Below are 42,547 nucleotides of genomic sequence, written 5' to 3' on the forward strand. Positions count from 1 at the left end.
GCCTCAACCACTGATGGGAGGGCGCATGATGATTGCGCGCATGCCACAGCTGATAGAAGCGCATCAACGGGAAATCGATGGGCGATTCCACAATGGCCAGCGGCAGCAGGCCCGCGTAGTAGCGGGCGAAATGCCGGGTCGTGGTGAACACCAGGTCGGTGCCCGGCAGCAGGTACGGCGCCAGCATGAAGGACTGCGCCTCGACGCATTCCTCGCGCTGGACACGCAGCGACGTCAGCACCGTATCGATCATGCCGCGCTGCGTCATGGAATACGGCGTGGGCACGATGTGCGGGACGCGGCGGAAATCATCCAGCGTCATGCGCCGCGAGGCCAGCGGATGGTCCGCCGCCATCAGGCATACGATCGGGTCTTCCAGCAGCACGGACAGATGCATGCGATCAGGCGGTTCCGGCCAGTTGCCGATCACTACGTCCAGATTGCCCTCGGCCAGGGACCGCTCGAAATCGAAATCCGGCCCCAGGGCGTGCAGCACCAGCCGCGCATGGGGCGCCTCGCGCCTGAACCGGGCCACCGCCGACGCCGCAAACGCCGGTGCCAGGTAATCCGGCGAGCCGATGCGAAACACCTGCCGGCTGCTGGCCGGATCGAACGCCTCGCCGGTTTCCAGCATGGAATCAATGGAGTCCAGGGCCGATTTCGCATGATCCAGGATCGCCAGCGCCCGGTCCGTGGGCACCATGCCGCCTTTTTCGCGCACCAGCAGCGGGTCCTGGAAAATGAGCCTCAGGTTCTTCAGGGCCACGCTGATGGCGGGCTGGGACTGATTCAGTTTCAGGGCGGTGCGCGACACGCTGCGTTCGGCCATCAGGATGCAAAAGACCTTCAGCAGATAGGTGTCCAGCATGGCGTTGCTGCGTCGTGTGGCCATCGGTATGGGTTCCTCGTCCAGGGAATGCGCTACAGCTTATATCACTTATACGTTCCGACACCCTTCATTTGATGCGGGATACCCCGTAGACTTTCATCATGACGCACTCGACCCTATCCACCATGACCCTGAACGAACTCTGCGCGCTGCCGCAGTCCGAATTTTCCCGGGAACTCGGGGCGATCTTCGAGCATTCCCCCTGGATTCCAGAACGCGCCTGGGCGGCCCGGCCATTCGCCGACGTGGGCGCCCTGCACCAGGCCATGGTGCGCGTCGTGCAGCAGGCTGCCCCGGCCGAACAGCTGGCCCTGATCACCGCCCACCCGGAACTGGCCGGCAAGGAAGCCGACGCCGGCACGCTGACGCGCGCATCCACCGGGGAACAGCGCGGCGCGGGCCTGGATCAATGCAGCGCCGAGGAACTGCAACGCCTGCGCACCCTGAACGCCCGCTACCGCGAACGTTTCGGCTTTCCCTTCGTCATTGCGGTCAAGGGGCGCAACCGCTACCAGATCATGGACGCCATCGAAGAACGGCTGCACAATGACCAGGATACCGAGTTCGCCACCTGCCTGGACCAGATCGGACAGATCGCCCGCTTTCGCCTGGATGCGCAGTTCGTCTGATCCCACGGAGCCACTCATGAGCACCATCACCCCGATCCGCCTGACCATCGAACCCCTGACCCGCCAGGCCTTCGCGCCGTTTGGCGACGTGATCCAGGCGGACGACACCGTCCGGCACTTCACCATCAACGAAGGCAACACCGAACGCTATCACGACCTGGCCCATATCGACCCGGGCGCCGACGGCCGCGCCATCGTGTCGATTTTCCGAGGCCAGCCGCGTACGCTGCCATTCACCGTCACGATGATGGAACGCCACCCAAAGGCCAGCCAGGCGTTCATTCCGCTGTCGGGTCGTCCTTACCTGGTCGTGGTGGCAAAGGCCGAAACCACCCCTACGGTGGACGATCTGCGCGTCTTCCTGTGCGATGGCAGCCAGGGCGTGAACTACGCCCGGGGCGTCTGGCACCACCCCCTGCTGGGCCTGGGTGCCGTGGCGGATTTCCTGATCATCGATCGCGCCGGCCCGGGCGACAACTGCGATGTCGTGCAGATGGAAGCCCCCAGCGTCATCCCTGAACTGTTATAAGCCCCCACGCTGCGCAGCCTGCGGCTGCTTGCTGCCCCCCAAGGGGGCCCTTTTGCCTTGGGGCGGCCCGGCGGCAAAAGCTTTGCCCCCACGCTGCGCAGCCTGCGGCCGTTTGTTACGCGCCCAGGTATTTCTGCCGGATGTCGGCGCTGGCCTTGAGAGCGTCCGAATCCCCATCCCAGACGATGCGGCCCTTTTCCACGATGTAATGGCGGTCCGCCAATTGCAGCAGGGGCGCCAGATTCTTGTCGATGACCAGGATGGCCATGCCCTCGCGGCGCAGCAGCGCCAGCGCCGTCCAGATTTCCTGACGCACCAGGGGCGACAGGCCTTCGGTGGCCTCGTCCAGGATCAGCAGTTCGGGGTTGGTCATCAGCGCCCGGCTGATCGCCAGCATCTGCTGCTCGCCGCCCGATAGCTGATTGCCGAAATTGCCGGCGCGTTCCTGCAGGCGCGGAAACAGCTCGTAGATGCGCGGCAAGGTCCAAGGGTTGCTTTTTTTATGGCGGTCGGCCGCCGTCGCCACCAGATTTTCCTCGACCGACAGATTGGGGAAGATCTGCCGGCCTTCCGGCACCAGGCCGATGCCGCGTTGCGCCACCCGGTAGCTGGGCAGGTTCTGGATCTGCGTGCCGTTGAACTGCACCTGGCCCTGCCAGGCCGGATGCATGCCCATGATGCTCTTGATGGTGGTGGTCTTGCCCATGCCGTTGCGGCCCAGCAGCGTCACGCACTGCCCCGCATCGATCTGCAGGCGCATGCCGTACAGCACCTGGCTGCGGCCATAGCCCGACACCAGGTCGTCGACCTTCAACAAACCGGCGCTCATGCAGGCACCTCCTCGTCGCCCAGATAGGCTTCACGGACTTCCGGGCTTTGGCGGATGGTGTCCACGTCGCCGCAGCAGATGACCTTGCCGTAGAACAGCACGCTGATGCGGTCCGCCAGAGAAAACACCGCATCCATATCGTGCTCGATCAGCAGAATGCCGTAGCGGCTTTTCAGGCGCCGCAGCAGGTCCACCATCATGTCCGACCCGGTGTCGCCGTGCCCCATGCCGGCCATGGGCTCGTCCAGCAGCAGGACCTTGGGATCGGCGGCCAGCGCCATGGCGATTTCCAGCTGGCGCTGCTGCCCGTAGGACAGCGACATGGCCGGCGTATTGCGCCACGACGACAGGCCCATCAGTTCGATAAGTTCGTCCGCGCGGCCTGTCAGCGCAGGGGTTTCCACCGCCGGCGTCCAGAAATGGAAACCATGTCCCTGCGTACCCTGGACGGCCAGGATCACGTTTTCCAGCACGGTGAACTGCTGGATGACGGACGTGATCTGGTAGGAACGCCCGATGCCGGCCCGCACGCGCTGCGCCATCGACAGCGCGTCGATGGGCTGCCCGCCCAGGAGAATGCTGCCGGCATCGCTGGGAATCTCGCCCATGATCTGGCTGACCAGCGTGGTCTTGCCCGCGCCATTGGGACCGATGATGGCGTGAATTTCGCCCGGCAGGATGTCGAGGTCGACGTGATCCGTGACCAGCAGGCCGCCATAGCGTTTGACCAGGCCCCGGATTGAAAGCAAGGGCTGCATGTCAGCGATCCTCCTTGGGCGAGGCGATCATGCCCCAGAGCCCGTTGCGCAAGAACAGCACGATGAGGATGATCACCGGGCCCATGATGATCATCCAGTGATCGGTCAGGCCTTTCAGGACGTCTTCCAGCAGCAGGAAACCTGCGGCGCCCACCACCGGGCCGACCAGTGTGCCAGCGCCGCCCAGCAGCACCATGATGATCAATTCCCCCGATGCCGTCCACGCCATGTAGGCCGGCGACGCGAAGGCGGTCAGATTCGCCAGGAAGAACCCCGCCAGGGCGCACAACTCGGCCGACAGCACGTAGGCCAGCAGGCGATACCCCAACGGTGACGTCCCCACGGCCTGTACCCGCCGCGCATCCATGCTGGAGGCCCGCAGGATCAGGCCGAAGCGCGACCGGATCACGCGGCGCAACAGCAGCAGACTGGCGCCCAGGCAGGCCAGCAAGGCCAGGTACAGACCCTCGTGACTGCCGGTCAGGGCGCCAAAGCGGCTGAGCTGGCGGATCGGCAGACCTTCGTCGCCGCCATACTGCTTCAGGCCCACGGCCAGGAAATAGAACATCTGCGCCAGGGCCAGCGTGATCATGATGAAGGCGATACCGTGCGTGCGCAGGGCGATCAGGCCCACGGGCGCGGCCACCACCGCCGTCACGACCAGCACCAGCAGCAGATGCAGGACGCCGCTGTCCGCGCCGTAGTGCGAGGCGATCGCAACACAATACGCACCGACACCGATGTACATGGCGTGGCCGAAACTGACCAGCCCGCCATAGCCCAGGGCCAGGTTCAGGCCCACGGCGGCCAGCGCGAACACCAGAATGCGGCTGAACTGCAGCAGGACATACGAACTGTCTGTCATGCTGGCGTACACCGGCACCAGCAGCAACAGCACGAAAACCAGAACCGTCAGCGCCACCGGCCAGGACCAGCCGGCGGGGCGAGGCGTCACACGGGTATTCATCATCAGGGATTCCATCCTCATCCGGCTGCCCCTAGCGCTTTTTCACGGGGAACAGGCCTTCGGGCTTGATGGCCAGCACGATCACCATCAGGATATACACGGCCAGCGAAGAAATCGCGGCGCCCAGCGTGCTGGCGAGTTCCTGCGCCAGCGCCTGGCTGAGCAGCGCAGGCATGACCGTGCGGCCCAGTGTATCGACCAGGCCGACGACCAGCGCCCCCAGAAAGGCCCCACGGATCGAACCGATGCCGCCGATCACGATGACCACCAGTGTCATGATCAAAATCGAATCGCCCATGCCGGGCTGCACGGACAGGATCGGCCCCACCATGGCCCCTCCCAGGCCGGCCAGGCCCGCGCCCAGCGCAAAAATGAAGGTATTGAGCCAACCGATGTTGACACCCAGCGCCGACACCATGCTGCGGTTGCTGGCGCCCGCGCGAATCAGCATGCCGATGCGGGTGCGTTCGATCAGCAGATACAGGCCCAGGGCCACCAACAGACCCACCAGGATGATCAGCAGGCGATACAGGGGATAGGGCGTGCCCAGCACGACGACGGTCTGGCTCAGGGCATCAGGCAGGCTCATGAACACGGGCGCCGAGCCCCAGATCATGCGCGCGGCCTCGTTGCAGAACAGCATCAGCCCGAAGGTCGCCAGCACCTGATCCAGGTGCGCCCTGGGATACAGGCGGGCAAATCCGCAACGGTCCAGCGCCACGCCCAGCACCATGGAGCCGCCCAGCCCGGCCAGGATCGCCAGCAGGAAGGAACCCGTATGGCTGAACGTCGCGGCGGCGAAATACGCCCCCATCATGTACAGGGCGCCGTGCGCCAGATTGATGAAGCTCATGATGCCGAAGACCAGGGTCAGGCCGGCGGCCAGCAGGAACAACAGGATTCCGTATTGCAGGCCGTTGAGGGCCTGCATGAACAACAGCTGCGGACTCATGTCCGTCCTCCGCGACGGGCGGCCGCTGCCGCCCATCTGTCAAGGCTTGCGAAAGCGAATCAGTACTTGCAGTTCTTGAAGTAGGCGTCCGCGTGATCCGTCAGGGGCTGGGCGATGGTCTTGAGCGACACCCGGCCCTGCGCGTCCTTGGCGACCTCGAAGGCGTAGAAGTTCTCGATCGGGAAGCCGTTGACGTTGAATTTATAGGTTCCGCGCACGGAGGCATAATCGGCCGCCCGCAGCGCATCGCGCAGGGCCTTTTTATCGCTGACCTTGCCGCCGGTTTTCTTCAGGGCACTGTCGATCAGCAGGGCCGAGTCATAGGATTGCGCGGCGTACTGCGACGGGATGCGCTTGTATTTCTTTTCAAAGGCAGCAACAAAGGCCTCGCTGACGGGGTTCTTGAAATCCGGCCCCCAGAACGTGCCTGCATAGGCGCCCAGCGCAGCATCACCCAGAGCGGGCAAGGTGCTGCCATCTACCGTCGACACCGTCAGCAGCGGGATCTTGCCCATCAGGCCGAACTGCTTGTACTGCTTGACGAAGTTCACGCCCATGCCGCCGGGCAGGAAGACCCAGACGGCGGCGGGATTGGCGGCCTGCAGCGCCAGCAGCTCCGCCGAATAATCCTGCTGGCCCAGCTGGGTGTAGACCTCGCCCGAGACGCGGCCCTTGTAGAAGCGCGTGAAGCCCTTCACCTGATCGCGGCCCGACTGGTAGTTGGGGGTGATCATGTAGACGTCTTTGTATTTCTGGTCGGTGGCGAACTGCCCCATGACTTCGGCCTGGCCGTCGTTCTGCCAGGCGGCAAAGAAGAAGCCCGGATTGCACTGGTTGCCCGCCAGGGGCGCCGGCCCGGCATTGGAACCGACGAAGGTCATGTCGGCATCGGCCAATGGTTTGGCGATCGCCATCATGACGTTGGAAAACGTCACCCCGGCCACCAGATCGACCTTGTCCTTTTCCAGGAATTTCTGCACTGCCTGCACGCCGACGTCCGGCTTGAGCTGATCGTCTTCCTTCAGAAGAACGATGTCCTGCCCGCCGAGTTTTCCGCCGTGTTCTTCCAGCGCCAGATTGAAGCCATCGACCATGTCCTGGCCCAGAGCCGCGCCGGAACCGGACAAAGTCGCCAGAAAACCGATCTTGACTTCAGCCAGCGCCGACCCCGCAGTCAGCCCCAGCGACAGAGTCAGGGCAGCCGTCAGCAATGTTTTGCGAAATGCCATATTTGTCTCCTGATGGGATTTAATAATTTAGTTTTAAAGTATTACCGATATTACACGAAAGTCAGCGAGGTGCAACCCATGCCCTGCATGTGCAAAGCCACATGATCGCCCGGCTCGACGGCGACCGCTTCGGTCAGCCCGCCCGTCAGGATCAGCGTGCCCGCAGGGATCTCCGTGCCGCGCCGCCCCAGGTGGTTGGCCAGCATCGCCACGGCATTGGCCGGATGTCCCAGCACCGCCGCCCCCCCCCCCAGCGACACCACCCGGCCGTTCTTCTCCATCACCGCGCCCGTGGTGCGCAGGTCCAGATCGCGCGGATCGCGCATGATGCCACCCACCACAAAGCGCGACGAGGAACAGTTGTCCGCCACCACGCTCTTCAGATCGAACTTGAAATCGCGGTAGCGACTGTCGATGACCTCGATGCCGGCCAGTACGAAGTCCGTGGCCGCCAGCACTTCGGCTATGGTGCAGCCCGGCCCCTTCAGAGGCGCCTTGGTCACGAAGACGATCTCGGGTTCGACCTTGGGGTGGATCAGATCGGCGTGGCGGCACTGACCACCATCGGGCACCAGGAACGCATCTGCCAGAAAGCCGAAGATCGGGGTCTCGACCCCCATCTGGCGCATCTTGGCAAACGAGGTCAGGCCGGCCTTCAGCCCCACCACGCGGGCGCCTCGGGCCAGTTTGCGCCGCAGGATCTCGTCTTGCACGGCGTAGGCATCGTCCCAGTCCATCTCGGGATGATCCAGGGTGATCTTGGGCGTGTCGCGGGCCTGCAGTTCGCAGGTCTCCAGGCGTTCGGCCAGTTCGCGGATGACCGCCATGTCCAGACTCATGTGATGCTCTCCTTACGCCGTAAACCGCACGCCGCAGTGGCCGATGCCACCGATCGACACCTGCAGGCTGTCGCCCGCAGCCACCGGCGCCATCGCCGCCAGCGAACCCGACAGAATGACTTCCCCGGCCTCCAGGCCCACGCCCAATGCCCCCAGCGCGTTGGCCAGCCAGGCCACGGCATTGGCCGGGTGGCCCAGCGCCGCCGCGCCCGCGCCCGTACCCAGCAGCTCGCCGTTCTTCTCGAACACCATGCCGCAGGTGCGCAGGTCCAGGCCCCGCGGGCTGACCAGCCGATCGCCCAGCACGAACACCCCGCACGAGGCGTTGTCGGCCACCGTGTCCTGGATCTTGATCTTCCAGTCGCGGATGCGCGAATCGACAATCTCGAAGCACGCGGTCACGGCCTCGGTCGCGGCCAGCACGTCGCTCACGCCCACGCCCGGTCCCATCAGGTCTTTCTTCAGGATGAAGGCGATCTCGCCCTCGGCCTTGGGCTGGATCAGCCCCGCCATGGAAATCGCCTCGCCCGGGGCATAGACCATGTCGCTGAGCAAATACCCGAAGTCAGGCTGGTAGACCCCCAGCATGTCCATCACCGCCTGGCTGGTCACGCCGATCTTCTTGCCCACCACCCGGGCACCATCCTGCCGGCGCCGGCCAACCATGCGCTGCTGGATGTGATAGGCGTCCTCGATGGTGAGTTCCGGGTGGCGTTCGGTCAACGGCGCCACCGTATGGCAGCCCGACCAGGCAGCGTAGAGTTCGTCGCCCAGATCTTCGATCAATGTCGTGTGTATCTTGTCCATGAGTGCTCGCGTCAGGCTATGTTGAAGAAGGCTTTGGCGTTGTCCGTCAGGATGCGCTGCTTTTCCGCAGCCGACAGCAGGTCGCTGCCCGACACCAGGTGGCCGATTTTTTCCTCGCCCAGGGGATAGGGGTAGTCAGACCCCAGCATGACGCGTTCGCTGCCCATCACGTCCACCAGCAGGCGCAAGGCCTTGGGGTCGAACACGGCCGAATCCACCGAGAACCGGTCGCAGTAGGACGACGGCAGGTTCGGACAATCCTGGCGCACGATGTCGCGGTATTTCCAGGCGTTGTCCACCCGCCCCAGGGTGAAGGCGAACGCGCCGCCGCCATGGGCGAAGCACAGTTTCAGGCTGCGCGGCAGGCGCTCGAACGCCCCCGACAGGATCAGCGACAGGATGCCCAGCGAGGTTTCCGCCGGCATGGCGACCAGCCAGGGCAGCATCCACCGGCGCATGCGATTGGGGCCGCCCATCATGTCCCAGGGGTGCGCCAGCACGGGGATATCGTTCACCGCGCAATGGTGCAGGAATTCGACCAGTTGAACGTCGTCCAGGTCGCGGTCGCCGACGTGATTGCCGATCTGCACGCCCACGTGCCCGTCGGCCTTGGCGCGGGACGCCTCGCGGCAGGCCAGTTCGGTATCCTGCAGCGGCACCTGGGCCAGGGCCTTCAGGCGGTCCGGGTGGCTGGCGCAGTATTCCAGGGTCAGGTCGTTCATGCGGGCCGCCCAATCGGCGACTTTGCGAGCGTCCAGTTCGTAGCCAAACATGATCGGAGTGGCGCTGACGATCTGCACATCCAGGCCCAGGCGGTCCATGTCGGCCACGCGCAGCTCCGGATCCCACAGCACGGGGATCACCGGACGAAATTCGCTGTCGCCCTTCATGATCATGCCCGCGTCGGGACTGATGATCTGCAGCCACGGTGCCTGGACAGGGTCCAGCGCCTGGGCATCCGCCCGGCTGATGGGGGGGAAAATATGGGCGTGAATGTCGATCATATGCATTCGGATTCCTGATGAGTGTCGCAGCCCCGGGCTAGACCCGCAGCGGCGATTCACTCAGTTGCTTGTGCCAGATGGTGTAGTCCTTGCCCGGATGCTGCGTGCCGCAATCAGGGCACACGCGGTCGGCCTCGCTGACGGCGTAGAACTGCTGGTAGATCTTCGGCAGGTCGTCGACCAGGCTTTCCAGCTGCTTTTCCGCGCGCCAGATCTGTGCGCCGCAGTGGGCGCAGTGCCATTGCAAGGCATCCAGGGCGCCCTGGGGACGCGGGTGTTCGATCAGCAGGCACAGGCCGGTCGGATCGGGACGCTGCGGTGAATGGATCAGGTGCGGCGGCTGCAGGAAGATGTCGCCTTCCTTCAGCACGATGCGCTCGTAGCGGCCGCGATCCCAGATCAGCAGCGAGGCCTCGCCACGCAGCTGGTAGAAGATTTCCTCGGTGGAATTGTCATGAAAATCGGTGCGCTGGTTGCCGCCACCCACCATGTTGATGATGTAGTTGCCATCCTCGAAGATGGCTGCATTGCACACCGGGGGCGACAGCTGCGCGCGATTGGCATCGACCCAGTTCATCAGGTTCTTGGGCAGTCCGTACTTGAGTTCCATGCGTGTCTCCTTGCGATGATGGGCCGGGTGGTCCCGGCGCGTGCTTGCGGCGCGGCCTCTTCGTTGGGCCGGCCTGCCATGCCGGATGTCGTTACTGCGGTTTATAGGCGATGGCCTTGATCTCGATGCGCAGGTGCGGGTGCGGCAACTGATGCACTGCCACGGTCGTGCGCGTCGGGCCGTCATAGCCGAAGAATTCGCCATAGACCTCGTTGTAGCCGGCGAAATCGGCCATATCGACCAGGAAGGCGCTGATTTCGACGACGTCTTCCAGGCCGGCGTCCACGCTGCCCAGGATGTCGCGGATGTTTTCGATCACGGCACGGGTCTGTTCGCGGATGTCCAGGCGCATGGCACCCATGGCATCCATGACTTCGACCCCAGCCAGGGTGTTGTCGGCACGACGCGAACTGGTGCCCGACACGAACAGGAAGTCGCCCGCGCGCTTCACATGGGGAAATTCGCCACGCGGGGTGGCCTTGCCGACGACGACCTTGGCGCCTGATTGACTCATGATCGGGTTCCTCTCAAGACGGGTGGCTGCGGATCAGACCTTGATGCAGATGTTGGTGACTTCGGAATAGAAATCCAGGGAATTGCGCCCGCCCTCGCGGCCGATGCCCGAACGCCGCACGCCGCCAAAGGGGGTGCGCAGATCGCGCAGATACCAGGTATTGACCCAGACCAGGCCGCTGCGCATCTGCGGCGACACGCGGTGGGCACGCGACAGGTTCTCGGTCCAGACGACGGTCGCCAGCCCGTATTCGGAATCATTGGCGCGGGCGACGGCTTCTTCTTCCGTGTCGAAGGGCGCGACGTGGCACACGGGCCCGAAGACCTCTTCGCGCAAGCAGCGCGCGTCGTCGGGCAGACCGGTCCAGATGGTCGGGCGCACCCAGAACCCCTGGTCCCGGTCGTCGCCGAAGACGGGCACTTCACCGCCCGTGACGACGGTGGCGCCTTCCTGACGGGCCAGCTCGAAATAAGAGACGACCTTGGCCTGGTGCTTTGCGGAGATCATCGGCCCGATGTCGGTATCGGGGTCGTCGGAGCGGCCCAGCACCAGGGCTTCCGTGCGCGCCTTCAGCGCGGCCACGAAGCGCTCGAAGATGGGCCGCTGCACCAGCACGCGTTCGCTGCACAGGCAAACCTGGCCGGAATTGGTGAAGGTGGACTTCACCACGCCATCGACGGCGGCCTCGAAATCGGCGTCCTCGAACACGATGGCGGCGTTCTTGCCGCCCAACTCGAAGGATACGTCCTTGACCCCGTCGGCCACGGTCTTCATGATGCGCGCCCCCGTAGCCGACGCGCCGGTGAACGTCACGGCATCGATGTCCGGGTGGCTGATCATGGCCTGGCCGGCGGAATCACCGCCAAAGCCCTGCAGCACATTGAAGGCCCCTGCGGGGAAGCCGACGTCATGCGCCACCTGCGCCAACAGAAAGGCCGACGAAGGCGTTTCCTCGGATGGCTTGGACACCACGGCATTGCCCAACGCCAAGGCAGGGGCGACCTTCCAGCTGAACAGCAGGATCGGCAGGTTCCAGGGTGAAATCGCCACGACCACGCCCAGGGGCTTGCGCACGGTGTAGTTCAGCGCCTTGCTGCCGTCGGCCGCAACGGTCTCGAAGCATTCGGTGTGCGCCTGGCGCACCAGATTGGCGAAGAAGCGGAAATTGGCGATGGCGCGCGGCACGTCCAGGGTGCGCGCCTGGCGCACGGTGCGGCCGGTATCCTGCACTTCGGCCTGCACGAATTCCTCGAAACGCTGCTCGATGCCCGCTGCCAGCTTTTCCAGCCAGTCGGCCCGCAGGGCTGGGGAACACCGTCCCCAGTCGCCCTGCAAGGCGGCCTTGGCCGCCCGCACGGCCTGGTCGACTTCGTCGGCCGATGCCTCGCAGACCTGGTTGACGACGGTGCCGTTCACCGGATTGATATTGGCGAATTGTTTCGCGCTGTCCACGAAACGGCCGCCGATGTAATGCTGGATAGGCTGGGCCACTGTGCTCGGTCCTCGCATGGTTGGTTTCGAGCACTGTAGAACGGCCAGAGATTATTTTCTAATCAAAATAAAGGACGATGGGATTCCAATCTGGAATCCCATCGTCCCTCGGGAGGCGCCGCGTCCGGGACGCGCGCGCCCTCAGGCGGCCTGCGTGCCCGCGGAGGCCTGCCGCGCGTCCGCGGCGGGCAGGGCCAGCGCGCCGGCCACGCCGATGACGACCGACACCATCACGTAATAGATCGGCGCCATGTCGCTGCCCGTCGCCTGCACCAGCCAGGTGTTGTAGAGGGGCGCGAGTCCGCCAAAGAGCAGCACGGCGACGTTGTAGGTGATGGATGCGCCCGTCGACCGCACGCCCACGGGAAATACCTCCGTCATGGTGACCGGCGTGGGTCCCCAGAAGAAACTCATGAAGAACGCGATCACCACCTGGGCCAGCAGGAAGGACTCGTACGAGGGCGACTGCACGAAATGGGCGAACAGGGCATAGGCCGCGATGCCGTAGGCGATGATGCCCGGCACGAACACCGCGCGGCGCCCGAAGCGGTCCGACAGGTAGCCGCTGAGAGGGCAGCAGACCACCAGCACCGCGGTCGCGAAGAACGTCGCCAGATTGACGTCGGCGATTGGCAGGCCCATCTGCTTCTTGGCGAAGATCGGCATGAAGAACACGAACACATAGGCCGATACCGTGCCGACGATGCAGACGCCCATGGTCGACATGATCGCGCGGGGATGATTGCCGAACAGGTCGGCCAGCGATGCCCGCACGCCCGGCCGCGCCGCCCGGGGGCGGGTGCTGGCATAGGCCTGGAATTCCGGCGATTCGTCCAGGTGCGTCCGGATGATCCAGCCCACCGGCCCGATGATGATCCCGAACAGGAAGGGGATGCGCCAGCCCCAGGCATCCAGGGATTCGGGCGTGAGGTGCGAGGTCAGCAGATAGGCGGCCAGCGCGCCGCAGGAGAACGCCAGCGCCTGGGAGCACATCTGGAAACTGCCGTAGAAGCCGCGCAGGCGCCTGGGCGCGAATTCGATCAGCATGGTCGTCGCGCCGCTGAACTCGCCGCCCGTGGAAAAGCCCTGGATCAGGCGCGCCAGCACCATCAGGATCGGCGCGGCGATGCCGATGGCCGCATAGGTGGGCAGCACGCCCATCAGGCCCGTGCCCACCGCCATGAGCAGGATCGTCAGGGACAGCGCCTTCTTGCGGCCCACCCGGTCGCCGTAGATGCCCAGCACCACGCCGCCCAGCGGCCGCACGGCAAAGCCCACGCCGAACGTCGCCAGCGTCAGCAGCAGGGACGCGAACTCGCTTTCCGCGGAAAAGAACAGCCGCGAAATAATGACCGCGAACAGTCCGAAGATCGCGAAATCGAACCATTCCAGCGCATTGCCCAGTACGGATGCGATCACCACGCGCCGCATCATGGCGGGGGGCACTTTTCGTTCCATGTCCATCACTCCTCCTTGGTGGCTCAGCCCAATTGCCGGCGCACGATCTCCGCAAATACCGCGACCCCGGTGGCCAGCGTCCGGTCGTCGAAATCGAATCCCGGATGGTGGCAGGTCCGCCCGTCGTGCCCCAGAAAGAAATACGCCCCCGGCCGCTGCTCCAGCATGTAGGCGAAATCCTCCGAGGCCATGAGCGGCGCGCACTCGATCACCTGATCCGCCCCCAGCACCGCCCCCGCCGCCTGGCGCACCACCTCGGTCGGCCCGGCGGCGTTCAGCGTCGCCGGCGAGGACTGCAGGTGCTCGAAACGGATCTCGCAGCCGTGGCTGGCCGCCACCCCCGCGCACATGCGGCGCAGCCCCGCCAGCGCCGTCTCGCGCGCCGTTTCCGACAGGGTGCGCAAGGTCCCCTCCAGCTGCGCGGTGCCGGGAATCACGTTGATCGCCGTGCCCGCATGGAACTGGCACACGCTCAGCACCGCCACGTCCAGCGGATCGACGTTGCGGCTGACCACGCTTTGCAACGACTGCACCAGCGCCGCCCCCGCCACGATGGGATCCACCCCCTGGTGCGGCATGGCCGAATGCGTGCCCACCCCCGTGACGTGGATGCGAAACCAGTCGCAGGCCGACAGGATCGCGCCCGCGCGCACGCCCACCTGCCCCAGCGTCACGCAGTTGTTGTTGTGCAGCGCGTAGATCTCGTCGCAGGGGAAGCGCTCGAACAGCCCCGCCCGGATCAGCGCGAGGCCACCGCTCAGGGTCTCCTCGGCGGGCTGGAAGATGAGGTGCACGGTGCCGGCGAAATCGCGATGTTCGGCCAGGTAGCGGGCCGTGCCCAGCAGGATGGCGGTATGGCCGTCGTGCCCGCAGCCGTGAAAGACGTGCTCGTGCACCGAGCGGTAGTCCGCCCCGGTCTGCTCCTGCATGGGCAGCGCATCCATGTCGGCCCGCAGCCCCAGGGCGCGCCCGGCGCCGCGGGCGCCCTGCAGCACGCCGATCACCGCGGTCGTGCCGCCGAAACCCTCGTGGACCTCGATCCCCCAGGACCGCAGCAGCTGCGCCACCTTGCCGGCCGTGCGGCGTTCCTCGAAGGCGAGTTCCGGATGCCGGTGGATGTCCCGACGCCATGAGGTCATGTCTTCCGCCAGGGCGGAAAATTCAACATCCAGCATGCATGCGCTCCTTGTCTCTGCTGCCGGCCGAACCCGGGACCGGGGCCGACCGCCTGTCTCTGATATCCTGATGCCGACCGGCCGCGGGGTCCCCGCGAATTCCCAAGATAAATTCAATAGTTGAAAATTTCAATTAAATTGAAGTAGAGAATTACCCTAGGCGGCCCGGAGCGGAGACACACAGGAATGGCAACGATTCCCCACGAGCAGAAAGCGGAAGGCCGCGCGACGCGCCGGTCCCAGGACGATGAACAGGCGCCGTTCAGGCGCTACCTGACCTTCAAGCTGGATCTGGTGAAATCCGCCATGCTGCAGCCCGCCAACGAGACCTATCGACGGGAGTTCGGCCTGGACGTACGGCCCTTGCGGCTGCTGCGGGCCATCTGCGACATCCCCGGCGTGACGGCGACGCGGTTGCACGAGTTGACACTGGTGGAAAAAACGCTGCTGTCCAAGGACCTGAAGACCCTGATCGAACGCCGGCTGGTGCGGCGGTCCATCAGCCCGTCGGACGCCCGCCAGTACCGGCTGCATGCGACGGCGCAGGGCCGGAAGCTCCGCGCCGCCAGCGACACGCTGGGGCACGCCATGGAAGACGCGCTGCTGGCCGCCCTGACCACGGACGAACAGGCGCAACTCGACCGGCTGCTGGGCAAGCTGCTGAAGACGTTCCAGGATCCGGACGACCGGCACGCGGCATCGAAGGGCTGAGGCGGCCCGCGCGGGATGGCGTCAGGGCCTCAGGCGCGCGCCCCGACCTCTTTCAGCACCTGCACGAAGGTCGCCGCCGCCGGCACCAGCGGGCGGTCGGCCCGCACGCTGTAGCCGATGGTGCCGAACGGCACCCGCACGTGGATGGGCACCTCGAACAGGACGCCGACCTGGATCAGCGGGCGGGCCGCGACGCTGGGCAGCATGGCCAGCGCGTCGGACCGCGCCAGGATGCCCAGGTTGGTCAGCATGGACAGGGAAACGACCTGGTTTTCCGGAATGGGCAGCCCCCGGCCCAGGAAGAACTGATCCACCTGCTTGCGCACCGGCGAGGCATTGGACGGCACGATCCAGGGATAGTCCAGCAGGTCGCCGGGCGCGCAGTCGGGCTGCCGCGCCAGGGGGTGGGCGGCCCGCGCCACGATCATCAGTTCGTCCTGGTAGATCGCATGCACTTCCACCCCCTCGCCCGGGTTTTCGGGCAGGCGGCCGACGATCACGTCCAGCTCGCCCACGCGCAGCATGGGAAAGAGGATGTCGTTGGTCGCCTCCTGGATGGACAGGCCGACCTTGGGATGGCGCGCCTTCATCACGGCCACGCTTTCGGGCAGCAGCCAGGCCGAGGCCGAGATCAGGGTGCCCACGGCCACCAGACCGCCCTCGCCGCCGCGCAGGGCGGTGAGCTCCTCGCTCATGGCCCGCGCATCGCCCAGCATGGGGCGGATGCGCTGCAGCAGGTGCTCGGCGAACACCGTCAGCCGGACGCCCTTGCTGTGGCGCTCGAACAGGGTGACATCCAGCACGTCTTCCAGCTGGCGCACGATCTTGACCACGTTGGGCTGCGTCATGTGCGTCGCCTCGGCGGCCTTGTGCATGGAGCCCAGGGTCGCCACGCGCTCGAACACCAGCAACTGCTTGAACTTCAGTTCGCGGATGCGCGACAGGTGATCATCGGAAATCATGGGATCGCCCCGCTATTTCCCCGACGAGCGCAGACTGATCACCACCAGCGCGACCCCGATCAGCACCATGCCAGCCAGTTCCAGCGTGCCGGGCTGTTCGCCCAGCTGCAGCCAGCCGGCCAGCACACTGACCACGGGCACGCCCAAAGCCGACATGCCGGCCACGCTCGCAGGCAGATGCTGCAGGGCGAACAGCCACAGGTACCATGCCAGGGCCGTTGCGATGACGGCGTTGTAGATCAGTGCCCCATAGAAATACGGTGCCGGGTCAATGGGTTTCTCAGGCACGACCCAGGCCGCCAAGCACAGGGCCAAGGCGCCGAACAGCATCTGCCAGGCCGTCAGCGGCAGGGCCTCCATGGGATAGTCGCGCTTGATCCATTTGGCCACGATGGTGGCCAGCGCCCAGCACAGGCCGGCGGACACCGCCAGCAGCTCGCTCATGAAGTCCGAATGCAGGGTCCAGGGTTCCAGGATCAAGGTCAGCCCCAGCGCGGCCAGCACCAGGGCCAGCCACTGCAGGCCGCGCACACGTTCCCCGAACACTACCCAGGCCATGGGAATCACCCAGAACGGCATGGTGTAGACCAGAATGGAGGTCTTGCCGGCACCGCCCTGCAGCAGCGCCACCTGGATCAAGGCGGAAAACGCCCCGGTCTGCAGCACCCCCAGCAGGGCGACGCGGCCCCAGGCCTGAATGCGCATGGGCCGGCGCAAGACCACCAGCACAGCCAGCAACAGCAGGGCGCCAAACAAGTTGCGCAGGGCGGAAAAATCGAAAGGCCCGACGTAGGTCAGCACCGATTTCATCACCACCCAGTTGTAGCCCCAGCCCACTGCCATACCGGCCAAGGCCAGGAGCGCCAGCCGCTCGTTGCGGCGGGCCGACTGCGACGCGGCATCAGGGGCGCCCGCGCCCGATGCACTCGCCGGCTTGCCGGCGGCCGGCGTCTGATCATTCATCTTCAAGATTTTCCCTGTCCTTCCCAGTAACCCGGCTCATGATAATGGTTTCTAAGCGCATCAATGAAATACCGCACCTTGGCCGGCAGATACCGCTGCTGCGGGTAGACCGCCTGGATGTCATAGGCGGGCAGGGCGAATTCATCCAGCACGGTCACCAGTTCGCCTCGTTTCAGTTCGCGCTGGATTTCCCAGGTGGAACGCCAGCCGATGCCCAGGCCCTGCCGCACCCATTGGTACAGCAGTTCGCCGTCGTTGCAGGCCAGGTCGCCGCGCACCCTCACGGCAAAGGGCTTGCCGTCGCGCACGAAGGTCCAGCCGCGATGCTGCCCGCCTTGCAGGTTGAAGGCCAGGCAGCTGTGCCGCACCAGGTCTTCGGGCACGCGCGGCACGCCGTGCGATTCGAAATAGGCCGGCGTGCCGCAGACCACGCGCTGGTTGGGAAACAGGCGCACCGCCACGTAATTGGGGTCCGTGACCTCGCCGATCCGGATGGCCATGTCGTAGCCTTCGCGCACCAGGTCCACCACGCTGTCGGTGAAGTTGAAGGACAGGGCCAGATCCGGGTAGCGCCGGCGAAACGACAACGCATGCGGCGCCACATGCTGGCGCCCGAAGGACGCTGGCGCCGACACCACCAGATGGCCGCTCAGCGTGCGCCGGTGCGCCGTGATGCTGGCGTCGGCGGCATCGAAATCCTGGATCAGCTGCTGGCACTGTTCCAGGTAGCGTTCGCCCAGGTCGGTCAGCACCAGGCCGCGCGTCGAGCGGTGCATCAGCTGCACGCCCAGGCGCTTTTCCAGGGCCGTCAGGCGGCGCCCCATGACCACTGGCGTGACCCCCTCCACCAGGGCGGCTGCCGCAAAGCTGCCTTTATCGGCAATCAATACAAAACTGCTGATGTCGGTATAGCGGCCCATGGAGGTCTCCGATGACTCAAACAATGACCATGTCCTTGTGCGGCAGAGGATATCGATACATTCCACATGCCATCTGCACACGGAAATTCTACTCTACGCTTTCACCATCAGATACTTATAGTACCGACAGAAACGAGATCCACTGGGATTCCTGATCGGTGGACCATTCTTTATTCTGGTTCCAGTCCCGTAGACACCGTGAATCAGATCAAGGAGCAACCATGGCTCGGATGAGAGCAGTAGACGCCGCCGCAGCGGTCCTGCAGAAAGAAGGCATCACCACCCTGTTCGGCGTGCCCGGCGCCGCCATCAACCCGCTGTATTCGGCATTGCGCAAGAACGGCGGCTTCAAACACGTGCTGGCGCGCCACGTCGAGGGCGCCTCGCACATGGCCGAAGGCTACACCCGCGCCCATCCTGGTAATATCGGTGTGTGCCTGGGGACCTCCGGCCCGGCCGGCACCGACATGATCACCGGTCTGTATTCCGCGTCCGGCGATTCCATCCCCATCCTGTGCATCACCGGCCAGGCACCGCGCGCCCAGCTGCACAAGGAAAGCTTCCAGGCCGTCGATATCGAGACCATCGCCAAGCCGGTCACCAAATGGGCCGTGATGGCGCGCGAACCAGAGCTGGTGCCGCGCATCCTGCAACAGGCTTTTCACGTGATGCGCTCGGGCCGCCCCGGCCCGGTATTGGTGGACCTGCCCTTCGATGTGCAGATGGCCGAGATCGAGTTCGACATCGACACCTACGAACCGCTGCCGGTCTACAAGCCCGCCGCCACGCCGGCCCAGGCCGCCAAGGCCGTGGCAATGCTCAATACATCCGAGCGCCCCCTGCTCGTGGCCGGCGGCGGGATCTTCAGCGCCGATGCCGCCGCTCTGCTGCAGGAATTCGCCGAACTGACCGGCGTCCCCGTCGTCCCGACCCTGATGGGCTGGGGCGTCATCCCCGACGACCATCCGCTGATGGCCGGCATGGTCGGCCTGCAGACCGCTCACCGCTACGCCAACGCCAGCCTGCTGGCCTCGGACTTCGTCATGGGTATCGGCAACCGCTGGGCCAACCGCCACACCGGTTCCACCGCCGTCTACACCGAAGGCCGCACCTTTGTGCACATCGACGTGGACCCCACGCAGATCGGCAAGGTCTTCGGCCCGGACTACGGCATCGCGTCCGACGCAGGCGCCGCCCTGCGCCTGATGATCGAGGAAGCCAAGCGCCTGAAGGCCGCTGGCCAGTTGCGTGACCGCAGCGCCTGGGCTCAGGCATGCCGCACCCGCAAGGGCGAGAAATCCATGCAGCGCAAGACGCACTTCGATCAATCGCCGCTCAAGCCCCAGCGCGTGTACGAGGAAATGAACAAGGTCTTCGGTCGCAACACCCGCTACGTGACCACCATCGGCCTGTCGCAGATTGCCGCCGCCCAGCTGCTTCACGTCTACGGGCCGCGCCACTGGATCAATGCCGGCCAGGCCGGCCCCCTGGGCTGGACCGTGCCCGCCACCCTGGGCGTGGTCGCCGCCCAGACCGGCGACGAAATCGTGGCGCTGTCAGGCGACTATGATTTCCAGTTCATGATCGAGGAGCTGGCCGTCGGGGCGCAATTCAACCTGCCCTATATCCACATCGTGGTGAATAATGCCTATCTGGGGCTGATCCGTCAGTCGCAACGAGGCTTCGACATGGACTATTGCGTGCAGCTGGCTTTTGACAACATCAACGCGCCGGAAACCGACGGCTACGGCGTGGATCACGTCAAGGTCGCCGAAGGCCTGGGCTGCAAGGCCATCCGCGTGAAGAAGGTAGAAGACATCCAGCCCGCCCTCGCGCAAGCCCGCGCCTGGGTCCAGGAATTCCGCGTGCCGGTCGTGGTGGAATTCATCCTGGAACGCATCACCAATATTTCGATGGGCAACGACATCAACGCAATCAACGAGTTCGAGGACCTGGCCGAGCACGGCGAAGACGCCCCCACCGCCATCACCCTGCTGGACTAAAACCAGGACATCGCAGCCCTTCCTGGCGCAAGGGCTGCCAGCAAGCACAACAAGGAGCCACACATGCCGAAATTCGCTGCCAATCTGTCGATGCTATTCACGGAAATCGACTTCCTGGACCGCTTCGAAGCGGCCGCCAAGGCCGGCTTCAAGGGTGTCGAATACCTGTTCCCCTACGCCTACGCGAAAGAAGACCTGGCCAGACGCCTGAAAGACAACGGCCTGGTGCAGGTGCTGCACAACCTGCCCGCAGGCGACTGGGACGCCGGCGAACGCGGCATCGCCTGCCACCCGGACCGCACCGAGGAATTCAAGCAGGGTGTCGCCCGGGCCATCGACTACGCCCAGGCCCTGGGCTGCACCCAGGTGAACTGTCTGGCGGGCAAAATCCCGGCTGGCGTCGAACCCGCCGTCGCACACGCCACCTTCGTAGCCAATCTGCGCTCCGCCGCCGCCGAACTGAAAAAAGCCGGCATCCGCCTGGTGATCGAGCCCATCAACACCTTCGACATCCCCGGCTTTTTCCTGAGCCGCACCGACCAGGCCCTGGCCATCATCGCCGAAGTCGGGTCCGACAACCTGCATGTGCAATACGACATCTACCATGCCCAACGCATGGAAGGCGAGCTGGGCAACACCATCCGCCAGCACCTGGGGGCCATCGGCCATATCCAGCTGGCCGACAACCCTGGGCGCAACGAACCCGGCACCGGCGAAATCAACTACCGCTGGCTGCTGCGCCACATCGACCAGGTCGGCTACAAAGGCTGGATCGGCTGCGAATACAAGCCGGCCGCCCGTACCGAAGACGGCCTGGGCTGGATCCAGTCGCTGGCCTGATCCCAAGGAACACACACCTGCCGGGCAACGCGTCACTCGCCAAAAGCCCGGCCCGCACGGAATCAACAAGGAGCATTCTCATGGCTAACATCGGTTTCATCGGTCTGGGCATCATGGGCACCCCCATGGCGGCCAATCTCATCCAGGGCGGCCATTCCCTGGTCACGTTCACCCACGGCAAGACGCCGCAAAGCCTGCTGGATGCCGGTGCCAAGACCGCCGCCAGCAGCACCGAAGTCGCCAAGGCGTCCGACATCATCATCGTCATGGTGCCCGACACACCCGACGTCGACGCCGTGCTGTTCGGTGAAAACGGCGTGGCCGCCGGCCTGTCCAAGGGCAAGACCGTGATCGACATGAGCTCGATCTCGCCCGTGGCAACAAAGGAATTCGCGAAAAAAATCAATGCGCTGGGCTGCGAATACCTGGACGCCCCCGTATCCGGCGGCGAAGTCGGCGCCAAGGCCGCCAGCCTGACCATCATGATCGGCGGCAGCCAGGCCGCCTTCGACCAGTGCAAGCCGATCTTCGAGCTGATGGGCAAGAACATCACCCTGGTCGGCGGCAACGGCGACGGCCAGACCACCAAGGTCGCCAACCAGATCATCGTCGCCCTGACCATCGAGGCCGTGGGCGAAGCCCTGGTGCTGGCCTCCAAGGCCGGCGCCGATCCGGCCAAGGTCCGCCAGGCGCTGATGGGCGGCTTCGCCAGTTCGCGCATCCTGGAAGTGCACGGCGAACGCATGGTCAAGCGCACCTTCGACCCGGGCTTCCGCATCAATCTGCACCAGAAGGACCTGAACCTGGCCCTGACGACCGCGCGCCAGCTGGGGCTGTCCCTGCCCAGCACGGCCGTAGCCCAGGAACTCTTCAACGCCTGCGTGGCCCACGGCGGCGCGGCGTGGGATCATTCCGGCATGGTGCGAGCCCTGGAAATCATGGCCAACCACGAAATCGGCCAGTAAAGTGTTTCTAGCGCCCCAGCCGGGGCGCCCCCCCCTCTCCGGATGGGGGCCCGAACCCCCGGGGCCCCGTCCGAAGACCGGAAATCTCGCCGTTTCGCACCACTCTTTGCACGGACGTCCCATGACAGAGCCCCGCGATCTTCTGACCCGCATGTTTCACGCCGCCGTGCGCGCCGCCCAGCCGGAACACTGCATCCCGGCCTTCCTGCCGACGCCGCCCAAGGGCCGCACCATCGTGATCGGCGCGGGCAAGGCCTCGGCCGCCATGGCGCAGGCGTTTGAACGGCACTGGCCTGGCCCCCTGGAAGGCGTCGTCGTCACCCGCTACGGCTATGCCGTCCCGTGCCAGCGCATCGAGATCCTGGAAGCGGCCCACCCGGTGCCCGACGAGGCGGGCGAACACGCCGCCCTGCGGCTGTTCGACCAGGTACGCGGGCTGACCGCCGACGATCTGGTGATCTGCCTGATTTCGGGCGGCGGATCTTCGCTGCTGCCCGTGCCCGGCCCAGGCGTCACCCTGACCGACAAACAAGCCATCAACCGCGCCCTGCTGAAATCGGGCGCGACGATTTCCGAAATGAACTGCGTGCGCCGCCACCTGTCCGGCATCAAGGGCGGGCGCCTCGCTGCTGCCTGCGCCCCCGCGCGCGTCGTCAATCTGCTGATTTCCGACGTGCCCGGCGACCAGCCCGGCGACATTGCCTCTGGCCCCACGGTGGCCGATCCCAGCACCTGCGCCGACGCGCTGGAAATAGCGCACCGCTACGGGCTCGACCTGCCGGCCGGCGCCCGCCGCCTGCTGGAATCGGGCGACGGCGAAACCCTGAAACCCGGCGACCCGCGACTGGCTCGCGTGGAAACCCACCTGATCGCCACCCCGCAAATGGCACTGGAAGCCGCAGCAGCCGTAGCCCGCGACGCCGGCATCGCCCCGGTGCTGCTGGGTGATCGCATCGAAGGCGAGGCCCGCGAGGTCGGCAAGGTACTGGCTGGCATCGCCCTGCAGGTCCGCGCCCACGGACAGCCCATACCCGCCCCCTGCGTGCTGTTGTCGGGCGGCGAAACCACGGTCACCGTGCGGGGCCAGGGGCGCGGCGGCCGCAACGTGGAATGCCTGCTGTCCACAGCCATCGCACTGGACGGCGCCGACGGGATCCACGCGCTGGCCGGCGACACGGACGGAGTGGACGGCCAGGAGGAAATCGCCGGCGCCCTGATCGCGCCCGACACGCTGGCCCGCGCCTGGGCGACCGGCATGACACCTCGCGCCCATCTGGACGACAATGATGGACACGGTTTCTTTGAACGGCTGGGCGATTCCCTGATCACCGGCCCGACACTGACCAACGTCAACGACTTTCGCGCCATCCTGGTCCTGTAAAGGCACGGCGCCCCAAGGAGACACACCGATGAAAATGACACGCGTCCTGACCCAGGAAGACTCCCGCCGCATGGCCGCCGCCGCCGAGGCCGAGGCCCGGAAAAACGGCTGGAACGTCAGCATCGCGATCTGCGACGCCGGCGGCCATCCGCTCTGGCTGCAGCGCATGGACGGCGCAGCCGCCATCAGCGCCCTGGTGGCGCCGGGCAAGGCTCGCACCAGCGCGATCGGCGGCAAGCCCAGCAAGGTCTATGAAGACATGGTCAACCAGGGCCGCACGGCCGCCATGAGCATGCCGATCACCCCCATGGAAGGCGGCGAACCCATCCTGCACGACCAGCAGGTCATCGGCGCCATCGGCGTATCCGGCGTCAAGGCCAGCCAGGACGCGCAGATCGCCCGGGCCGGGATCGCCGCCCTGGACGAACCGCACACAGGATCACCTGCATGAACCGCGAACGCCGCGCCCGCATCCTGGCGACCCTGGGCCCCGCCAGTTCCACCCCGGAACAGATCCGAGCCCTGGTCGACGCCGGCGCCAATGTATTCCGCCTGAATTTCAGCCACGGCAGCCACGAGGATCACGCGGAGCGTTACCGCATCATCCGCCAGATCGAACAGGACGTCGGCCGTCCGGTCGGCATCCTGATGGACCTGCAAGGCCCCAAGCTGCGGGTCGGCAAGATCGCTGGCGGCAAGATCACGCTGCAGGCCGGACAGGCCTTTCGCCTGGACCTGGACCCGGCCGAAGGCAGTGCGCAACGCGCCAACCTGCCGCATCCGGAAATCTTCGCCGCCCTGGAAGACGGCACCGACCTGCTGCTGGACGACGGCAAGCTGCGCCTGCGGGTGGACCGCCACGGCCCCGACTTCGCCGAAACGACCGTGATGGTGGGCGGCCCGCTGTCGGACCGCAAGGGCGTCAACGTGCCGGGCGTCATCCTGCCGATTTCCCCGCTGACCCAGAAAGACCGCGACGACCTGGCCTTCGGCCTGTCGCTGGGCGTGGACTGGGTGGCGCTATCCTTCGTGCAGCGCCCCGAAGACATCATCGAGGCCCGCAGCCTGATCGGCGACCAGGCCTGGATCATGGCAAAACTGGAAAAACCGGCCGCCATCGAACACCTGGATGCCATCATCGACCAGGCCGACGGCATCATGGTGGCGCGCGGCGACCTGGGGGTGGAACTGCCGCCGCAGCGGGTGCCGGTGCTGCAGCAGCGCATCGTGCGCCATGCCCGGGCAGCTGGCAAACCCGTGGTAGTCGCCACGCAGATGCTGGAATCCATGATCAGTTCCCCGGTCCCCACCCGGGCCGAGGCCTCCGACGTCGCCACGGCGGTCTACAGCGGCGCGGACGCCGTCATGCTGTCGGCGGAATCGGCCTCCGGCCAGTACCCGGTCGAAGCCGTCACCATCATGGCCCACATCATCCGCGAAGTGGAATCCGACCCATCCTGGCGGACGAACCTGGAAGCCACCCACGGCCCGGCCGAGGCCAACATCCCGGACGCCATCTGCTGTGCCCTGCGGCGCGTGGCCGGCCTGCTGGAACCCGCCGCCACCGTGGCCTATACCGCGTCGGGCTTCAGCGCCCTGCGGGCCAGCCGTGAACGCCCCACCACCCCGATCCTGGCCCTGACGCCGGAACTGCGCACCGCTCGCCGCCTGGCCCTGGCCTGGGGCGTGCGCCCGGTGCACTTCCCCGAACAGCTGCAGGAATCCAGCGAAATGATCCGCTGCGCCACCGATACCGCCCAGCAGGCCGGGCTGGCAGGCCCCGGCGATATGCTGATCGTCATTGCCGGCCTGCCGTTTGGCCGCAGCGGCAGCACCAACCTGCTGCACATCGCCCAGGTGCCAGAGAAATAAGCACTATCCAAAAATGGCATATTGCAGGCCCGCATCTCTGGATGCGGGCTTTTTCTTTTTGGCGTCAACGGCTTAGAGAAAGATGAGTGGCACCCTGGCCGGCCCTTGAACCCTTTAACTCTTATAGAAGACTGCCTATAATCGGTGCTTAATCTCTTTTCAGAATAGCCAAGGACCATCATGACCGATCGCATATCCAGCCATGGACTCCAGGTCGCAGCCGTGCTGCACCAGTTCCTCGAACAGGAAGCTCTGCCCGGCACGGGGGTGCAGCCCGCTGCCTTCTGGGAAGGCCTGGCCGCGATCGTGCATGATCTGGCCCCGAAAAACCGCGCCCTGCTGGCCGAGCGCGACCGCATCCAGGCCGCCATGGACGACTGGTACGGCAAGCATCCCGGCCCCGTCACTGATCCTGCTGCCTACCGTGCATTCCTCAGCCAGATCGGCTACCTGAAAGACGCGCCGGCCCAGGTCACCGTCACCACGGCCAACGTCGACACCGAAATCACCGAACAGGCCGGCCCGCAGCTGGTCGTGCCGGTCATGAACGCCCGCTATGCCCTGAACGCAGCCAACGCACGCTGGGGCAGCCTGTACGATGCGCTGTACGGCACCGACGCCATCCCCGACACGGACGGCGCAGCCCGCAGCGGCAGCTACAACCCGGTGCGCGGCGCCCGCGTCATCGCCTTCGCCCGCCAGTTCCTGGATGACAACATCGCCCTGGCCCAGGGCTCGCACCGCGACGCCACCGGATACGCCGTGGTCGGCGGCGCGTTGAAAGCCACACTGAAAGACGGCAGCACCACCACCCTGGCCAAAGCCGGTGCCTTCCTGGGCCATCGCGGCAACGCGGCGTCTCCCGACGCGCTGGTGTTCCTCCACAACGGCCTGCACTTCGAGATCCAGTTCGACGCGAACCACCCCATCGGCAAGACCGACGCCGCCCACATCAAGGACGTCGTCGTCGAATCGGCCCTGACCACCATCATGGACTGCGAGGACTCGATCGCCGCCGTCGACGCCGACGACAAGGTCGTCGCCTACCGCAACTGGCTGGGCCTGATGAAGGGCGACCTGACCGAAGACCTGGTCAAGGGTGGCAAGACCATCACCCGCCGCCTGAATCCGGACCGCGAATACATCGCGCGCGACGGCAGCGCCGCCAAGCTGCACGGCCGATCCCTGATGTTCATCCGCAACGTCGGCCACCTGATGACGAACCCGGCGATTCTCGACCGCGACGGCCGGGAAATCCCCGAAGGCATCCTGGACGCCGTCTGCACATCGCTGACCGCCATCCACGACCTGAAGGCCCGCAAGAATTCCCGCACCGGGTCCATCTACATCGTCAAGCCGAAAATGCACGGCCCCGACGAGGTCGCCTTCGCCAGCGAAATCTTCGCCCGCACGGAACAACTGCTGGGCCTGGCGCCCAACACGATCAAAATGGGCATCATGGACGAAGAACGCCGCACCAGCGTCAACCTGAAGGCCTGCATCGCCGCCGCCACCGAACGCGTGGTGTTCATCAACACCGGCTTCCTGGACCGCACCGGCGACGAACTGCACACGTCCATGCGCGCCGGCGCCATGGTGCGCAAGGGCGACATGAAGACCCAGGCCTGGATCCAGGCCTACGAACTGAACAACGTGCAGGCCGGCCTGGAATGCGGCCTGCGCGGCCACGCCCAGATCGGCAAGGGCATGTGGGCCATGCCCGACCTGATGGCCGCCATGCTGGAGCAGAAGATCGCCCACGTGAAGGCCGGCGGCAACACGGCCTGGGTGCCTTCGCCCACCGCCGCCACGCTGCATGCCCTGCACTATCACCAGGTTGACGTGGTCGAGGTGCAGAAGTCCCTGGAAGGCCACCACGAGGACTACATCGATCGCATCCTGACCGTGCCGGTCGCCAAGGACACGAACTGGACGGCGGAACAGATCCAGCAGGAACTGGACAACAACTGCCAGGGCATCCTGGGTTATGTGGTGCGCTGGATCGACCAGGGCGTGGGCTGCTCGAAAGTCCCCGACATCCATGACGTGGGCCTGATGGAAGACCGCGCCACGCTGCGCATTTCCAGCCAGCACATCGCCAACTGGCTGCTGCACGGCATCACCAACCGCGCCCAGGTCGAACAGACCCTGCGCCGCATGGCCGCCGTGGTCGACAAGCAAAACGCCGGCGACGACGCCTACGAGCCCATGGACGGCCATTTCGACACGTCCTGCGCCTTCAAGGCAGCCAGCGACCTGATCTTCAAGGGCCTGGAACAGCCCAACGGCTACACCGAACCGCTGCTGCACAGCTGGCGCCAGGTGAAAAAGGCGGAACTGGCCGCCAAGGCCTGACGCTGTTCTGACCGGATCGGGCCGGGTTGACACCGGCCGCCCCGATCACCCGGACGGATCAAACCGCCGCTGCGCAGCGGCGGTTTTTTTATGCCGACCGCTGCGCCTCGGGCTCTGAACCGAGGCTAGCCGCGCACCTGCTTCACCAGATCATCCAGCCAGGCCAGCATGGTGTCGATTTCATCGGCGGTAACGTTCAGGGCCGGCATGAAGCGCAGCAGATTGCCGCGCGGGGCGTTCAGCAGCAGGCCTTCGGGGGCGCGGTCGCGGCCCGCAGCCACCAGTGCCGGGCCGTCGTCGCGATCCATGATCAGCGCGCGCAGCAGGCCCGCGCCGCGTTCGCCCTGCATGCCCCATTTGCCGGACAGCGCGATCAGGCCGTCCGAGAGCTGGCGGGCGCGGTCGTTGACCGACTCCATGAACCCGGGTGCCGCCAGGGCGTCGAATACGGCCACCCCGACCGCCGTCATCAGGGGATTGCCGTTGTAGGTGCCACCCTGGTCGCCGTGCTCGAAGCAGCAGACCGCCTCGCGGGCGCACAGCGCCGACAGCGGGACGCCGCCGCCGATGCCCTTGCCCAGGGTCATGATGTCGGGCTCGATGCCGGCGTGCTGATAGGCGAACATGCGGCCAGTGCGGCCCATGCCGGTCTGCACCTCGTCCACGATCAGCAGCAGGCCCTGTTCACGGGTCAGCGCGCGCAGGCCCTGCAGGAATTCGCGGGTGGCGGGGATGACACCGGCTTCGCCCTGGACGGGTTCCAGCATCACGGCCACGGTCTGATCATCGATCAGGGCGCAGACGGAATCCAGGTCGTTCAGATCTGCCTTGGGGAAACCGTCGACCTGCGGGGCGAACTTCGTATCCCAGCCCGCCTTGCCCGACGCCGACATGGTCGCCAGCGTGCGGCCATGGAAGCTATGGTCGAAGGTGATGATCTTGTAGGCGCCCTTGCGATGCAGCTGCCCCCATTTGCGGGCCAGCTTGATTGCGCCTTCGTTAGCCTCGGCGCCGCTGTTGGCGAAAAACACCCGGTCGAAGCAGGATGCATCGACGATGCGTTTGGCCAGTTCGATGGACGGCTGGTTGTAGAAGGCCGGCGAGGGATTGATCAGTGCGTGCGACTGGCGCTCCAGGGCGTCGATCATGACTGCCGGATTATGTCCCAGGCAGTTCACCGCCCAGCCCTGGATGAAGTCCAGGTATCGCTTGCCGGCGTTATCCTGCAGCCAGGACCCCTGGCCGCCGACGAACACCAGTTCGGGACGCGATGTAATTTCCATCAGGGCGTTGATCCCTGCACGATCAATGGTCATGGGTATGAATTCCAGTCAAAAAAGAAGGCCCGGCGCCAAAAGAGGCTATTTTAGGCCGCTTGGGTGCGGTTCCGCAGCCATGCGGCCCAACGGGCGCCAAACAGGTTGACGGTCAGTCCGATCAATACCACACCGCCGCCCACCCACTGCCACAAGCCCAGGCGCTCGCCCAGGATCCAGTCGGCGCACAGCAGCCCCACCACGGGAATCAGCAGGCTGAGCGGCGCCACGCGAGCGACGGGATGACGGGCCAGCAGACGCCCCCACAATACATAGCCCACCAGGGTCGCCACGCCTGACAGATACACCACCACCGCCACCGCCCGCCAGCTGATGTGCATCAGGCTGTCGAGCATGCGGTCCGGGCCTTCGAACACGGCCGACAGCAGCAGGAACGGAATCGGCGGCAGCAGTGCGCCCCACACCACCATGGACAGCATGCGCACCTGGCCCGCGCATTTCAGCACGATGTTGCCACACGCCCAGCTGAAGGCTGCCAGCAGCGTCAGCAGAAACCCCACGAGCGGCACGGCGGTCGAGCCTGCCCCCGCATCCAGCATCCCCAGGCCGACGACCGCCAAACCCATGCCCAGCACATGGTGCGCGCGGATGGTTTCATGCAGCACCAGCGCCGCAATCGCCACCGTGAAGAACGCCTGCGCCTGCAGCACCAGGGATGCCAGCCCCGCCGGCATGCCCAGGTAGATGGCCATAAACAGGAAGACGAACTGCCCCAGGCAGATGGTGGCCCCGTATCCGGCCACATAGCGCCAGGGGACGGCGGGCCGGGGGACGAAAAGAATCGCAGGAAACGCGACGAAGATGAACCGCAAGGCCCCCAGCAGCATCGGCGGGATCTCATCCACTCCGAACTTGATGACCACGAAATTCGCGCCCCAGACCACGATGACGACCAAGGCGGCCAGAATGTCTTTCAAGGGCATGGGGACTCCTGCGGGGCGAACCAGCGGCGGGCAAATGGAACCTGCCATGCTACGGCATTTCGCGGCCTGTCTGCGACTAGAATATTCGTCTTGTCTTCCATGCGTCCACGCTACGATCATGCCCCTGGCCATCCACAGCCTGTACAGCTACCCCGTCAAATCCTGCGCGGGCATCCGCCACGAACGCATCCGCGTCAGCGGCGCCGGGCTGGAATACGACCGTCACTGGGTCATCGTCGACGAACAAGGCATCTTCATGACCCAGCGCCGCCACCCGCGCATGGTGCTGATCCAGCCCGACCCCCGGCCCGACGGCGTCTGGCTCAAGGCCCCCAGCCAGGCGGACTGCTTCGCGCCGGTCGCGCAGGGCGATCAGACGGCAGTCCCGGTCACCATCTGGGGCACGGAAACCATCGGGGCCGACCAGGGCGACGACGTTGCGCACTGGCTCAGCCATTTCCTGGGAGAGCCTTGCCGCCTGCTGCACGTCCATCCCCAGGCCCACCGCCTGGCCAGCATGCGCCACGTGACGCAATGGATCCAGACCCACCCCGACTGGCCGCAATCCTTCATGCCGGTAGACCGGCATGCCTTCGCCTTTGCCGACGGCTTTCCGTTCCTGGTCACGAACCAGCACTCGCTGGAAGAACTGAACGGCCAGCTGGCGGACGGTGGCCATGGCGCGGTGGACATGATCCGTTTTCGGCCCAATATCGTGCTGCAGGGGCTGGAACCCTACGACGAGGACCACCTGGCGGGGTTTCGCACTGCGGGCCTGGGGTTCGCCTTCGTGAAGGCCTGCGCCCGCTGCCCGATTCCGAACGTTGATCCCGGAACAGGGGAAACCGCCCCCGAACCCGGCCGCACCCTGGCACGGCACCGGCAATTCGAACAGGGCGTGCTGTTCGGCATGAACGCCATTGCCGCCCTGCCGGACGGCGATCACTGGCTGCAGGTGGGCGACGCAATCGAACCGGAATTCGATTTCTGATCCAGTTCCGGCCCTCGACCGACCAGCAGGATGACCGCGCGACGATAGCCTGCGCATGCCGCCAGGGCCCGGGCGGCCGGATCTCCGGCATGCCGAGCGATGGCGCGGCGATCCGCATCCCGTCGCGCCATGTCCAGAAACACCAGGGGCAGGTCGCACTCATGCACCAGCACGTCGGCCTCGTTCATCGCCCGCAGTTCATCGAGCGTCAAGCGCCCAGGCTGATCCGGAAGGACCGTGATCCACGTCACTCGGCGCTCCAACGAGGCATCTTCGGTCGCCGCAGCCGCCAGGCGGCTGCGCACGCGCTGTTCCGCCCCCATCAGGTCGCCTTGACGCAACTGCGCCAGTACGGGCCCGTCATACAACCAGTCATAGAACCGGCGGCGGGCCCCGGAGTCCGGATAGGCTTGGCGAATGGCCTGGCGATGTCGTCCCGCAAGCGCCGCCAGGGTCCCCAGGGATGCATCGAACAGCGCCTCCATCCGTTCCCGCACACGCCGTGCCAGGACCGGGGCCGCGCCCGACGAGGAGATCGCAATCACCACCGGCGACCGATCGACCACGGCGGGCACCTGGAACGAGGACAGCGCCGGATCATCCACGACGTTGGCCAGCACGCTGCGCTCATCCGCAGCGGCCTTCACCTGCGCATTGACCTGGCGGTCTCCGGTTGCCGCAATGACCAGCCAGACGGCCGCCAGCCAGGCAGGATCGAACGGCCCCGGCAAGTACGCCAGACTGCCGTCATCCGCCCAGCGCCGCAGCATGGCCGTCAGGCGGGGGGCTCCCACCAGAACCCGCGCGCCGCATTTCATCAGCGACCGCGCCTTGCGTTCCGCAACGGCGCCGCCCCCCACCACCAGGACCCGACGTCCCTCCAGATTGGCGAACAGCGGATAGAGCGGCTTCATATCGTATCGGCCGGCACAGGTTCCCGGCAGAGCCGGGCCCATGCAACGAGATCCGGGTCCGCGAGCGCGACCACCTGGCCTGCCATGATCAGGCACGGGGACACCAGACCGCAGTGGCGCGCGACCGCCCCCAGATCCGCCAGGAGACACCGGACCGCGCGCTGCGCAGACGTCGTTCCACACGCGATGAGCGCGACCGGCGTCGTCCCGGGCAGGCCATGCAGCATGAGTTCCATCCCGACATGGTCCGCCTGGGACAGCCCCATGTAGAAGACCAGCGTGCGCTGCCGATCCGCCGCCAAGGCCGCCCAGTCCAGAGCGGCCGCATTCTCCTGGCGATGTGCAGCCACCAGACTGACCCCTGCCGCCAGGTCACGGTGCGTGAGCGGAATGCCCGTCGCCGCCGCGCAGCCGGATGCCGCCGTCACCCCGGGGATGACCGACACCGGGATCCCCTGCTGCCGCAACGCGATCATTTCCTCTCCCCCTCGCCCGAAAATGAACGGATCGCCGCCCTTCAGGCGGACAACGCGACGGCCCGCCCGCGCATGGGCGATCAGCAGGGCATGGATGCCGCTCTGGGAAACGCTGTGCAGCCCCGCTTGCTTGCCCACGGAAACACGCACGGCATCCGGACGACAGTGCGCCAGCAAGTCCGTGCAGGCCAAACGGTCGTAGACCACCACATCAGCCCCCTGCAGGGCGCGCAATCCCTTCACCGTGATCAGGTCGGGATCGCCCGGCCCCGCGCCGACCAACCAGACATGGCCCATCCGCCCCGAGGGTGCCGGATGCACGGCATTCATCCTGACATCAGGCAGCATGATCAGTGTCCCCCAAGGCATCCATCGGACGGCCCAGGCGCAGGACCCCGTCCTCGCCCAACCGGGCGGGCCAGCAGCGAACGCGCACACCGGCATCTTCCAGGCATTCCCCCGTATCCAGGAAAAAATGCTGCTTGTACATCGGCGAGGCCACCACCGGGCGCCCCTGCAACTCGCCGACAATGCCACGGGCCAGCACGGCTGCGCCGCAGAACGGATCGACATGATCGATGGCGAACAGCCCCGCCTCGGTCACGAACACGGCAACCTGCTCGCCATGCGCCCGAACGGCCACCCCCGCCTCGTTGATCAAGTCATCGTCCCTGCAGACCGCCTGCCACCCAGAAGGCTCTGCCAGCCCGCCCTGACGGCGGGAACGCGCTGTTTTCATCATCCTGCCCTCACTCGATCTCTGCCTTGACCGCCAGGTCCCGGCGTTCCCGCACCGTGGCCGGACGGACCTGGCCGCGTTCCTGCACATGGACGATATGCTCGTCCGGCGCACTGTCGTTGATGAGCGAACGAAAGCGCCGCAGCGCCTGCTCATCCTTCAAGGTCGCTGCCCATTCACATTCATACCGATCAACCAGCTGCTGCATCTGGGCCTCCAGTTCCGCGCCCAGGCCCAGACTGTCGTTCACGACGACGGCCTTCAGGTAGTCAAGGCCGCCTTCCAGGCTTTCGCGCCAGGCCGCCGTACGCTGCAGCTTGTCCGCCGTACGGATGTAGAGCATCAGGAAACGGTCGATCAACCGGATCAGCGTGTCGTCATCGAGGTCCGACGCCAGCAGTTCCGCGTGCCGGGGCCACATGCCGCCGTTGCCGCATACATACAGGTTCCAGCCCTTGTCCGTGGCGATGACCCCGACGTCCTTGCTCTGGGCCTCGGCGCACTCACGCGTGCAGCCGGACGCCGCCATCTTGATCTTATGGGGCGCGCGCAAGCCCCGGTAGCGCTGTTCCAGGCGGATGGCCAGGCCCACCGAATCCCGCACGCCAAAGCGGCACCACGTGCTGCCCACGCACGATTTTGCCGTGCGCAAGGCCTTGCCATAGGCGTGCCCGGACTCGAAGCCGGCATCGATCAGTTCCCGCCAGATCAGGGGTAGCTGTTCCAGACGCGCGCCGAACAGATCGATCCGCTGGCCGCCGGTGATCTTGGTGTACAGCCTGTACTTGCGGGCGACCTCGCCAATGACGATCAGCTTCTCGGGCGAGATCTCGCCGCCCGGAATGCGCGGCACCACGGAATAGGTGCCGTCCTTTTGCAGGTTGCCCAGATACGCATCATTGCTGTCCTGCAGCGGGGCATGCTGGGGGGCTAGCACAAAATCGTTCCAGCACGAGGCAAAGATCGATGCAGCCACCGGCTTGCAGATATCGCAGCCGCGCCCTGCGCCATGGCGCGCGATCAGCGTCTTGAAATCGCGGATCTCGTTGACACGGACCAAGTGGTAGAGTTCTTGACGGCTGTAGCGGAAATGCTCGCACAGACCATGATCGACGACGATCCCCCGCCGTTCCAGTTCCCGGTCCAGGATCTGCTTGACCAACGGCACGCAGCCGCCGCACGTCGTTCCTGCGCGGGTCCTGGCCTTCAGGTCGCCCAGGGTGGCGCACCCATCTTCGATCGCGTGGCACAGGGCCCCCTTGCTCACCTGGTTGCAGGAGCAGATCTGCGCCGTATCCGGCAAGGCGTCCACACCCAGCGCCGGGGTCGCGTCCGCCGCAGGCGCAATCAGCGCAGCGGGCTGAGCCGGCAGAGCCAGGCCGTTGGTGAAATACTGGTCCAACATGCCAAACGAGGCCGTATCCCCCACCAGCACGGCACCCAGCAGGCGCTTCCCGCCCGCATCCATCACCAGCTTTTTGTAGACGCCCGCCAGCGCATCTTCGAACACGCAGCACATGCTGCCCTGTGTGCGACCCTGGGCATCGCCGATCGATCCGACATCGACCCCCAGCAGCTTCAGCTTGGTGCTGGGCTGCGCCCCCTGGAAAACGGCGTCCTCATCGCCCCGCAGGTGGGCCGCGCAGACCCGGGCCATTTCATAACCGGGCGCCACGAGACCGAAGGTGGCGCCCTGCCAACTGGCGACTTCGCCAATCGCATAGATGGCCGGGTCGGAGCTGCAGCAGCGATCATCGACCACGACGCCGCCGCGCGGCCCGATCACCAGGCCGCAACTGTGCGCCAGCCGGTCGCATGGCCGAATGCCGGCCGAGAAAACCACCATATCGGCCTCCAGCAGGCCGCCATCCGAGAACCTCAGGCGCAGGGGCGAACGCAGACCCGTGCCGATGGACGACGTGGTCTTCGCGGTGTGCACATGGATGCCCAGCGCTTCGATCTTGCCTCGCAGCAGGCGGCCGCCGGACTCATCCAGCTGCGTGGCCATCAGCCACGGCGAAAACTCGACGACGTGGGTATCCAGGCCCAGGCCATGCAAAGCGCGCGCGGCCTCCAGCCCCAGCAATCCGCCCCCGATGACGATGCCTCGCCGGGCGCCGGCCGCGCGCGCCTGGATCGCCGCGACATCATCAAGCGTCCGATAAGGCAGGCATTCCGGCCGATCCGCCCCTTCGATCGGAGGCACGAACGGCACAGATCCCGTCGCCAGCACCAGCCGGTCATAAGGATAGAACTCCTGGTCCGTGACATGGACGCGGCGCTGCTTGCGATCGATCCACACCGCTCTTTTGTCACGTAACACCGTGATGCCGTGCGTCTCGAAGAACGCAGCATCGGCCAAGGCCAGGTCCTGGGGCTGCGCCCCGACAAAGCACTGGCTCAGTTGCACACGGTCATAGGCCAGGTGGGGCTCTCCGGACAATACCGTGATGTCGTCGTCGCCCCGACCGCGCCGGACCAGTTCCTCCAACAGACGATGGCCGACCATGCCGTTGCCGACGACCACCAGCCGCTTCCTGCCGGCCAGGCCCGGCTCCGCCATATCCAATCGAGCGGGCTTCATGCCGGCTCCTTCAAGGCGGCCTCGCCCACCGCAGCGTGCTCGGCGGCAGGCGACGATGCGATCCGATAGGCGCCCGCCACGAACACCGCGCCGCCCACGATATTGCCCAGCGTCACCCAGCCTAGATTCCAGGCCATGCCGCCCAGACTCACCGTATCGGGATGATGGCCGGCCAGCGCCAGCAACAGCAGGGTCATATTGGCCACACTGTGCTCGTAGCCGCTGCCGACGAAGGCCAGCAGGCACCAGAAGATCACCATGCAGCGCGCGCTGTCGGACGCCACCCGGGCCGACATCCAGACCGCCAGGCACACCAGCCAATTGCACAGGACGGCGCGGGCAAACAGGCTGGCGCCGCCGGCCGCCATCTTGTGCGTGGCAGCCGTCATCACCAGCCCCTGCGGATCATCCAGCAGGCCGCCCCCGCCCCCCATGACGAACAGTCCGACCAGCACCAGCGCGCCGCACAGATTGCCGATCCAGCTCGCGCACAGCACGGCCACCGCCTCGGCCCAGGTTCCCCGCCCGCGGTAGCGCCGCAGCGCCATCACCATGGTGTGACCGGTGAAAAGCTCGGCGCCGGCGATCACGACCAGAATCAGGGCGATTCCAAAAGTCGCACCCATGACCAGCGGACGAAATGCCGGCGGGACAAAACTGCCCAGCGAGAAGATCAGGATGATGCCCAGTCCAATATAGGCGCCGGCCAGCATGCTGGCGACAAAGAACCCTTGCGGATTCCCGCGCAGTTGGTGAAGTTTGGCATCGGCCGCGCGCACAAAGCCATTGATCGTGTCGTCGTACATGAGATTCTCCCGTATGTATCCATTGACACAGAGGAAGAAGCAAACAGCATGCCAACTATCGACCGCAGCCCCTGTCCAGAGGGCGCGCGCCTGTTGATCGAGGGTGCCGATGATGCGAAGCGCGTCATGACGGTGCAGTGCTGCACCAGAATCGTGGCCCGTATCAGTACAGCGACAGCTGCACCGGATGACGCCCCGATGGCGAATCGCCCGCCGGCTCCAGCTTGCTGGCCCGCACGCCCAGCAAGCGCAGGCGACGATCCAGCGTCACCCGCTTCAGGCACTGTCCGGCTGCCCGGTGGATGGCATCGGCATCGCCCACGGCCTCATCCAGGGTCAGGTCCCGGGTCACAATGCGGAAATCGTCGAAGCGCAGCTTGATGCCGATGGTGGCCCCGCGCACCTGCTTGCGCGCCAGGTCCTGGGCCAGGTGTTCGCACAGTTCGCGGAAAATGGTCGACAGCACGGCGCGATCCCGCACCACGTGCAGGTCGCGCTCGAACGTCGTTTCCCGGCTGATCGAACGCGGCTCTGATTCCATCACCACGGGCCGGTCGTCGATGCCGTGAGCGACGTCCAGCAGCCACTGCGCCATGCCCAGGCCAAAGGCATCCTGCAAGCGGTCGGGCGCGGCGGCCGCCAGTTGCGCGATCGTCTCGATACCCATGCCCTGCAGGCGACGGGTGGCCTTGGGGCCGATTCCGTTGACCTTGGACACCGGCAGCGGCCAGATGCGCCGCTGCAGATCGCCAGGGCCGATCAGCGTCAGGCCATCGGGCTTGTCCAGATCCGAAGCGATCTTCGACAGCAGCTTGTTGGGTGAAATGCCGATGGAACAGACCAGGCCGGTGGCATCGCGCACGGCCTGCTTCAACTGCCGCGCCAGGGTCTCGGAATCCTGCGGCAGATCGGTCAGGTCGATGTAGATCTCGTCAATGCCACGATCCTCGACCCGGGGCGCGATGGCGGCTACCGCTGCCTTGAACAGACGCGAATAATGACGGTAGGCGGCGAAGTTCACCGGCAACAGCACGGCATCAGGCGCCAGGCGGGCCGCCTTCATCATGCCCATGGCCGAATGCACGCCAAAGGCCCGCGCCTCGTAGGTCGCCGTGGTGATGACCCCGCGCCCGACATAATCCCGCAATCGCATGTAGCGTCCGTCCTGGGGGGGATCTCCGTGCCCGCCGATCACCACGGCCTGCCCGCGCAAATCGGGATAGCGCAACAGTTCCACGGATGCAAAGAAAGCATCCATATCCAGGTGGGCAATCCGACGAGCAGGTGATTCAGACATCGGGGGGATCATCGCTGCTATACTAGCCCGCTAATAAGATATATTTTAAATGAATCTATAACCCTGCCCTGTCCAAGGGCATTTCCCCGCACGCGAGGACCCATGCAAGCTGAAACCCCGAAACGATCGTCCCAGAAAACAGAGACCATGCGCCTGGTGGGCCTGCGCGGCCCCGACTGCGCCGACAAGCTGGACCGCATCCTGGCCGCGATCCCCGGCGTCGCCCAGGTCAGCGTGTCGCTGGCCGACGAAAAAGCCACTATCACCTTCGACACCGCCCAGGTGTCCACCCAGCGCCTGCAAGTCGCCGTCGCCGACGCCGGCTACGAGGCCATGAAGCCGGTCCACGGCGAAGACGGCAACTGCTGCGGCGGGTGCGGGGGATAAATTCGGACAGCAGGCAGTCCCTGCGGACTGCCTGCTGCCGAATTTATCCGAGTGGCCTGCAGGCCACGAGGTGGATGCCACAAACCAAGAAGCCCCTGCGGGCTGTCATGTGCCGGAATTATCCGAGGCGCCTGCAAGCGCCGAGGTGGGACGGTGCCACACCCTGCGGACTGCCTGCTGCCGAATTTATCCGAGTGGCCTGCAGGCCACGAGGTGGATGCCACAAACCAAGAAGCCCCTGCGGGCTGTCATGTGCTGGAATCATCCGGCCTCCGGCTCCACCAGCTCCGTACCGGCACGCGGCGCCCGCCGGTACGAATAGTGCATGAACACCAGCGACACGCACACCGCCCCGTACAACAGCATGAAGGCGCTGGAATACACCCCGGTGACGTCCAGCAGGACACCAAACAGAATGGGCAGGACAAATCCCCCCAGCCCGCCCGCCAGGCCCACCACGCCCGACACCGCGCCGATATTGTCGGAATAATCGTCGCTGATGAACTTGAAGACCGACGCCTTGCCGATCGCCATGGCTACCCCGACGATGAACAGCAGGGCAGTGAACACCGTGGCGTTCAACCCGATGTGCATCGACACCGGGCCGCTCAGGGTCTGGACCGTCATCTGCGTCTGCGGATAGGACAACAGGAAGAAACACACCCAGCACACCCACATCACCCACCAGGTGACGGTGTAGGCGCCGAAGCGATCCGAAAACCAGCCTCCCAGGGCTCGCAACACCCCGCCCGGCAGGGAAAAGATCATCGCCAGAAAGGCAGCCAGCGTCAGATCGAAGCCGTATTCCGCCACATAGTATTTCGTGATCCATAGCGCCAGCGCCACGTAGCCGCCGAACACCACGGAATAGTACTGGCAATAGCGCCAGACCCGGGGGTCCTTCAGCACGGCCAGCTGCTGCAGGATCCCCGCGCCGGTCGACACGCGATGCGCGGGATTCGAATGGCTGAACAGCCAGAACAGCACCGCCGTGCCCAGCATCAGCGCGGCATAGGCCTTGGGCAGCATGGTCCAGCCGAAGGCACCGATCACCAGGGGCGCGACGAACATGTTCAGAGCGGACCCTGAATTGCCGGCGCCGAACACCCCCATCGCGAACCCGCGTCTCTCCGGCGCGAACCAGCGGGCCACATAGGGCGTCCCCACGGAAAACGTGCCGCCGGCCAGGCCGACGAACAGGGCCAGGATCAGGAACTGCGCGTAGGTCGTGGCATACGCCATCAAGTACAGGGGCGGCACACAGACCAGCAGCACCAGAAAGAACACGATGCGCCCGCCAAAGCGGTCCGTCAGCATGCCCAGGGGCACGCGGATCAGCGACCCGGTCAGGACCGGCGTGGCGATCAGCAAGCCAAACTGGGTTTCGCTCAAGGCCAGCTCGGCCTTCAGCGGCACGCCCAGCACGGAAAACATCGTCCAGACGGCAAAACAGACCGTGAAAGCGAAGGTACTGGAAAACAGGACGGACAGCGCCTGGCGCGATGCGGGCCTGGATGCGGTTTCTGATGACATGAGGGCCTCCCGTTGAGGAATCAACGTGTTCACCGCCCATCATATCCACACTATCAGTGCCGGTATATGATCTGGATCAGCAGGCAGTGCCCTCCGGGCAGGCTGTCCACAGACCGCAGGCCCTCAGCGCAAGACCGCCTCGTGCCGGCGCCATCAACAAACAGCCCCGGCGCATCGCCAGGGCTGCAGGTTCCCGAACGGGGGAGATGCCCGGACGGCTTATTCCACCGTCAGCGTGACCTTGATGTTGTTGCGCGTGGCATTGGAATACGGGCAGACCACGTGGGCCTTCTGCACCAGGTCGGCCAGTTTGGCATGATCCACGCCGGGTGCGGAAATTTTCAGCTCCACCGCGATGCCGAAGCCCGTCGGGATGGGACCGATGCCCACCGAACCGGCCACCCGGGTGTCGGCCGGCAGCTTGACGTTTTCCTTGCCGGACACCAGTTTCAATGCCCCCAGGAAGCAGGCTGAATAGCCTGCAGCGAACAGCTGTTCGGGGTTGGTGCCGGGACCGGCATCGCCGCCCAGTTCCTTTGGAACGGACAGCTTGATATCCAGGCGGCCATCCGAGGATTTGGCGCTGCCGTCGCGACCGCCCGTCGCGGATGCATGGGCCGTGTAGAGAACGTTTTCGACTGTCATGGTGGGACTCCAGGTGGTGCGGTTCAAAAGGAAAGCCTCGGCACCACAGACGGCGGCTTGCCTGACGGCGAATCACTGAGGCAGCACAGGGCACCCGGCCCCGGCCCGTCAGCGTTTTGCCAGATGTTCTTCAGCGACGGACGCGCCCTGCAAATGCGCCCGCAGTTCTTCGAGTTCCGCTTTCAGCACGTGCGCCTGGGCAGGCGTGCAGCCGGTAGCGCACAGCACCCCCTGCGGAATGCCATCGGCCCGGTGGCGCAAGGCCTGCCCCGCCGAGGTCAATGAAACCAGCACCTGGCGCTGATCGGCCTGCGCGCGATCCCTGCGCAGCAGGCCCAGGGCCTGCAGACGTTTGAGCAAGGGCGTCAGGGTGGCGGAATCCAGATACAGGCGATCACCCAGGGCCGAAACCGTCAGCCCATCGGTTTCCCACAGCACCAGCATGACCAGGTACTGCGGATAGGTCAGGCCCAGACCGGCCAGGTGGCGGCGATAGGTCTTGCCCATGGCCAGCTGTGCGGAATACAAGGCAAAGCACAACTGGGCATCCAGCGTCAGGTGCCGGGGCGATTCCATCGGCGAGGAATGTTGATGCGCGTCCATGTCTTCATGTTAAATCGCACGCTATTTAATAGCAAGCAATGATTTCGAATCGACCTGAGGACAATCGATATGGCGTTTCTCGTCCCCACCATAGCCGGTCGCCGGATCCGGCTCGTTCAGATCCAGCCCATCGTCGCGCATTGTGCATAATATCGGGCAGCCAGAGGCCCCGGTGTGCCGTTCGGCAAAGCGCGGCTGCGTGCCATCGGCGCCTGGACCAGGCGGTTGCGCAAGGCCAGGGGGCCAAGCGCTCAATAGACCGTCTCATTATTGATACGAAACACTCTTTATCCCATGACTGAATCCCTGGACTGCATCATTATCGGAGCCGGCGTCGTCGGCCTTGCCGTAGCGCGCGCCTGCGCCCTGTCCGGCCGGGAAACCCTGCTGCTCGAAGCTGAATCGGCGATCGGCACCGGCACCAGTTCGCGCAACAGCGAAGTCATCCACGCCGGCATCTACTACCCTCAGGGGTCGCTAAAGGCCCGGCTCTGCGTGCAGGGTCGCCAGGCGTTGTATGCCTATTGCACCGCGCGCGGCGTGGCCCATCGGCGCTGCGGAAAACTGATCGTCGCCACCCAGGAAGCGCAACAGGATCGCCTGCGGCAGATCGCCGCCGCCGCAGCCGCCAACGGGGTGGACGACCTGCGCTGGCTGGACCGCCGCCAGGCACAATCCCGAGAACCCGCCCTGCAATGCGTGGCAGCACTGGAATCCCCATCGACGGGCATCATCGACAGCCATGGCCTGATGCTGGCCCTGCAGGGCGACCTGGAAAACGCCGGCGGCCTGCTGGCGCTGCGAGCGCCGGTCCTGGGCGGCACCGTCCTGACAGGGGCCGGCGCGGGCATCCTGCTGCGCATCGGCGGCGAAGAGCCCATGGAGATCATCGCCCGCCAAGTCATCAACTGCGCGGGGCTGCACGCGCAATCGCTGGCCGCCAGCATCCAGGGCGTCCCGCCCGCCAGCATCCCGGCCGGCCGCTATGCCAAAGGCAATTACTACGCCTTGTCGGGCAAGTCCCCATTTTCACGCCTGATCTACCCGGTGCCCGAGCCCGGCGGCCTGGGCGTGCACCTGACGCTGGACCTGGCCGGCCAAGCGCGGTTCGGGCCCGACGTCGAATGGGTGGACGCCATCGACTATGCAGTGGCCCCCGCTCGCGCCAACGGCTTCTATGCGGCCATCCGCCGCTACTGGCCCGAATTGCCGGACCAGGCCCTGCACCCCAGCTATGCCGGCATCCGGCCGAAACTGGTGGCAGCGGGCGGACAGGATGCGGACTTCATGATTCAGGACGCCGCCACCCACGGCGTGCCCGGCCTGATCAATCTGTACGGCATCGAATCGCCGGGCCTGACGTCCTGCCTGGCCATCGCCGACGAGGTCATGCGGCGCATGGTCCTGTAAGCCCGCCGATATGATGTCCCCCGGCGACTGAAAGCACGCTGCACAACCCATCCGTCGATGTCCATTGCCGCCGGTGCATAATCATGGGCATCGTCCATCACAACCAGGAACCCGACATGATCCGCGAAATGGCCCACATTACCGTCAAACCCGGCACCCAGGCCGACTTTGAAGCCGGCGTGCAGAAAGCCCTGCCCCTGTTCCAGCGGGCGCGCGGCTTTCACCGCCTGGAACTGCACCACGTCATCGA

General features: G+C 65.6%; 42 protein-coding genes. 14 read left to right on the plus strand and 28 right to left on the minus strand.

The window, feature by feature from the left end; all coding sequences use genetic code 11:
* The coding region (locus VDP74_RS12650; protein ID WP_322999998.1) for a LysR family transcriptional regulator at positions 1-892 on the minus strand (892 nt) is incomplete at its 3' end.
* A 98-nt stretch (positions 893-990) separates the two neighbouring features.
* Here VDP74_RS12650 and uraD point away from each other — a divergent pair.
* Entirely contained in the window at positions 991-1,518 is a 528-nt protein-coding gene (uraD, locus tag VDP74_RS12655; protein ID WP_322999999.1) for a 2-oxo-4-hydroxy-4-carboxy-5-ureidoimidazoline decarboxylase, read from the plus strand.
* 16 nt (positions 1,519-1,534) lie between these two features.
* Positions 1,535-2,047: an ureidoglycolate lyase gene (locus tag VDP74_RS12660; RefSeq protein WP_323000000.1), complete on the plus strand. Its 513-nt coding sequence runs from the start codon at positions 1,535-1,537 to the stop codon at positions 2,045-2,047.
* Between the two features lie 115 nt (positions 2,048-2,162).
* On the opposite strand, the gene VDP74_RS12665 is transcribed toward VDP74_RS12660, so the two are convergent.
* The 13 genes from VDP74_RS12665 to VDP74_RS12725 form a co-directional block, all read right to left on the minus strand.
* A complete protein-coding gene (locus VDP74_RS12665) occupies positions 2,163-2,876 on the minus strand; it encodes an ABC transporter ATP-binding protein (RefSeq protein ID WP_323000001.1) in 714 nt (237 codons plus the stop codon).
* Positions 2,873-3,634 carry an ABC transporter ATP-binding protein gene (locus tag VDP74_RS12670; protein WP_323000002.1) on the minus strand — a complete coding sequence of 254 codons (762 nt, stop codon included), beginning with the start codon at positions 3,632-3,634 and terminating at the stop codon, positions 2,873-2,875. The genes VDP74_RS12665 and VDP74_RS12670 overlap by 4 nt, the downstream gene beginning before the upstream one ends.
* A 1-nt stretch (position 3,635) precedes the next feature.
* The gene (locus VDP74_RS12675) at positions 3,636-4,604 is read right to left on the minus strand and encodes a branched-chain amino acid ABC transporter permease (RefSeq protein ID WP_323000003.1); all 969 of its coding nucleotides are present in this window, start codon (positions 4,602-4,604) and stop codon (positions 3,636-3,638) included.
* Between the two features lie 28 nt (positions 4,605-4,632).
* Entirely contained in the window at positions 4,633-5,553 is a 921-nt protein-coding gene (locus VDP74_RS12680) for a branched-chain amino acid ABC transporter permease (protein ID WP_323000004.1), read from the minus strand.
* A gap of 59 nt (positions 5,554-5,612) precedes the next feature.
* Positions 5,613-6,782, minus strand: coding sequence for an ABC transporter substrate-binding protein (locus VDP74_RS12685; protein WP_323000005.1), 1,170 nt, complete (start codon positions 6,780-6,782; stop codon positions 5,613-5,615).
* 50 nt (positions 6,783-6,832) lie between these two features.
* On the minus strand, positions 6,833-7,621 hold the full coding sequence (dmpH, locus tag VDP74_RS12690) for a 2-oxo-3-hexenedioate decarboxylase (protein WP_323000006.1): 789 nt from the start codon (positions 7,619-7,621) through the stop codon (positions 6,833-6,835).
* Between the two features lie 12 nt (positions 7,622-7,633).
* Positions 7,634-8,419 (minus strand): 2-oxopent-4-enoate hydratase, encoded by a 786-nt coding sequence (dmpE, locus tag VDP74_RS12695; RefSeq protein WP_323000037.1) that lies wholly within the window; start codon positions 8,417-8,419, stop codon positions 7,634-7,636.
* A 20-nt stretch (positions 8,420-8,439) separates the two neighbouring features.
* Complete coding sequence (locus VDP74_RS12700) at positions 8,440-9,432, minus strand: amidohydrolase family protein (RefSeq protein WP_323000007.1); 993 nt, start codon at positions 9,430-9,432, stop codon at positions 8,440-8,442.
* A gap of 37 nt (positions 9,433-9,469) precedes the next feature.
* A complete protein-coding gene (nbaC, locus tag VDP74_RS12705; protein ID WP_323000008.1) occupies positions 9,470-10,042 on the minus strand; it encodes a 3-hydroxyanthranilate 3,4-dioxygenase in 573 nt (190 codons plus the stop codon).
* A gap of 91 nt (positions 10,043-10,133) precedes the next feature.
* Positions 10,134-10,556 carry a RidA family protein gene (locus VDP74_RS12710; RefSeq protein ID WP_323000009.1) on the minus strand — a complete coding sequence of 141 codons (423 nt, stop codon included), beginning with the start codon at positions 10,554-10,556 and terminating at the stop codon, positions 10,134-10,136.
* Positions 10,557-10,589: 33 nt separating this feature from the next.
* Entirely contained in the window at positions 10,590-12,065 is a 1,476-nt protein-coding gene (locus VDP74_RS12715) for a 2-hydroxymuconic semialdehyde dehydrogenase (protein ID WP_323000010.1), read from the minus strand.
* A 123-nt stretch (positions 12,066-12,188) separates the two neighbouring features.
* The gene (locus VDP74_RS12720) at positions 12,189-13,511 is read right to left on the minus strand and encodes an MFS transporter (RefSeq protein WP_416232987.1); all 1,323 of its coding nucleotides are present in this window, start codon (positions 13,509-13,511) and stop codon (positions 12,189-12,191) included.
* Positions 13,512-13,528: 17 nt separating this feature from the next.
* Entirely contained in the window at positions 13,529-14,680 is a 1,152-nt protein-coding gene (locus VDP74_RS12725) for a M20 aminoacylase family protein (protein WP_323000012.1), read from the minus strand.
* 186 nt (positions 14,681-14,866) lie between these two features.
* On the opposite strand from VDP74_RS12725, the gene VDP74_RS12730 reads away from it, so the two are divergent.
* On the plus strand, positions 14,867-15,391 hold the full coding sequence (locus VDP74_RS12730; RefSeq protein WP_323000013.1) for a MarR family winged helix-turn-helix transcriptional regulator: 525 nt from the start codon (positions 14,867-14,869) through the stop codon (positions 15,389-15,391).
* A gap of 29 nt (positions 15,392-15,420) precedes the next feature.
* On the opposite strand, the gene VDP74_RS12735 is transcribed toward VDP74_RS12730, so the two are convergent.
* The 3 genes from VDP74_RS12735 to VDP74_RS12745 are packed head-to-tail and all read right to left on the minus strand — an operon-like array spanning position 15,421 to position 18,236.
* The gene (locus VDP74_RS12735) at positions 15,421-16,353 is read right to left on the minus strand and encodes a LysR substrate-binding domain-containing protein (RefSeq protein WP_323000014.1); all 933 of its coding nucleotides are present in this window, start codon (positions 16,351-16,353) and stop codon (positions 15,421-15,423) included.
* Between the two features lie 12 nt (positions 16,354-16,365).
* Positions 16,366-17,316, minus strand: coding sequence for a DMT family transporter (locus tag VDP74_RS12740; RefSeq protein WP_323000038.1), 951 nt, complete (start codon positions 17,314-17,316; stop codon positions 16,366-16,368).
* A gap of 2 nt (positions 17,317-17,318) precedes the next feature.
* A complete protein-coding gene (locus VDP74_RS12745; protein WP_323000015.1) occupies positions 17,319-18,236 on the minus strand; it encodes a LysR family transcriptional regulator in 918 nt (305 codons plus the stop codon).
* Between the two features lie 221 nt (positions 18,237-18,457).
* On the opposite strand from VDP74_RS12745, the gene gcl reads away from it, so the two are divergent.
* The 7 genes from gcl to VDP74_RS12780 all read left to right on the plus strand — a co-directional run bounded on the left by gcl (position 18,458) and on the right by VDP74_RS12780 (position 27,652).
* Positions 18,458-20,239: a glyoxylate carboligase gene (gcl, locus tag VDP74_RS12750; protein ID WP_323000016.1), complete on the plus strand. Its 1,782-nt coding sequence runs from the start codon at positions 18,458-18,460 to the stop codon at positions 20,237-20,239.
* Between the two features lie 63 nt (positions 20,240-20,302).
* Complete coding sequence (hyi, locus tag VDP74_RS12755) at positions 20,303-21,079, plus strand: hydroxypyruvate isomerase (RefSeq protein WP_323000017.1); 777 nt, start codon at positions 20,303-20,305, stop codon at positions 21,077-21,079.
* Between the two features lie 80 nt (positions 21,080-21,159).
* On the plus strand, positions 21,160-22,044 hold the full coding sequence (glxR, locus tag VDP74_RS12760; protein WP_323000018.1) for a 2-hydroxy-3-oxopropionate reductase: 885 nt from the start codon (positions 21,160-21,162) through the stop codon (positions 22,042-22,044).
* A 121-nt stretch (positions 22,045-22,165) separates the two neighbouring features.
* Positions 22,166-23,425, plus strand: coding sequence for a glycerate kinase (locus VDP74_RS12765; RefSeq protein WP_323000019.1), 1,260 nt, complete (start codon positions 22,166-22,168; stop codon positions 23,423-23,425).
* Between the two features lie 28 nt (positions 23,426-23,453).
* Complete coding sequence (locus tag VDP74_RS12770) at positions 23,454-23,876, plus strand: heme-binding protein (protein WP_323000020.1); 423 nt, start codon at positions 23,454-23,456, stop codon at positions 23,874-23,876.
* Positions 23,873-25,297 (plus strand): pyruvate kinase, encoded by a 1,425-nt coding sequence (pyk, locus tag VDP74_RS12775; RefSeq protein WP_323000021.1) that lies wholly within the window; start codon positions 23,873-23,875, stop codon positions 25,295-25,297. Before VDP74_RS12770 ends, pyk begins: the two co-directional genes overlap by 4 nt.
* Before the next feature lie 180 nt (positions 25,298-25,477).
* Entirely contained in the window at positions 25,478-27,652 is a 2,175-nt protein-coding gene (locus VDP74_RS12780; RefSeq protein WP_323000022.1) for a malate synthase G, read from the plus strand.
* Between the two features lie 125 nt (positions 27,653-27,777).
* Here VDP74_RS12780 and VDP74_RS12785 read toward each other — a convergent pair whose 3' ends face one another.
* Together VDP74_RS12785 and VDP74_RS12790 are read right to left on the minus strand one after the other, a co-directional pair.
* Complete coding sequence (locus tag VDP74_RS12785; protein ID WP_323000023.1) at positions 27,778-28,968, minus strand: acetylornithine transaminase; 1,191 nt, start codon at positions 28,966-28,968, stop codon at positions 27,778-27,780.
* Between the two features lie 50 nt (positions 28,969-29,018).
* On the minus strand, positions 29,019-29,912 hold the full coding sequence (locus VDP74_RS12790) for an EamA family transporter (protein ID WP_323000024.1): 894 nt from the start codon (positions 29,910-29,912) through the stop codon (positions 29,019-29,021).
* A gap of 118 nt (positions 29,913-30,030) precedes the next feature.
* On the opposite strand from VDP74_RS12790, the gene VDP74_RS12795 reads away from it, so the two are divergent.
* Complete coding sequence (locus VDP74_RS12795) at positions 30,031-30,903, plus strand: MOSC domain-containing protein (protein WP_323000025.1); 873 nt, start codon at positions 30,031-30,033, stop codon at positions 30,901-30,903.
* On the opposite strand, the gene VDP74_RS12800 is transcribed toward VDP74_RS12795, so the two are convergent.
* The 6 genes from VDP74_RS12800 to dinB form a co-directional block, all read right to left on the minus strand.
* Positions 30,855-31,817 carry a precorrin-2 dehydrogenase/sirohydrochlorin ferrochelatase family protein gene (locus VDP74_RS12800; protein ID WP_323000026.1) on the minus strand — a complete coding sequence of 321 codons (963 nt, stop codon included), beginning with the start codon at positions 31,815-31,817 and terminating at the stop codon, positions 30,855-30,857. The genes VDP74_RS12795 and VDP74_RS12800 overlap by 49 nt on opposite strands.
* The gene (gene cobA, locus VDP74_RS12805; RefSeq protein ID WP_323000027.1) at positions 31,814-32,641 is read right to left on the minus strand and encodes a uroporphyrinogen-III C-methyltransferase; all 828 of its coding nucleotides are present in this window, start codon (positions 32,639-32,641) and stop codon (positions 31,814-31,816) included. The genes VDP74_RS12800 and cobA overlap by 4 nt, the downstream gene beginning before the upstream one ends.
* Positions 32,631-33,032, minus strand: a complete 402-nt coding sequence (gene nirD, locus VDP74_RS12810) for a nitrite reductase small subunit NirD (RefSeq protein WP_323000028.1) — start codon at positions 33,030-33,032, stop codon at positions 32,631-32,633. Before nirD ends, cobA begins: the two co-directional genes overlap by 11 nt.
* A gap of 10 nt (positions 33,033-33,042) precedes the next feature.
* Positions 33,043-35,616, minus strand: a complete 2,574-nt coding sequence (nirB, locus tag VDP74_RS12815) for a nitrite reductase large subunit NirB (RefSeq protein WP_323000029.1) — start codon at positions 35,614-35,616, stop codon at positions 33,043-33,045.
* Entirely contained in the window at positions 35,613-36,422 is an 810-nt protein-coding gene (locus VDP74_RS12820) for a formate/nitrite transporter family protein (RefSeq protein WP_323000030.1), read from the minus strand. Before VDP74_RS12820 ends, nirB begins: the two co-directional genes overlap by 4 nt.
* Before the next feature lie 163 nt (positions 36,423-36,585).
* Positions 36,586-37,719, minus strand: a complete 1,134-nt coding sequence (dinB, locus tag VDP74_RS12825; RefSeq protein WP_323000031.1) for a DNA polymerase IV — start codon at positions 37,717-37,719, stop codon at positions 36,586-36,588.
* A 102-nt stretch (positions 37,720-37,821) separates the two neighbouring features.
* Between dinB and VDP74_RS12830 the strand changes: the two genes are divergently transcribed.
* Positions 37,822-38,106 (plus strand): heavy-metal-associated domain-containing protein, encoded by a 285-nt coding sequence (locus tag VDP74_RS12830; protein WP_323000032.1) that lies wholly within the window; start codon positions 37,822-37,824, stop codon positions 38,104-38,106.
* A gap of 261 nt (positions 38,107-38,367) precedes the next feature.
* On the opposite strand, the gene VDP74_RS12835 is transcribed toward VDP74_RS12830, so the two are convergent.
* The 3 genes from VDP74_RS12835 to VDP74_RS12845 all read right to left on the minus strand — a co-directional run bounded on the left by VDP74_RS12835 (position 38,368) and on the right by VDP74_RS12845 (position 40,887).
* Entirely contained in the window at positions 38,368-39,639 is a 1,272-nt protein-coding gene (locus tag VDP74_RS12835; RefSeq protein WP_323000033.1) for a nitrate/nitrite transporter, read from the minus strand.
* 219 nt (positions 39,640-39,858) lie between these two features.
* A complete protein-coding gene (locus VDP74_RS12840) occupies positions 39,859-40,284 on the minus strand; it encodes an organic hydroperoxide resistance protein (RefSeq protein WP_323000034.1) in 426 nt (141 codons plus the stop codon).
* Between the two features lie 108 nt (positions 40,285-40,392).
* Complete coding sequence (locus VDP74_RS12845) at positions 40,393-40,887, minus strand: MarR family transcriptional regulator (protein ID WP_323000035.1); 495 nt, start codon at positions 40,885-40,887, stop codon at positions 40,393-40,395.
* A gap of 294 nt (positions 40,888-41,181) precedes the next feature.
* Between VDP74_RS12845 and VDP74_RS12855 the strand changes: the two genes are divergently transcribed.
* Both VDP74_RS12855 and VDP74_RS12860 read left to right on the plus strand, forming a co-directional pair.
* Positions 41,182-42,297, plus strand: coding sequence for an NAD(P)/FAD-dependent oxidoreductase (locus tag VDP74_RS12855; RefSeq protein WP_323000036.1), 1,116 nt, complete (start codon positions 41,182-41,184; stop codon positions 42,295-42,297).
* 128 nt (positions 42,298-42,425) lie between these two features.
* Positions 42,426-42,547 (plus strand): antibiotic biosynthesis monooxygenase family protein (locus tag VDP74_RS12860; protein ID WP_416232988.1); only part of this gene is annotated, 122 nt, incomplete at its 3' end.

Source organism: Castellaniella sp., assembly GCF_034674885.1.
Classification (GTDB): Bacteria; Pseudomonadota; Gammaproteobacteria; order Burkholderiales; family Burkholderiaceae_B; genus Castellaniella.

Coding starts and splice junctions, on each gene's coding strand:
- uraD (WP_322999999.1), top strand. CDS start 991: ATGACGCACTCGACCCTATCCACCATGACCCTGAACGAACTCTGCGCG.
- VDP74_RS12660 (WP_323000000.1), top strand. CDS start 1,535: ATGAGCACCATCACCCCGATCCGCCTGACCATCGAACCCCTGACCCGC.
- VDP74_RS12665 (WP_323000001.1), bottom strand. CDS start 2,876: ATGAGCGCCGGTTTGTTGAAGGTCGACGACCTGGTGTCGGGCTATGGC.
- VDP74_RS12670 (WP_323000002.1), bottom strand. CDS start 3,634: ATGCAGCCCTTGCTTTCAATCCGGGGCCTGGTCAAACGCTATGGCGGC.
- VDP74_RS12675 (WP_323000003.1), bottom strand. CDS start 4,604: ATGATGAATACCCGTGTGACGCCTCGCCCCGCCGGCTGGTCCTGGCCG.
- VDP74_RS12680 (WP_323000004.1), bottom strand. CDS start 5,553: ATGAGTCCGCAGCTGTTGTTCATGCAGGCCCTCAACGGCCTGCAATAC.
- VDP74_RS12685 (WP_323000005.1), bottom strand. CDS start 6,782: ATGGCATTTCGCAAAACATTGCTGACGGCTGCCCTGACTCTGTCGCTG.
- dmpH (WP_323000006.1), bottom strand. CDS start 7,621: ATGAGTCTGGACATGGCGGTCATCCGCGAACTGGCCGAACGCCTGGAG.
- VDP74_RS12700 (WP_323000007.1), bottom strand. CDS start 9,432: ATGATCGACATTCACGCCCATATTTTCCCCCCCATCAGCCGGGCGGAT.
- nbaC (WP_323000008.1), bottom strand. CDS start 10,042: ATGGAACTCAAGTACGGACTGCCCAAGAACCTGATGAACTGGGTCGAT.
- VDP74_RS12710 (WP_323000009.1), bottom strand. CDS start 10,556: ATGAGTCAATCAGGCGCCAAGGTCGTCGTCGGCAAGGCCACCCCGCGT.
- VDP74_RS12715 (WP_323000010.1), bottom strand. CDS start 12,065: ATGCGAGGACCGAGCACAGTGGCCCAGCCTATCCAGCATTACATCGGC.
- VDP74_RS12720 (WP_416232987.1), bottom strand. CDS start 13,511: ATGGACATGGAACGAAAAGTGCCCCCCGCCATGATGCGGCGCGTGGTG.
- VDP74_RS12725 (WP_323000012.1), bottom strand. CDS start 14,680: ATGCTGGATGTTGAATTTTCCGCCCTGGCGGAAGACATGACCTCATGG.
- VDP74_RS12730 (WP_323000013.1), top strand. CDS start 14,867: ATGGCAACGATTCCCCACGAGCAGAAAGCGGAAGGCCGCGCGACGCGC.
- VDP74_RS12735 (WP_323000014.1), bottom strand. CDS start 16,353: ATGATTTCCGATGATCACCTGTCGCGCATCCGCGAACTGAAGTTCAAG.
- VDP74_RS12740 (WP_323000038.1), bottom strand. CDS start 17,316: ATGAATGATCAGACGCCGGCCGCCGGCAAGCCGGCGAGTGCATCGGGC.
- VDP74_RS12745 (WP_323000015.1), bottom strand. CDS start 18,236: ATGGGCCGCTATACCGACATCAGCAGTTTTGTATTGATTGCCGATAAA.
- gcl (WP_323000016.1), top strand. CDS start 18,458: ATGGCTCGGATGAGAGCAGTAGACGCCGCCGCAGCGGTCCTGCAGAAA.
- hyi (WP_323000017.1), top strand. CDS start 20,303: ATGCCGAAATTCGCTGCCAATCTGTCGATGCTATTCACGGAAATCGAC.
- glxR (WP_323000018.1), top strand. CDS start 21,160: ATGGCTAACATCGGTTTCATCGGTCTGGGCATCATGGGCACCCCCATG.
- VDP74_RS12765 (WP_323000019.1), top strand. CDS start 22,166: ATGACAGAGCCCCGCGATCTTCTGACCCGCATGTTTCACGCCGCCGTG.
- VDP74_RS12770 (WP_323000020.1), top strand. CDS start 23,454: ATGAAAATGACACGCGTCCTGACCCAGGAAGACTCCCGCCGCATGGCC.
- pyk (WP_323000021.1), top strand. CDS start 23,873: ATGAACCGCGAACGCCGCGCCCGCATCCTGGCGACCCTGGGCCCCGCC.
- VDP74_RS12780 (WP_323000022.1), top strand. CDS start 25,478: ATGACCGATCGCATATCCAGCCATGGACTCCAGGTCGCAGCCGTGCTG.
- VDP74_RS12785 (WP_323000023.1), bottom strand. CDS start 28,968: ATGACCATTGATCGTGCAGGGATCAACGCCCTGATGGAAATTACATCG.
- VDP74_RS12790 (WP_323000024.1), bottom strand. CDS start 29,912: ATGCCCTTGAAAGACATTCTGGCCGCCTTGGTCGTCATCGTGGTCTGG.
- VDP74_RS12795 (WP_323000025.1), top strand. CDS start 30,031: ATGCCCCTGGCCATCCACAGCCTGTACAGCTACCCCGTCAAATCCTGC.
- VDP74_RS12800 (WP_323000026.1), bottom strand. CDS start 31,817: ATGAAGCCGCTCTATCCGCTGTTCGCCAATCTGGAGGGACGTCGGGTC.
- cobA (WP_323000027.1), bottom strand. CDS start 32,641: ATGCTGCCTGATGTCAGGATGAATGCCGTGCATCCGGCACCCTCGGGG.
- nirD (WP_323000028.1), bottom strand. CDS start 33,032: ATGAAAACAGCGCGTTCCCGCCGTCAGGGCGGGCTGGCAGAGCCTTCT.
- nirB (WP_323000029.1), bottom strand. CDS start 35,616: ATGAAGCCCGCTCGATTGGATATGGCGGAGCCGGGCCTGGCCGGCAGG.
- VDP74_RS12820 (WP_323000030.1), bottom strand. CDS start 36,422: ATGTACGACGACACGATCAATGGCTTTGTGCGCGCGGCCGATGCCAAA.
- dinB (WP_323000031.1), bottom strand. CDS start 37,719: ATGTCTGAATCACCTGCTCGTCGGATTGCCCACCTGGATATGGATGCT.
- VDP74_RS12830 (WP_323000032.1), top strand. CDS start 37,822: ATGCAAGCTGAAACCCCGAAACGATCGTCCCAGAAAACAGAGACCATG.
- VDP74_RS12835 (WP_323000033.1), bottom strand. CDS start 39,639: ATGTCATCAGAAACCGCATCCAGGCCCGCATCGCGCCAGGCGCTGTCC.
- VDP74_RS12840 (WP_323000034.1), bottom strand. CDS start 40,284: ATGACAGTCGAAAACGTTCTCTACACGGCCCATGCATCCGCGACGGGC.
- VDP74_RS12845 (WP_323000035.1), bottom strand. CDS start 40,887: ATGGACGCGCATCAACATTCCTCGCCGATGGAATCGCCCCGGCACCTG.
- VDP74_RS12855 (WP_323000036.1), top strand. CDS start 41,182: ATGACTGAATCCCTGGACTGCATCATTATCGGAGCCGGCGTCGTCGGC.